Annotated in this window: 54 protein-coding genes, 5 tRNA genes and 1 pseudogene (2 of these 60 only partly in view); 14 read left to right on the forward strand and 46 right to left on the reverse strand. The window is 71.4% G+C overall.

Annotated elements, in window-relative coordinates; translation table 11 throughout:
* The 7 genes from lepB to ABZ385_RS19945 all read right to left on the reverse strand — a co-directional run.
* Positions 1-187, reverse strand: partial view of a signal peptidase I gene (gene lepB / locus ABZ385_RS19915; RefSeq protein WP_358590342.1) — the 5' portion only. It extends 533 nt beyond the left edge of the window; the window shows 187 of its 720 coding nt (coding positions 1-187); its start codon is at positions 185-187; the stop codon falls past the left edge of the window.
* A gap of 45 nt (positions 188-232) precedes the next feature.
* Positions 233-583 (reverse strand): 50S ribosomal protein L19, encoded by a 351-nt coding sequence (rplS, locus tag ABZ385_RS19920; protein ID WP_358590344.1) that lies wholly within the window; start codon positions 581-583, stop codon positions 233-235.
* 131 nt (positions 584-714) lie between these two features.
* Positions 715-1536: a tRNA (guanosine(37)-N1)-methyltransferase TrmD gene (gene trmD, locus ABZ385_RS19925; protein ID WP_358912442.1), complete on the reverse strand. Its 822-nt coding sequence runs from the start codon at positions 1534-1536 to the stop codon at positions 715-717.
* Entirely contained in the window at positions 1536-2162 is a 627-nt protein-coding gene (gene rimM / locus ABZ385_RS19930; RefSeq protein WP_358699301.1) for a ribosome maturation factor RimM, read from the reverse strand. The genes trmD and rimM overlap by 1 nt, the downstream gene beginning before the upstream one ends.
* A 94-nt stretch (positions 2163-2256) precedes the next feature.
* Positions 2257-2496, reverse strand: a complete 240-nt coding sequence (locus ABZ385_RS19935; RefSeq protein WP_033321114.1) for an RNA-binding protein — start codon at positions 2494-2496, stop codon at positions 2257-2259.
* Between the two features lie 2 nt (positions 2497-2498).
* Positions 2499-2948 carry a 30S ribosomal protein S16 gene (gene rpsP / locus ABZ385_RS19940; RefSeq protein ID WP_358590351.1) on the reverse strand — a complete coding sequence of 150 codons (450 nt, stop codon included), beginning with the start codon at positions 2946-2948 and terminating at the stop codon, positions 2499-2501.
* Positions 2949-3138: 190 nt separating this feature from the next.
* Positions 3139-3735 (reverse strand): hypothetical protein, encoded by a 597-nt coding sequence (locus ABZ385_RS19945; protein ID WP_358590353.1) that lies wholly within the window; start codon positions 3733-3735, stop codon positions 3139-3141.
* A 506-nt stretch (positions 3736-4241) separates the two neighbouring features.
* Here ABZ385_RS19945 and ABZ385_RS19950 point away from each other — a divergent pair.
* The gene (locus tag ABZ385_RS19950; protein WP_358912444.1) at positions 4242-5102 is read left to right on the forward strand and encodes an SAM-dependent methyltransferase; all 861 of its coding nucleotides are present in this window, start codon (positions 4242-4244) and stop codon (positions 5100-5102) included.
* A 65-nt stretch (positions 5103-5167) separates the two neighbouring features.
* On the opposite strand, the pseudogene ftsH reads toward ABZ385_RS19950, so the two are convergent.
* The 6 genes and pseudogenes from ftsH to ABZ385_RS19980 form a co-directional block, all read right to left on the reverse strand.
* Positions 5168-7104 (reverse strand): annotated as a pseudogene (ftsH, locus tag ABZ385_RS19955) (ATP-dependent zinc metalloprotease FtsH).
* Positions 7105-7260: 156 nt separating this feature from the next.
* Positions 7261-8814, reverse strand: coding sequence for a signal recognition particle protein (gene ffh, locus ABZ385_RS19960; RefSeq protein ID WP_358590429.1), 1554 nt, complete (start codon positions 8812-8814; stop codon positions 7261-7263).
* A gap of 167 nt (positions 8815-8981) precedes the next feature.
* A complete protein-coding gene (locus ABZ385_RS19965; protein WP_358912446.1) occupies positions 8982-11504 on the reverse strand; it encodes a [protein-PII] uridylyltransferase in 2523 nt (840 codons plus the stop codon).
* A gap of 81 nt (positions 11505-11585) precedes the next feature.
* Positions 11586-11924, reverse strand: a complete 339-nt coding sequence (locus ABZ385_RS19970; protein ID WP_358589193.1) for a P-II family nitrogen regulator — start codon at positions 11922-11924, stop codon at positions 11586-11588.
* Positions 11921-13279, reverse strand: coding sequence for an ammonium transporter (locus ABZ385_RS19975; RefSeq protein WP_358699320.1), 1359 nt, complete (start codon positions 13277-13279; stop codon positions 11921-11923). Before ABZ385_RS19975 ends, ABZ385_RS19970 begins: the two co-directional genes overlap by 4 nt.
* Positions 13280-13610: 331 nt before the next feature.
* Entirely contained in the window at positions 13611-15089 is a 1479-nt protein-coding gene (locus ABZ385_RS19980; RefSeq protein ID WP_358589197.1) for a hypothetical protein, read from the reverse strand.
* 431 nt (positions 15090-15520) lie between these two features.
* Between ABZ385_RS19980 and ABZ385_RS19985 the strand changes: the two genes are divergently transcribed.
* Complete coding sequence (locus tag ABZ385_RS19985) at positions 15521-16183, forward strand: bifunctional DNA primase/polymerase (RefSeq protein ID WP_358589199.1); 663 nt, start codon at positions 15521-15523, stop codon at positions 16181-16183.
* A gap of 152 nt (positions 16184-16335) precedes the next feature.
* On the opposite strand, the gene ftsY is transcribed toward ABZ385_RS19985, so the two are convergent.
* Positions 16336-17556, reverse strand: a complete 1221-nt coding sequence (gene ftsY, locus ABZ385_RS19990) for a signal recognition particle-docking protein FtsY (protein WP_358698476.1) — start codon at positions 17554-17556, stop codon at positions 16336-16338.
* A 198-nt stretch (positions 17557-17754) separates the two neighbouring features.
* On the opposite strand from ftsY, the gene ABZ385_RS19995 reads away from it, so the two are divergent.
* Together ABZ385_RS19995 and ABZ385_RS20000 are read left to right on the forward strand one after the other, a co-directional pair.
* The gene (locus ABZ385_RS19995) at positions 17755-19200 is read left to right on the forward strand and encodes a cytosine permease (RefSeq protein WP_358912448.1); all 1446 of its coding nucleotides are present in this window, start codon (positions 17755-17757) and stop codon (positions 19198-19200) included.
* Positions 19201-19339: 139 nt separating this feature from the next.
* Positions 19340-20323: an LLM class flavin-dependent oxidoreductase gene (locus ABZ385_RS20000; protein ID WP_358698478.1), complete on the forward strand. Its 984-nt coding sequence runs from the start codon at positions 19340-19342 to the stop codon at positions 20321-20323.
* Between the two features lie 52 nt (positions 20324-20375).
* On the opposite strand, the gene ABZ385_RS20005 is transcribed toward ABZ385_RS20000, so the two are convergent.
* The 4 genes from ABZ385_RS20005 to ABZ385_RS20020 form a co-directional block, all read right to left on the reverse strand.
* Positions 20376-21800, reverse strand: coding sequence for a sugar porter family MFS transporter (locus ABZ385_RS20005; RefSeq protein WP_358589207.1), 1425 nt, complete (start codon positions 21798-21800; stop codon positions 20376-20378).
* Between the two features lie 236 nt (positions 21801-22036).
* Entirely contained in the window at positions 22037-25603 is a 3567-nt protein-coding gene (smc, locus tag ABZ385_RS20010) for a chromosome segregation protein SMC (RefSeq protein WP_358912450.1), read from the reverse strand.
* 214 nt (positions 25604-25817) lie between these two features.
* Positions 25818-26021, reverse strand: coding sequence for a hypothetical protein (locus ABZ385_RS20015; RefSeq protein WP_030787543.1), 204 nt, complete (start codon positions 26019-26021; stop codon positions 25818-25820).
* Positions 26022-26428: 407 nt separating this feature from the next.
* On the reverse strand, positions 26429-26710 hold the full coding sequence (locus ABZ385_RS20020) for an acylphosphatase (protein WP_358589777.1): 282 nt from the start codon (positions 26708-26710) through the stop codon (positions 26429-26431).
* 169 nt (positions 26711-26879) lie between these two features.
* Between ABZ385_RS20020 and ABZ385_RS20025 the strand changes: the two genes are divergently transcribed.
* Positions 26880-27806, forward strand: coding sequence for a CAP domain-containing protein (locus ABZ385_RS20025; RefSeq protein WP_358912452.1), 927 nt, complete (start codon positions 26880-26882; stop codon positions 27804-27806).
* A 77-nt stretch (positions 27807-27883) separates the two neighbouring features.
* A complete protein-coding gene (locus ABZ385_RS20030; RefSeq protein WP_358589781.1) occupies positions 27884-28264 on the forward strand; it encodes a helix-turn-helix domain-containing protein in 381 nt (126 codons plus the stop codon).
* Here the strand turns inward: ABZ385_RS20030 and mutM are convergent.
* From mutM to ABZ385_RS20075, 9 genes are all read right to left on the reverse strand, one after another.
* The gene (gene mutM, locus ABZ385_RS20035) at positions 28237-29097 is read right to left on the reverse strand and encodes a bifunctional DNA-formamidopyrimidine glycosylase/DNA-(apurinic or apyrimidinic site) lyase (RefSeq protein ID WP_358589783.1); all 861 of its coding nucleotides are present in this window, start codon (positions 29095-29097) and stop codon (positions 28237-28239) included. The two genes, ABZ385_RS20030 and mutM, sit on opposite strands and share 28 nt — an antisense overlap.
* A 66-nt stretch (positions 29098-29163) precedes the next feature.
* On the reverse strand, positions 29164-29985 hold the full coding sequence (gene rnc, locus ABZ385_RS20040) for a ribonuclease III (RefSeq protein WP_358589785.1): 822 nt from the start codon (positions 29983-29985) through the stop codon (positions 29164-29166).
* Between the two features lie 7 nt (positions 29986-29992).
* A complete protein-coding gene (gene rpmF / locus ABZ385_RS20045) occupies positions 29993-30166 on the reverse strand; it encodes a 50S ribosomal protein L32 (RefSeq protein WP_026165248.1) in 174 nt (57 codons plus the stop codon).
* A 2-nt stretch (positions 30167-30168) separates the two neighbouring features.
* Entirely contained in the window at positions 30169-30852 is a 684-nt protein-coding gene (locus tag ABZ385_RS20050; protein ID WP_358589787.1) for a YceD family protein, read from the reverse strand.
* A 129-nt stretch (positions 30853-30981) separates the two neighbouring features.
* Complete coding sequence (locus ABZ385_RS20055; protein ID WP_358912454.1) at positions 30982-32085, reverse strand: cell division initiation protein; 1104 nt, start codon at positions 32083-32085, stop codon at positions 30982-30984.
* A 99-nt stretch (positions 32086-32184) separates the two neighbouring features.
* Positions 32185-32664: a pantetheine-phosphate adenylyltransferase gene (coaD, locus tag ABZ385_RS20060; protein ID WP_358912510.1), complete on the reverse strand. Its 480-nt coding sequence runs from the start codon at positions 32662-32664 to the stop codon at positions 32185-32187.
* 26 nt (positions 32665-32690) lie between these two features.
* Entirely contained in the window at positions 32691-33284 is a 594-nt protein-coding gene (rsmD, locus tag ABZ385_RS20065; RefSeq protein WP_358699460.1) for a 16S rRNA (guanine(966)-N(2))-methyltransferase RsmD, read from the reverse strand.
* Positions 33285-33336: 52 nt separating this feature from the next.
* Positions 33337-35583 carry an ATP-dependent DNA helicase RecG gene (gene recG, locus ABZ385_RS20070; RefSeq protein WP_358587928.1) on the reverse strand — a complete coding sequence of 749 codons (2247 nt, stop codon included), beginning with the start codon at positions 35581-35583 and terminating at the stop codon, positions 33337-33339.
* A 61-nt stretch (positions 35584-35644) separates the two neighbouring features.
* Positions 35645-37330: a DAK2 domain-containing protein gene (locus tag ABZ385_RS20075; protein ID WP_358912456.1), complete on the reverse strand. Its 1686-nt coding sequence runs from the start codon at positions 37328-37330 to the stop codon at positions 35645-35647.
* Between the two features lie 239 nt (positions 37331-37569).
* Here ABZ385_RS20075 and rpmB point away from each other — a divergent pair, with 239 nt between their 5' ends.
* Positions 37570-37755, forward strand: a complete 186-nt coding sequence (rpmB, locus tag ABZ385_RS20080; RefSeq protein ID WP_016642993.1) for a 50S ribosomal protein L28 — start codon at positions 37570-37572, stop codon at positions 37753-37755.
* Positions 37756-37844: 89 nt separating this feature from the next.
* On the opposite strand, the gene thiD is transcribed toward rpmB, so the two are convergent.
* A complete protein-coding gene (thiD, locus tag ABZ385_RS20085) occupies positions 37845-38639 on the reverse strand; it encodes a bifunctional hydroxymethylpyrimidine kinase/phosphomethylpyrimidine kinase (RefSeq protein WP_358587924.1) in 795 nt (264 codons plus the stop codon).
* Positions 38636-39604, reverse strand: a complete 969-nt coding sequence (locus tag ABZ385_RS20090; RefSeq protein WP_358587922.1) for a thiamine-phosphate kinase — start codon at positions 39602-39604, stop codon at positions 38636-38638. Before ABZ385_RS20090 ends, thiD begins: the two co-directional genes overlap by 4 nt.
* Positions 39605-39813: 209 nt before the next feature.
* Here ABZ385_RS20090 and ABZ385_RS20095 point away from each other — a divergent pair, with 209 nt between their 5' ends.
* The gene (locus ABZ385_RS20095) at positions 39814-40047 is read left to right on the forward strand and encodes an Lrp/AsnC ligand binding domain-containing protein (RefSeq protein ID WP_016642988.1); all 234 of its coding nucleotides are present in this window, start codon (positions 39814-39816) and stop codon (positions 40045-40047) included.
* 20 nt (positions 40048-40067) lie between these two features.
* Positions 40068-40565 (forward strand): DUF3515 domain-containing protein, encoded by a 498-nt coding sequence (locus ABZ385_RS20100; RefSeq protein WP_358587920.1) that lies wholly within the window; start codon positions 40068-40070, stop codon positions 40563-40565.
* Between the two features lie 26 nt (positions 40566-40591).
* Here the strand turns inward: ABZ385_RS20100 and ABZ385_RS20105 are convergent, their stop codons facing one another.
* The 3 genes from ABZ385_RS20105 to ABZ385_RS20115 are packed head-to-tail and all read right to left on the reverse strand — an operon-like array spanning position 40592 to position 43627.
* Positions 40592-41773 (reverse strand): D-alanine--D-alanine ligase family protein, encoded by a 1182-nt coding sequence (locus tag ABZ385_RS20105; RefSeq protein ID WP_358587917.1) that lies wholly within the window; start codon positions 41771-41773, stop codon positions 40592-40594.
* A gap of 34 nt (positions 41774-41807) precedes the next feature.
* Positions 41808-42836, reverse strand: coding sequence for an NAD(P)H-dependent glycerol-3-phosphate dehydrogenase (locus ABZ385_RS20110; RefSeq protein WP_358587914.1), 1029 nt, complete (start codon positions 42834-42836; stop codon positions 41808-41810).
* Positions 42833-43627, reverse strand: coding sequence for a lysophospholipid acyltransferase family protein (locus ABZ385_RS20115; protein WP_358587911.1), 795 nt, complete (start codon positions 43625-43627; stop codon positions 42833-42835). The genes ABZ385_RS20110 and ABZ385_RS20115 overlap by 4 nt, the downstream gene beginning before the upstream one ends.
* Positions 43628-43776: 149 nt before the next feature.
* Between ABZ385_RS20115 and cofC the strand changes: the two genes are divergently transcribed.
* On the forward strand, positions 43777-44412 hold the full coding sequence (gene cofC, locus ABZ385_RS20120) for a 2-phospho-L-lactate guanylyltransferase (RefSeq protein ID WP_358587908.1): 636 nt from the start codon (positions 43777-43779) through the stop codon (positions 44410-44412).
* A gap of 13 nt (positions 44413-44425) precedes the next feature.
* On the forward strand, positions 44426-44629 hold the full coding sequence (locus ABZ385_RS20125) for a hypothetical protein (RefSeq protein ID WP_358587906.1): 204 nt from the start codon (positions 44426-44428) through the stop codon (positions 44627-44629).
* Between the two features lie 102 nt (positions 44630-44731).
* On the opposite strand, the gene ABZ385_RS20130 is transcribed toward ABZ385_RS20125, so the two are convergent.
* The 4 genes from ABZ385_RS20130 to leuC form a co-directional block, all read right to left on the reverse strand.
* Positions 44732-45439 (reverse strand): HU family DNA-binding protein, encoded by a 708-nt coding sequence (locus tag ABZ385_RS20130; RefSeq protein WP_358587905.1) that lies wholly within the window; start codon positions 45437-45439, stop codon positions 44732-44734.
* A gap of 162 nt (positions 45440-45601) precedes the next feature.
* Positions 45602-45838, reverse strand: coding sequence for a hypothetical protein (locus ABZ385_RS20135; protein ID WP_358912458.1), 237 nt, complete (start codon positions 45836-45838; stop codon positions 45602-45604).
* Between the two features lie 250 nt (positions 45839-46088).
* Entirely contained in the window at positions 46089-46682 is a 594-nt protein-coding gene (leuD, locus tag ABZ385_RS20140) for a 3-isopropylmalate dehydratase small subunit (protein ID WP_358912459.1), read from the reverse strand.
* 5 nt (positions 46683-46687) lie between these two features.
* A complete protein-coding gene (gene leuC, locus ABZ385_RS20145; protein WP_358587898.1) occupies positions 46688-48112 on the reverse strand; it encodes a 3-isopropylmalate dehydratase large subunit in 1425 nt (474 codons plus the stop codon).
* Between the two features lie 181 nt (positions 48113-48293).
* Here leuC and ndgR point away from each other — a divergent pair, with 181 nt between their 5' ends.
* The gene (gene ndgR, locus ABZ385_RS20150; RefSeq protein WP_058942291.1) at positions 48294-49010 is read left to right on the forward strand and encodes an IclR family transcriptional regulator NdgR; all 717 of its coding nucleotides are present in this window, start codon (positions 48294-48296) and stop codon (positions 49008-49010) included.
* A 108-nt stretch (positions 49011-49118) separates the two neighbouring features.
* On the opposite strand, the gene ABZ385_RS20155 is transcribed toward ndgR, so the two are convergent.
* Entirely contained in the window at positions 49119-49604 is a 486-nt protein-coding gene (locus ABZ385_RS20155) for a DUF4188 domain-containing protein (protein ID WP_358698023.1), read from the reverse strand.
* A gap of 119 nt (positions 49605-49723) precedes the next feature.
* Between ABZ385_RS20155 and ABZ385_RS20160 the strand changes: the two genes are divergently transcribed.
* The gene (locus ABZ385_RS20160) at positions 49724-50374 is read left to right on the forward strand and encodes a MerR family transcriptional regulator (protein WP_358912461.1); all 651 of its coding nucleotides are present in this window, start codon (positions 49724-49726) and stop codon (positions 50372-50374) included.
* A gap of 65 nt (positions 50375-50439) precedes the next feature.
* On the opposite strand, the gene ABZ385_RS20165 is transcribed toward ABZ385_RS20160, so the two are convergent.
* The 9 genes from ABZ385_RS20165 to ABZ385_RS20205 all read right to left on the reverse strand — a co-directional run bounded on the left by ABZ385_RS20165 (position 50440) and on the right by ABZ385_RS20205 (position 54492).
* Positions 50440-50512, reverse strand: a tRNA-Glu gene (locus ABZ385_RS20165).
* A 22-nt stretch (positions 50513-50534) separates the two neighbouring features.
* Positions 50535-50606, reverse strand: a tRNA-Gln gene (locus ABZ385_RS20170).
* 24 nt (positions 50607-50630) lie between these two features.
* A tRNA-Glu gene (locus tag ABZ385_RS20175) sits at positions 50631-50703 on the reverse strand.
* Positions 50704-50765: 62 nt separating this feature from the next.
* Positions 50766-50838, reverse strand: a tRNA-Glu gene (locus ABZ385_RS20180).
* Positions 50839-50879: 41 nt separating this feature from the next.
* Positions 50880-50951 (reverse strand) — tRNA-Gln (locus tag ABZ385_RS20185).
* A gap of 88 nt (positions 50952-51039) precedes the next feature.
* Entirely contained in the window at positions 51040-51768 is a 729-nt protein-coding gene (locus ABZ385_RS20190) for an HAD family hydrolase (protein WP_358589760.1), read from the reverse strand.
* A gap of 100 nt (positions 51769-51868) precedes the next feature.
* Positions 51869-53347 (reverse strand): glutamate--tRNA ligase, encoded by a 1479-nt coding sequence (gltX, locus tag ABZ385_RS20195; RefSeq protein ID WP_358589755.1) that lies wholly within the window; start codon positions 53345-53347, stop codon positions 51869-51871.
* Entirely contained in the window at positions 53340-54137 is a 798-nt protein-coding gene (locus tag ABZ385_RS20200) for a fumarylacetoacetate hydrolase family protein (RefSeq protein WP_358698020.1), read from the reverse strand. Before ABZ385_RS20200 ends, gltX begins: the two co-directional genes overlap by 8 nt.
* 154 nt (positions 54138-54291) lie before the next feature.
* Positions 54292-54492 carry a hypothetical protein gene (locus tag ABZ385_RS20205; RefSeq protein ID WP_358589751.1) on the reverse strand — a complete coding sequence of 67 codons (201 nt, stop codon included), beginning with the start codon at positions 54490-54492 and terminating at the stop codon, positions 54292-54294.
* 576 nt (positions 54493-55068) lie between these two features.
* Here ABZ385_RS20205 and ABZ385_RS20210 point away from each other — a divergent pair.
* Positions 55069-56302, forward strand: partial view of a nitrate- and nitrite sensing domain-containing protein gene (locus tag ABZ385_RS20210; RefSeq protein WP_358912462.1) — the 5' portion only. The gene runs 2627 nt beyond the window's last position; the window shows 1234 of its 3861 coding nt (coding positions 1-1234); its start codon is at positions 55069-55071; its stop codon lies beyond the right edge, outside the window.

The raw sequence follows: 56302 nt of genomic DNA on the forward strand, positions 1-56302 counted from the left end.
TGGCCGCCGCGCACAGCAGGAACGTCAGGGTGTAGGCACCGCCCGGCAGCCGGGAGAGCAGCGACATGAAAACGGAGCGCGACCGCTCCTCCGTGTCCTCGGATGCCTCGGTGACGTGCGGGACGTCTCCGGGGTCGGAGGGTGGGGAGGAGCGGTCGCGCTCCGTGTGCTGTGCTTCGGTGTCCATCGGGGCCAGATGCTATCCGGCCCGGCCGTGGACGCGCGCGGAAGCTCAGTTGTCGCGCTTCTCCTTGATCTTCGCGGCCTTGCCGCGCAGGTCACGGAGGTAGTAGAGCTTCGCGCGACGCACGTCACCGCGGGTGACGAGCTCGATCTTCTCGACGATCGGGGTGTGCACCGGGAAGGTGCGCTCGACGCCGACGGAGAAGGAGACCTTGCGGACCGTGAAGGTCTCGCGCACGCCGGCGCCCTGGCGACGGATGACTACGCCCTTGAACTGCTGCACACGGGAGCGGTTGCCCTCGATGACGCGCACGTGGACGTTGACGGTGTCACCCGGGCGGAACGCCGGGATGTCGGTGCGCAGCGAAGCGCTGTCGAGGGAGTCGAGCAGGTTGGCCATGATCGTCTGCTTTCTTCACTGATGCCACAGGTCATCAGCGGAACGTGGTGATGAGGATTCGGTAGCTGATCGCGTCGGGCGGGCGTCTTTCCCCCTGTGGCAGGGGCGCACGCTGGACGTACAGCAGCGGCCTATTCTTCCACGGCCTCGGGGTCCGGCCCAAATCGGCCGTCCGGCCCCGGCCGCCACCCCAGGATCGAGAGCATCTCGCGGTCCTTCTTGTCGAAGGCCCGGGGGTCGCAGCGTTCGATGAGGTCGGGCCGGTTTCGGGTGGTGCGCCGCAGGGCCTCGTCCCGCCGCCAGCGCGCGATCTTGCCGTGGTGGCCGCTGAGCAGGACCTCGGGGATGCCGTGGCCGCGCCACTCGGGGGGCTTGGTGTAGACGGGGCCTTCGAGGAGGTTGGCCATGGCGCCGGGCGCGAAGGAGTCGTCGCGGTGGGACTCGGCGTTGCCGAGGACGCCGGGCAGCAGCCTGGCCACGGCCTCGGTGACGACCAGGACGGCCGCTTCCCCGCCCGCGAGGACGTAGTCCCCGATGGACACCTCGTAGACGGGCACGCGGGTGGCGTACTCGTCCATGACGCGCCGGTCGATGCCCTCGTAGCGCGCGGGCGTGAAGACCAGCCAGGGGCGCTCCGACAGCTCGACGGCCAGCTCCTGGGTGAAGGGGCGGCCGCTGGGCGTGGGGACGACGAGGACGGGCCCGTGGGCGCCGGCCTCGTAGCCCTCGGCGAGCACGTCGTCCAGGGCCGCGCCCCAGGGCTCGGTCTTCATGACCATGCCGGGGCCGCCGCCGTAGGGGGTGTCGTCGACCGTGTTGTGCCGGTCGTACGTCCACTGCCTGAGGTCGTGGACGTTGACGTCGAGCTGGCCGCGCGCGCGGGCCTTGCCGACCAGGGAGACGTTCAGGGGGTCCAGGTACTCGGGGAAGATCGTGACGACGTCGAGCCGCATTACGCCTCGTCCTTCGAGGCCGGACCCTGGTCCTGGTCCTGGTCCTGGTCCTGGTCTTGGCCCTGGTCCTGGTCCTGCTGCTGGTCCTCGGCGTCCCGGGCGGAGGCGATCTCCGCGCGGTCGTCGATGAGACCCGGGGGCGGGTCGATGACCGCGCGCTGCTCCTCCAGGTCGATCTCGGTGACGATGTCCCCGACGAAGGGGATCATGACCTCGCTGCCGTCGGGCCGCTCGACGATGAACAGGTCCTGCGAGGGCAGGTGGGAGATCTCGGTGATCCGGCCGATCTCCTCGCCGTCCGTGGTGACCACGTCGAGGTCCATCAGCTGGTGGTCGTAGTACTCGTCCTCCTCCTCGGGCAGCTCCTCGGGGTCCACCTCGGCGATCAGGAGCGTGTTGCGCAGCGCCTCGGCGCCCGTGCGGTCGCGCACGCCCTCGAAGCGCAGCAGGAGGCGGCCGCTGTGCACCCGGCCGGTCTCGATGGTCAGCGGGCCGACGGAGGCGGGGTCCGTGGCCAGGACGGCGCCCGGGCCGAGCCGCAGCTCCGGCTCGTCGGTGCGGACCTCGACGGTGACCTCACCCTTGATGCCGTGGGCACGGCCGATGCGGGCGACTACCAACTGCACTGCGTTTCTCCTCGTTCAACGACTACGGGCCGGGGAAGGCCCTGGAGCCTTCCCCGGCCCGAGCCGGTGCTGCTGTGGTTCTCGCGAACCCGGTTCAGCGAACCTGGTCCACGTCGACGAGGTCGACGCGGACACCGCGGCCGCCGATGGCGCCCACGACGGTCCGCAGGGCGCGCGCGGTGCGGCCGTTGCGGCCGATCACCTTGCCGAGGTCGTCCGGGTGGACCCGGACCTCGAGGACGCGTCCACGGCGCAGGTCACGCGAGGCGACCTGCACGTCGTCGGGGTTGTCGACGATGCCCTTCACGAGGTGCTCGAGAGCCTCCTCGAGCATGCTCAGGCCTCGGTCGACTCAGCGGCGGAAGCCGACGAGGACGCCTCGGCCTCGTCCGCCTTCTTGTCCGACTTCTTGGCCTTCTGGGTGATGGCCTCGCCCTTGGCGTCGTCGCCCTCGAAGCCCTTGGTGAAGGCTTCGAACGCGGCGCGCTTGTCCTTGGGCTCGGCGACGAGCAGCGGCGCCGGGGCCGGCAGGCCCTTGTGCTTCTGCCAGTCACCGGTGAGCTTCAGGATGGCCATGACCGGCTCGGTCGGCTGGGCGCCGACGGACAGCCAGTACTGGGCACGCTCCGAGTCGACCTCGATGCGCGAGGGGTTCTGCACCGGGTGGTACAGGCCGATCTCCTCGATGGCCCGGCCGTCACGGCGGGTACGGGAGTCGGCGACGACGATGCGGTAGTGAGGCGAACGGATCTTGCCCAGACGCTTCAGCTTGATCTTGACTGCCACGGAAGTGGTGTCTCCTGGTCTTGACGTGGGTGGGCACGACGATGATGCCGCGTGGGGTTGCGGTACTCGAGTGCCCGATGGACGCGTCAGCCGGAGGAGAGAGGGGTCCTGTGCGACTGTCGAGTACAGCTAGCCATTGTGCCATACGTGGCCGGGGCCCCCGCACCCCGGCCGGGCACCCCGGCCCTGCTCAGCCCACGCCCGCACCGATCGCCTCCGGAATCCGGAAGGGCTTGCCGCAGCCGCCGCACATGATGGGCGCCTGGGCGAGGACGGAGGGCACCACGCGCACGTTGCGCCCGCAGTCGCAGACGGCCTTCACGCGCACGCCGCCTCCGGAGGAGCCGTGCCGGGCGGCCGGGCCGCGGAAGCTGCGCGCGGTGTCCGCGGTCGTCGCGGCGGTGTGCGCCTTCAGGGCGCGCTGGAGCCGCTCGATCGTCGGGCGGTAGCGCTTCTTGGCGTCGGGGTTGAGCGTGACCAGGGAGAAGCCGCTGCTCGGGTGCGGTTCCTCGGGGTGGTCGAGGCCCAGCTCCTCGGCGATCGCGAGGAACCGGCGGTTGTGATAGCGGCCGGCGCGTGAGGTGTCGCGTACGCCGCGCGAGGCGGCGATGCCATGGACTGCCTCATGAAGCAGTCGCTCGAAGGAGAGCTCGGCGCCACACGCGGACGACGACTCTCCGATCAGGGATTCGGGCGCGGCAAGATCGGGCAGCTCGGGGTGGTGCCGCTGAATGTCGGCCCACGCCTGTGCCAGCTCTGCGGCGAGAACAGGTGGTGTCGTGCTCACGTCGTGACAACGAGCTGAGTGCCCCCGGGGTTCCATTCCGGGGCATCCCAAATAATTTGCACGTACCCGTCAGTTGCCATTGATGCGTCCGGACGAGGGCGGGTGCGCTGATCTGCGGAGAAGCCTCACAGCTCGCATCAAGCCGGTACGTAGCGGCGCGTACGCCCCGGCGCGTAGGGAGAGCCCTCACGCCGGGGTTTCCGCTCGCCGCCGGCCGGGCCTTCTCCTCGCCTCCGGGCCGGGGCTTCCCTCGCCTCCGGCCGGGGCTTCTCACGCCTGCGCGGGCGTATGAGCCGACGTTACCCGGGGTCTCGTCGGCGCCCGACACCGCCCCGCCGCCCGCGGGCCGGGCACCGGGGCCCGCAAGCATTGGCCCACAACCCCTGGACGCCACGACGGATGCGGAGTTCCCTGGCATACGGGGGAAGGCGGGCGCACAGCACGGGGGCGGACGAACCGTTGATCACCGGCACGGCCATGACTCTCGGCGGATTGGGGCGCTTTCGATGACACCAACACTCGTGCAGTCGCACCTCCCTCACGCGGGCTCGGCGCCCCGCGTGGACCTCGGTGCACGCGCGCGTGACTGGGCGGAGATCCAGGAACGGATGCTGGTCCCGCTCTACGAAGCGGTGTACGAACGGCTCGACGTGGGCGACCGCACCCGGCTGCTCGGCCTCGGCTGCGGATCGGGGCTCGCCCTGGTGATGGCGGCGTCACGGGGCGCCGCGGTCACGGGGGTCGACCCCTCGGCACCCGAACGGCTGGCCCTGGCCCGGGCCAGGCTGCTGCCGGACGCCGCGTACCCGGCGGGCGGGCCCGGCACCGCGCGGCTCGTCGAGGGCGGCCCCGCGGACGCGGCGGGGCTCGGCGTACCCGCGTACAACCTGGTCACCGCGTTCCAGCCGATCGGCTGCCTGGCGGGTGACTCCGAAGGGCTCTCCGGCCTCCTGGAGGCTGCGACTCCGCTCGCCGGGCGGGGCATCCCGGTGGTGCTCGCCGGGTGGGGCCCTCCGGAGCGGTGTGCCACTTCCGCGGTCATGCGGGTGGCGACCAAGCTGGCCGATCCCCTGCGGGCCGCCGGCAGTTGGCGCCCCGCGGCGCGGGACGACCTGGAGGAGGTCGCGCACCGGGCGGGGCTCAGGCCGGACGGGTCGGGGCGCGTAGCGTGCCCCTTCGGCTACGCGGACGTGGAGAGCGCGGTCCGGGGGCTGCTGTCGACGGGCCTGTTCGACGCGGCGGTGGGCGCGACGGACAAGGCGCAGGTCGACAAGGAGCTGACGGAGGCACTGCATCCGCATCGGCGCGGGGACGGCACGGTGTGGATGCCGAACGTCTTCCGGTACCTGATCGCGCGCACGCCCTAGAGACACCCAGTCGCGGGCATGCCCCAGAGGCGCCTGGTCGCGGGCATGCCCTAGAGGCGCCTGGTCTAGAGGTGCGGGGGTGGCGTGCGCGGGATGCCTGCCACCCGGTACGCCTCGGCCTCCTCCAGGGTCTCGTTCTCCAGGAGGGCGGCGGCGAGCGCGTCCAGCCGGTCGCGGTGCTCCCGCAGCAGGCGGCAGGCGTTCTCGTAGCACTCGTCGACGATCCGCCGCATCTCGCCGTCGATCGCGTCCAGCGTCCGGGGTGCGGCCGAGAGTCCGTACGCCTGCTGGGCGTCGCTCGGCAGGGCGGACAGGCGGCCGACCAGTTCGCTCATGCCCCAGCGGCCGACCATGCCGCGGGCGATGGTGGTGACCTGCTCCAGGTCGTTCTCGGCGCCGGTGGTGACGACTCCGTAGACGACGTGTTCGGCGGCCATGCCGCCGAGGGCGCCGATGATCCGGCCCCGGAGGTACTCCTCCGTGTACGCGTACTTGTCGAGTCCGGGGTGGACAGCGTGACGCCCAGGGCGCGGCCGCGCGGCACGATGGTGATCTTGCGGACCGGGTCGGCGCCGGGTTGCAGCATGCCGAGAAGGGCGTGGCCGCTCTCGTGGTACGCGGTACGCCGACGCTCGTCCTCCGGCATGACCAGCGGCCGCTCGGCGCCGAGCTGGACCTTCTCCATCGCCTCGGAGAGGTCGGACTGGGTGACCGTCTTCTGCTTGCGCTTGACGGCGAGGAGGGCCGCTTCATTGGCGAGGTTGGCGAGTTCGGCGCCGGTCATGCCCGGTGTCGTACGGGCGACTTGGGCGAGGTCGACGTCGGCGGCGAGCGGGATGGCCCGGGTGTGGATCTCCAGGATGGCCTCGCGGCCGCCCCGGTCCGGGGGTGAGACGGTGACGACGCGGTCGAAGCGGCCCGGCCGGGTCAGGGCGGGGTCCAGGACGTCGGCGCGGTTGGTGGCGGCGAGGACGATGACGCCTTCCGCGCCCGAGAAGCCGTCCATCTCGGTGAGGATCTGGTTCAGGGTCTGCTCGCGCTCGTCGTGGCCGCCCATGCCGCTGCCGCCGCCCCGCGCGCGTCCGATGGTGTCGATCTCGTCGATGAAGATGATCGACGGCGCGACCTTGCGGGCCTCGGCGAAGAGTTCCCGTACGCGTGAGGCGCCCACGCCGACGATCATCTCGATGAACTCGGAGGCGGAGGCGGAGAAGAAGGGCACGCCCGCCTCGCCCGCGACGGCGCGCGCGAGGAGCGTCTTGCCGGTGCCGGGCGGGCCCGAGAGCAGCACGCCCCGGGGCATCTTGGCGCCCATGGTGCGGTAGGCGTCGGGGTTCTTGAGGAAGTCGACGACGTCGTTCAGCTCGCCCTCGACCTCGTCGATCCCCGCCACGTCCGCGAAGGTGGTCCGCTTCGCCCCGGCTTCCAGCTCGACCGGTTTGGGCGGCGTCTTGCGGCCCAGCATGCCGCCGCCCCCGCCCAGGCCCGAGGCCATCCGCCGCGCGATGAGGATCCACAGCGCCACGAGGAGCAGCATCGGGGCGAGCGAGATCAGCAGGTTGGACAGGAAGCTGCGTTCCTGGACGACGGGTTCGGCGGTGACGGTGACGTCGTGCTTGGTCAGGTCGTCCCAGAGCTTGTCGTCGGCGAAGGCGGGGCGCTGGGTGGTGAACTTGGTGTACTTCCCCTTGGCGTCGCCCGGCTTGTCCCGCTCCTTCTTGAGCTGCCCCTGGATCGCGTCGCCCTTGGAGTAGATCTTCGAGACGTTGCCGGCGTCGACCTGCTTGCTGAACTCGGTGTACGAGATGGTCGGCTCGTCGCCGTCGTTGAAGAAGGACAGCACGAGGTTGGCGATGAGGTAGACGACCAGAGCCGTCAGGATCAGCCCGCCCCAGCCGCCCGGCATCTTCTTCTTCGGCGGTGGCGTCGGGTCGGGCGCGGGGGCGCCCTCGGAGCGCCACGGCCGGTCGGGCGCCTGGCGCGGCGGCACAGGGTTGCTCATATGCGGACGCTACGACACAAAGCAGGCGGCGGCACCTGCTCCGGACCCCGCTGCCCGCCCGCGGAAAACACCTGGGGCGCCCCTCCTCGAAGGGACGCCCCGGATGTCGTACGGCAAGGTGCCCGGCACGTGGTCGTGGTGCCGGGGCGGGCGGAGTCAGCCCATGAACTTCTTGAACTCGTCGGGCAGCTCGAAGTTCTGCGGGGCCTGCCCGCCCGGGAGGCCGAAGGCGCCGCCTTCCTGGCCGGCCTGCTCGCGGCGCGTGGCCGCCTCCAGCTCCTCCTGCTTGCGCTTCATCGGGTTGCCGGAGCGCCGCTTGCCCTTGGCCTGCTTCTGCTTCTTCTTCTGCTTGCCGGCGCCGCCGCCCATGCCCGGGATCCCCGGCATGCCCGGCATGCCGCCGCCCTGGGCCATGCGCGACATCATCTTGCGCGCCTCGAAGAACCGCTCGACGAGGCCCTTCACCGCGCTGACCTCGACACCGGAGCCCTTGGCGATACGGGCGCGCCGGGAGCCGTTGATGATCGTGGGCTCCTGACGCTCGGCGGGCGTCATGGACTTGATGATGGCGGCCGTGCGGTCGACGTCCCGCTCGTCGATGTTGGCGATCTGCTCCTTGATCTGCCCCATGCCGGGCATCATGCCGAGCAGCTTGCTGATGCTGCCCATCTTCCTGACCTGCTCCATCTGGGCCAGGAAGTCGTCCAGCGTGAAGTCCTTGCCCTTGCTGCTCGCCAGCTTGGAGGCCATCTTCTCGGCCTCTTGCTGGGAGAAGGTCTGCTCGGCCTTCTCGATGAGCGTGAGCATGTCGCCCATGCCGAGGATGCGGGACGCCATGCGGTCCGGGTGGAACGCGTCGAAGTCGTCCAGCTTCTCGCCGTTGGAGGCGAACATGATCTGGCGGCCGGTGACCTGCGCGATGGAGAGCGCGGCACCACCGCGGGCGTCACCGTCGAGCTTGGAGAGCACCACGCCGTCGAAGCCGACGCCGTCGCGGAAGGCCTCGGCGGTGTTGACCGCGTCCTGACCGATCATGGCGTCGACGACGAAGAGGACCTCGTCGGGGCTGACGGCGTCGCGGATGTCCGCGGCCTGCCGCATCAGCTCCTGGTCGATGCCGAGACGGCCGGCGGTGTCGACGATGACCACGTCGTACTGCTTGGTCTTGGCGAACTCGATGGAGTCCTTGGCGACCTGGACCGGGTCGCCCACGCCGTTGCCCGGCTGCGGGGCGTAGACGCCGACGCCGGCGCGCTCGGCGACGACGCTCAGCTGGTTGACGGCGTTGGGGCGCTGGAGGTCACAGGCGACCAGGAGCGGGGAGTGGCCCTGCCCCTTCAGCCAGAGGCCGAGCTTTCCGGCGAGGGTCGTCTTACCGGCGCCCTGGAGACCCGCGAGCATGATGACGGTCGGCCCGGTCTTCGCGAAGCGCAGACGCCGGGTCTCGCCGCCGAGGATGCCGATGAGCTCCTCGTTGACGATCTTGATGACCTGCTGGGCGGGGTTCAGCGCCTGGGAGACCTCGGAGCCGGCCGCGCGCTCCTTGATCTGCTTGATGAAGGCGCGGACGACGGGCAGGGCCACGTCCGCTTCGAGCAGGGCGATGCGGATCTCGCGCGCCGTGGCGTCGATGTCCGCCTCGGACAGGCGGCCCTTGCCCCGGAGGTTCTTGAATGTCGCTGCGAGGCGGTCGGAGAGAGTATCGAACACGGCGGTCGCGAATCCTCGTAGTTGGGGGCGGGCTGACAGGTCGCCTTCCAGAGTATCTGGCGCGCGGCGGTGTCCGGGGCTCCGGGCGGTTCTTCTGCGGGCGGCCCGGACCCGCCCCGTCGTCCCGCGCCCCCTGCCTGCCCCGCGTCACATGCCGGCCCGCCGGCTCACCCCGCCTCGCGCAGCGCCCCCTCGACCCCTCGGGCCACTTCGGCCGCCCGCTGAGAGGACAGCGGTCCGCCGTCCTCCCCCGTCACGTAGAAGGCGTCCACCGCGTTCGCCCCCAGGGTCGAGGCGTGGGCGCTGCGCACCCTGACCCCGGCCGCCTCCAGCGCCCGCCCGATGCGGTGCAGCAGGCCCGGCGCGTCCTGGGCCCGGACCTCGATGACCGTCGCGAGGCGTGAGCCGGCCGACGCCACCGTCACGCGCGGCGGTGGGGCCGCGCGGCCGCGCCGCCTGGGATAGGCCGCGTCCCGTTCCCGCAGCCGCCCCGCGATGTCCAGCGACCCGTCCAGCGCCCGCACCAGGTCGGCCCGCAGCCGCGCGGCCTGCGGCAAGGATCCGTACTCCGCCGCCACCCGCCAGTCGAGCAGCAGCACCGAGCCCCCGGCGCCCTCGATCCCGGGCGGCAGCGCGACCTCCCGCAGCTCCGCCGTGCGTACGGTGAGCCGGTGCACCGCCAGCACCCCGGCCACCGCGGACAGCACCCCGGGCTGCTCCGGTACGGCGATGAGCAGCTCGACCCCGAGCGGTTCGGGCCCCTCCGAGGGGCCCTCCGAATGGGCCTCGGAGGGGGCCTCCGCAGACCCCGCCGAGGGCTCGGCCTCCCCCTCCGTCCGCGCCCGCAGCGCGAGGACGGGCCCGCCCGTGCGGAACGCCTCCACCGCGAGCCGCTCCTGCTCGGCCGTGGGCGCCGCCCCTTCCGGGGCGGCTTCACTCGGCTCGTCCCCGGAGAGCACCGCCGTGACCCGCTTCACCAGGTCGGCGACGAGTGCGCCACGCCACGCCGACCAGGCGGCCGGACCGGTGGCGAGCGCGTCCGCCTCGGTCAGGGCGTGCAGCAGCTCCAGGGTGCCGACCGTCCCGACGGCCTCGGCGACCCCCCGTACCGTCGCCGGGTCGTCCAGGTCGCGCCGCGTGGCGGTCTCGATGAGCAGCAGGTGGTGCCGTACGAGGCGGGCGACGACGGCCCCATCAGCGGCGTCGAAGCCGACCCTGGCCGCGACATCGCGGGCGATGACCTCGCCGGCCGTGGAGTGGTCCCCCGGCCAGCCCTTTCCGATGTCGTGCAGGAGCGCGGCCACCAGGAGCAGGTCGGGGCGCCCGACCCGGCGCGTCAGCTCGGCGGCCCGGACCGCCGTCTCCACCAGGTGCCGGTCGACCGTCCACGTGTGGACGGCGTTGCGCTGCGGCCGGCACCGCACCCGCTCCCAGTCGGGCAGCAGCCGGGTGATCAGGCCCTCCGCCTCCAGCGCCTCCCACACCTCGACGGTCGGCCGCCCCGCGCCGAGCAGCGTCACCAGCTGTTCGCGCGCCTCGGCCGGCCACGGCGTGGGCAGGGGCCGTACGGAGGCGGCGAGGCGCCGCACGGCGTGCAGGGAGAGCGGGAGTCCGGCCTGGGCGGCGGCCGCGGCGGCGCGCAGCGGCAGGACGGGGTCCCGTTCGGGCCGGGCGGTGCGGGCGAGCACGGCCTCGCCGTCGTGCTCCACGACCCCCTCGGCCAGCGGCGTCCGCTCGGCGGGCGCCGCTCGGCCGCCCAGCATGGCGCGCAGCCTCGGCCGCACGGACCGGGCCCGCAGCACGCGCCCGACCTCGCGCCAGGTGACGTCGCTGGCGTAGGAGACGACGCGGGCGGATTCGTACACCTGGCGCAGCAGGATGTCGGCGTCCAGCAGGCCGAGCGCGTCGGCGACCTGGTCCTGCTCCTGGAGGGCGAGCCGGTCGGTGGCCCGGCCGGTGGCGAGGTGCAGCGCGTCGCGCACGTCGAGCAGGCGCCGGCGGGCGTCGGCGAGGCCCTCGCGCGGCGCGTCCGCGAGCCAGGAGGCGGCGACGGCCCGCAGCGCCGTGACGTCGCGCAGCCCGCCCCGCGCCTCCTTCAGGTCGGGTTCGAGGAGGTGGCCCAACTCGCCGTGCCGCAGGGCCCGTTCCTCGCACAGTTCGCGCAGTTCGGGCAGCCGCTTGGGGGCCTGGTTGCGCCAGTCGGCGAGGACGGCGGTGCGCAGCCCCGCGGTGAGCCCGAGGTCGCCCGCGACGTGCCGCGCGTCGAGGAGGCCGAGGTGCGCCTTGAGGTCCTCGCCGGCGGTCTTGCGGGCCTGGGCCGGCGTGCGCACGGAGTGGTCGAGGGCGAGGCCGAGGTCCCAGACGGGGTACCAGAGGCGGTCGGCGAGGGCCGCCACGTCCGCGGCGGCCGCGTTCCCGTCGTGCAGCAGGAGCAGGTCGAGGTCGCTGCGCGGCGACAGTTCGCCGCGGCCGTATCCGCCCACCGCGACGAGTGCCACGCCGCGCGGCATCAGCCGGGCGCCGGCCTGGAAGAGCCCGGCGAGCCAGTCGTCGGTGAGCCCGGACAGGGCGGCACGGCGCGGCGGCCCGGACCGCGACTCCTCCTGGAGGAGCCGCAGCCGGGCCGCCGCGTAGCCGCTGGGTCCGGAGTCTTCCGCTTCCGTCTCGGTTCGTACGTCCACACTCGTCACCCAGCAGCTCCCGTTCAGTGCCGTTCAGTCCCGGTCCGCCCCGGTCGGTCCCGCCCCGTTGCGCTCACCTCCGGCCGCGTGTCACAGCGCGTCGGGGCCGCGCTCCCCCGTGCGCACCCGGATGGCCGTGTCGACCGGGACGCTCCAGACCTTGCCGTCGCCGATCTTCCCGGTGCGGGCGGCCTTGACCACGACCTCAAGCACCTGATCGGCGTCGTCGTCCTCGACGAGTACCTCGATACGGATCTTCGGCACGAGGTCCACCGTGTACTCGGCGCCCCGGTAGACCTCGGTGTGTCCGCGCTGGCGTCCGTACCCGCTGGCCTCGGTGACCGTCAGGCCCTGGACGCCGAAGGCCTGCAGCGCCTCCTTGATCTCGTCGAGCCGGTGCGGTTTGACGACCGCCGTGATGAGCTTCATGCGTCCACCTTCTTGTTCCGCTGAACCTGGGTGCCGGCCACGACCGGGCCGGGGAGCGCCGTCGTACGCGGGGCGGTGCCGCCGCCCGCGCCGCTGAAGTCGTAGGCGGTCTCGGCGTGTTCGATCTGGTCGATGCCCGCGACCTCGTCATCCTCGCCGACCCGCATGCCGATCGTCTTGTCGATCAGGAGGGCGAGCACCGCCGAGGCGACAAGGGAGTACGCGAGGACGGCGCCGACGCCGGCGAGCTGCTTCCCCAGCTGCTCCGGGCCGCCGCCGTAGAACAGGCCCCGCGCCTTCGACTGCCCGCCGCCGGTGGCGAAGAACCCGACGAGGATGGAGCCGGCGATCCCGCCGACCAGGTGGACCCCGACGACGTCGAGCGAGTCGTCGAAGTCGAACCGGTACTTGAGGCCGACGGCCATCGCGCACAGCAGACCGGCGATGGCGCCGATGGCGATGGCGCCGAGCGGCGAGCAGGAGCCGCCGGCCGGGGTGATGGCGACGAGGCCGGCGACCGCGCCGGAGGCCGCGCCGAGCGTGGTGAAGGCGCCGTGGCGGATCTTCTCGTAGGTGAGCCAGGCGAGCATGGCCGCGGCGGTGGCGACCTGCGTGTTGACGAACATGAGCGCGCCGACGCCGTCGTCGTTGCCGAGCCAGGAGCCGGCGTTGAAGCCGAACCAGCCGAACCACAGCAGGGCCGCGCCGAGCATCACGAGCGGCAGGGAGTGGGGTCGCATCGGGTCCTTCTTGAAGCCGACGCGCTTGCCGATGACGAGGATCACGCCGAGCGCCGCGGCACCGGCGTTGATGTGCACGGCCGTGCCGCCCGCGAAGTCGATGACGCCCATCTCGAAGGCCCAGCCGCCGGTGCCCCACACCCAGTGCGCGACGGGGAAGTACACGACCGTCACCCACAGGGCGACGAACAGCGCCCAGGCGGTGAACTTCACGCGGTCCGCGAGGGCGCCGCTGATCAGCGCGGGCGTGATGACGGCGAACATCAGCTGGAAGACGGCGAAGACGTAGACCGGGATGGTGTAGCCGTCCCAGAGCTGGTTGATGCCGAGGCCGCTGAGCCCGACGTAGTCGCCCTCCCAGCCGAAGAGGCTGCCGTGGTCGGTGCCGAACGCGACGGAGAAGCCGTACAGCACCCAGAGGATGGTGACGATCCCCAGGCTGATGAAGCTCATCATCAGCATGTTCAGCGTGCTCTTGACGCGGACCATGCCTCCGTAGAAGAAGGCCAGTCCCGGTGTCATGAGCATCACCAGGGCGGAACAGATGAGCATGAACCCGGTGTTCGCGGCAGACAGCTCGGGGGCGTCTGCGGCGATCGTGATGCCTGGGGGCATCGGCGTCTCCTCGTCGTATGCGGCCCGTGCGGGCGAAGCCTGTGCGGTACCGAGGGGGCCCGTGCTCCTGGGGAGGTCGGGGCTGTGGGCCGGTTATGCGCCAAGAGATTGGCGCAGCGCGGTTTCGGCGGGCGCCCCTCGATGTTTCACCTCGGTGACGAAGAGGTCGTGCGTGTTACGCGTCCATGAACTGCCGGGTCACGCGGGGTGCGGTTTCCTACCCTGCCCACGGCACGAGAACCGGCCGCGGCGGCCATCCGGCTGACCTGGCGGGGGAGCCGAGTCGGGCGTTCGGGATGGCCTCCGCGGCCGGGGCCGGTCGGGCCGGGACTCAGACCGCCTCCGCGGTCTCCGGCATCTCGATGGCGAGCCGCTCGGTGAAGTGGACGACTTCGGAGACGTCCCCGAAGTCCCGTACGGCGGTGTCGACGGTCTTGCGCAGGCGGGTGTTCACCCGCTCGGAGCGGACCTTCTTGGCGATGTCGAGGGCCTGCCCGGCGAGGACCGTGCACTGCTCGGGCTCGCGTTGCAGCAGGTGGACGGTGGCCTTGCCGATGAGGTTCAGGGCGTAGGAGCGCTGGTGCTCGGCGTCCGCCCCGAAGAGTTCCACGGCGCGGTCCATGACGGGCTCGGCGAGCGAGGCGTACGTGGGGCTGCGGCCCGCCACATAGGCCAGGTCGCGGTACGAGTGGGCGTTCTCGCCGTTCAGCTCGGCCTCGGAGAAGAAGCGGATCCAGTCCGGCTCGGGCTCGTCGAACTCCTCCGCGTCGGCGAAGGTGTCCTCGGCCATCCGCACGGCCCGCTTGCACTTGCCGGGCTGGCCCATGTTGGCGTAGGCGCGGGCCTCCATCGCATACAGCATCGCCTGGGTGCGCGGGCCGGCGCAGTCCCGGCTGCCGTACTGCGCGAGGTGGATCAGTTCGAGCGCGTCGTCCGGCCGGCCCAGGTGGATCATCTGGCGGCTCATGCTGGAGAGGATGTACGACCCGAGGGGCTTCTCGCCCGCTTCTTTCGCGGCGTGCAGGGCCAGGACGAAGTACTTCTGGGCGGTCGGCTGCAGGCCCACGTCGTAGCTCATCCAGCCCGCCAGCTCGGCCAGCTCGCCCGCGACCTTGAACAGGCGCTTGGCGGTGGCCGCGGGCTGGGGCTCCTGCAACAGGTCCGTCACCTCGTGCAGCTGGCCCACGACGGCCTTGCGCCGGAGCCCTCCCCCGCACTGGGCGTCCCACTGGCGGAACATCACCGTGGTGGACTCCAGCAGGTCCAGCTCGGGCTTGGACAGGCGCGCCGGGCGGCGCTGCGCGGCGGGCTCGGGCTCGGGCTCCTCGCGGGGCGTCGGCGGCGAGGGCACGAGCCAGCGCTGCATGGGCTCGATGAGGGCGGGTCCCGCGGAGAGGGCGAGGGAGGTGCCGAGGAAGCCCCGGCGGGCCAGCATGAGGTCGCTGCGCGAGAACTCGCTGATGAGCGCGACGGTCTGCGGCCCGGTCCAGGGCAGGTCGACCCCGGAGGAGGCGGGGGTGCGGTGCGCGGCGCGCAGCCCCAGGTCCTCGACGGCGACGACGCAGCCGAACCGCTCGGAGAACAGCTCGGAGAGGATGCGCGGGATCGGCTCGCGGGGATTCTCGCCGTCCAGCCAGCGGCGCACCCGGGAGGTGTCCGTGGAGATGTGGTGGGCGCCCAACTGCCGCGCCCTGCGGTTCACTTGGCGCGCCAGCTCGCCCTTGGACCAGCCGCTGCGCGCGAACCAGGACGTGAGCATCTCATTGGGGCGCTTCTCAGCGTTCGTACCGCTTCCGCCACTGCCGCCCACTGGAACGCCCCCATCCTTGAAGACACCGCGCGCAATCCGCGCTGCGCACTGTCCAAGCCCTAACAGAATGCCGCCTGTCGCGGCCGTCCGTCCGGAGAATGTCACCCGTCGAACAGGAAACCGACTTGCCTCCGGCATACCCGCGGGTGCTCGAGATCCGAGGGACGTGTACCCAAAGTAATCCTACGATCACTGCTCCGGCGAGGGCGATCGCGGAAACGCCACCATTCGCCACCCCTTCGAATGAACTCCCGTCCCACTGCGCGCGATTGACTTGACACCGGACGACGGAAAGTGGCGGAAAGGAGTGCGCCGGGGCGCATGTCGCCGGGCGCACCACCCCTGGGACCACCAAGCGCCGTCTCAAGAGCAGAGGGTCACGTTCCGATTCCCTCACGTAACCGCGGCACGCTCGACCCGTTGGAGGGGGCATGGGCTTCACGATCGGCGGCACCCGGGGGACCGACAGGCTCCGGACCGGTTCAAAGCGGCGCGGCCGCCCCTCGGACTGCACGGCGGTGGCGGAGTACACGGGGCTGTGGGGCTGGGCCGCGGTGCCCGGTGCCCGCGCCCTGGACGGCGCCTGCTCGTGCGGCACCCCGGACTGCGCCGCCCCCGGGGCGCACCCCTTGGGCTTCGCCCCGGAGGTCCCGGCCGGGGCCACGCTCGACGAAGTGGCGGACGCCTGGGCCGAGTTCCCCGGCGCCGCCGTGCTGCTGCCGGTGGGGCGGGCCTTCGACGTGATCGAGGTGGCGGAGACGGCGGGGCGGCGGGCGCTGGTCCGGCTGGAGCGGATGGGCCTGCCGTTGGGACCGGTGACGGTCACGCCCGAGGGCCGTGCGCAGTTCTTCGTCGCCCCGGGCGCCGCCGCCGAACTTCCCCGGCTGCTCTACCGCATGGGCTGGGACGACGCCGACCTCGACCTGCACGGCCTCGGTCCGGGGGAGCACATCACGGCGCCCCCGTCCGACCGCGGCGGCCTCGGCCCCGTCCGCTGGCTGCGCTCCCCCGCGCTCGACACGGCGACGGTCCCGCCGCAGGCCCGGCTCCTGCTCGGCACGCTGGCGTACGTGGCGCACCGCTCCCCGGCGTAGGCGCCGGAAGGGCCCCCTCGCGCCTGCGCCGTGCGAGGAGGCCCTGCTGTTCTTGCGTGCGCCCCTGAGGGGCGCGAGTACTGCGCGACCGGCCACGACGCCCGCGGCGAATCCACGAGCGGGCCGCGGCCGACGCACCGGGTCCCGCCGGCCTAGTCGCCGATCAGCGCGTCCACGAACGCCTCCGGCTCGAACGGCGCCAGGTCGTCCGCGCCCTCGCCGAGGCCGATGAGCTTGACCGGCACGCCCAGTTCGCGCTGGACGGCGACGACGATGCCGCCCTTGGCGGTGCCGTCGAGCTTGGTCAGGACGATGCCCGTGATGTCCACGACCTCGGCGAAGACCCGCGCCTGCACCAGGCCGTTCTGCCCGGTCGTGGCGTCCAGGACCAGCAGCACCTCGTCCAGCGGGGCGTGCTTCTCCACGACGCGCTTGACCTTGCCCAGCTCGTCCATCAGGCCGGTCTTGGTGTGCAGGCGGCCGGCCGTGTCGATGAGGACGACGTCGGCGCCCTCGGCGATGCCCTCCTTGACCGCGTCGAAGGCGATCGACGCGGGGTCGCCGCCCTCGGGGCCGCGGACCGTGCGGGCGCCGACGCGCTCGCCCCAGGTCTGCAGCTGGTCGGCGGCGGCCGCGCGGAAGGTGTCGGCGGCGCCGAGGACGACGGAGCGGCCGTCGGCGACCAGGACGCGCGCGAGCTTGCCGGTGGTGGTGGTCTTGCCGGTGCCGTTGACCCCGACGACCATCACGATGCCGGGCGTCTCCAGGCCCGACTCGGTCCGCACGGTCCGGTCGAAGTCCGTGCCGGCGCCCGTGCCGAGCAGCGCGATCAGCTCTTCGCGCAGCAGCGTGCGCAGCTCGTCCGGGGTGCGGGTGCCGAGCACGCGCACGCGCTCGCGCAGCCGCTCGACCAGCTCCTGGGTGGGTGCGACACCGACGTCCGCCGTCAGCAGGGTGTCCTCGATCTCCTCCCAGGTGTCCTCGTCGAGGTGCTCGCGGGACAGCAGCGTGAGCAGCCCCTTGCCGAGCGCGTTCTGCGAGCGGGAGAGCCGGGCGCGCAGCCGGATCAGGCGGCCGGCGGTGGGCTCGGGGGTCTCGATCCGCGGGACGGCCGGTTCCTCCACGACGACCGGGGCCGTCGCCGAGGGCTCGACGAGCGGGAGTTCCACCTCCTCGATCGTGCGGCGCGGTTCGTCGCGCGGCGTCTCGGCCTCCTCGCCGACCTTCGGTTCGGCGGGAGGGGCGGTGATGGTGGGCGCGGAGGACGGGGCCCGCGAGGGCAGCTGCTTCTTCTTGCGGCTGCCGATCACGAGCCCGCCGAGCGCGCCGATCACGACCACGGCGATGACTACAGCAAGGATGACGATTTCCATAACCCACCCAGTATCCGCCATGGCCCTCCCGGGGGCCCAGATTGTGTCTTCCTCCAAAGAACATATGCCCCTAGAAGCCACTACTCGGATTAAAGTACGATGGATGTCCCCGCATCAACGCGCGTAGAGTCCATCGCGATTACCCCCACCGACGGATCGCGACGTTGCGAGCCGAGCGAGAGGCACGGACCCACCCCCATGAGCAGCACCACCGCCGAACCCGAAGGCGCCCTCGAAACACGCGGCCTCGAACCCGTCCCGGACGCCGAGCGCACGGGCCGCACCCGCGAGCTGTTCCCCACCTGGGTGGCGGCCAACATCAGCGTCCTGCTGCTCACCATGGGCGCGGGCCTGGTGGTCTCCAACGGCCTGAACTTCTGGCAGGTCCTGGTCGTCGCGCTCGTCTCCCCCCTGCTGAGCTACGGCATGGTCGGCCTGATCTCCATCTCGGGCAAGCGCGGCGGCTCGCCGGGCATGACGCTCTCGCGCGCGGTCTTCGGCCAGCGCGGCAACCTCTTCCCCGGCGCGCTGATCTGGGTCGCCCGCTGGGGCTGGGAGACGATCAACGCGGTCACGGGCGCCTACGCGATCATCACGGTCCTGGACATCTGCTTCGGCGTTCAGTCGAGCACCTGGCTGACCGTCGTCACGCTGGTCGGCTTCGTCTCCTGCACGTTCCTGATCAGCGGCCTTGGCCGCAAGATCCTGCACATCTGCAGCACGTGGTCGACGTACGCCTTCGGCGCGTTCAGCGTGCTCGTGCTGATCTACCTCCTGGCCGAGACCGACTGGTCGGCCGTCTTCGACAAGCCCGCGGGCTCCACCGCGATGATGGTCGCGGGCGTCGGCACCATCGCCGCCGGCGGCATCAGCTGGGTCCCCACCGGCCCCGACTTCACCCGCTACCTCCCGCGCAACGCCTCGAACAGGCCGCTGGTCGGCCACGCGGTCGGCGGCGCCGCCATCGTGGTCGTCCCGATGGTCCTGATGGGCGCCGTCATGGCGGTCTCCGCGCCGAAGCTCTCCACCGCGCAGGACCCGGTCTCCTTCCTCGGCTCGCTGCTGCCGACGTGGATCGCGGTGCCGTACCTGATCATGGCCCTGGTCGGCATGCTGCTGATCAACTCCATGTCGATGTACTCCGCGGGCTTCACCGCGATGACCCTCGGCATCAAGGTCCCGCGCGCGTGGGCGGTCAGCGTGAACGCCGTCATCAGCCTGGTCTTCGGCTACATCCTGATGAACGTGGCCACCAGCTTCATGGGCTCGTTCATCTCCTTCCTCACCCTGCTCGCCGTCGCCTTCTCCGCCTGGATCGGCGTCTTCGGCGTCGACATGCTGCGCCGCACGACGTACGACGGCCGGGCCCTGATGGACACCGGGCGCACGAGCGCCTACTGGTACAAGGCGGGCTTCGCCTGGCAGGCCATGACCGCGTGGGCGCTCGCCCTGATCGTGGGCCTGCTCTTCACGAAGGTCGACTGGTTCAGCGGTCCGCTCGCCACGTCCTGGATCGGCCGCCACGGCCTCGGCTGGCTGGCCACGATCCTCGTCGCGGCCGTGCTGTACGCGCTGCTGCCCAAGAGCCCGCCGGTCGAGAAGGACGCGGCCGGCAAGGGCGAGACGGAGCTGGTCTCCGCCTGAGGCCCGGCGCCCCGCGGCCGCCCGATCCCCGCCAAGTTCCGCGCGGGGCGGGGCGAGTCCCGTACGAGGCTATCCATCTGACATCACGTCAGCTAACGTCCCCCTTCGCCGCCCACGCACGGTGAAGGGGGACGTTCCCATGCCCACCACAGTCGTACGGTTCAACCTCGTCGATCCCGCGCCGACGCCCGCCTCGCTCAGCGAGCGCTACCAGGCGGCGCTGGAGATGGCCGCGTACGCGGACGACCGGGGCATCGCCACCATCCAGACCGAGGAGCATCACGGCGCCGGGAACAACTGGCTGCCCTCCCCCTTCGTCTTCGCCGGCGCGGTCCTCGGGGCGACGCGGCGGATCGCGGTGACGGTCTCCGCGATCATCGGCCCGCTGCACGATCCGCTGCGGCTGGCGGAGGACGTCGCCGTCCTCGATCTGCTCAGCGGCGGCCGACTGGTCACCGTGGCGGGGATCGGCTACCGGCCCGAGGAGTACGAGCGGGCGGGCGTCGACTTCAGGCACCGGGGGCGGCTCCAGGACGAACTGCTCGACACGCTGCTCAAGGCCTGGACGGGCGAGCCGTTCACCTTCCGCGACCGCACGGTGCGCGTCACCCCGCGCCCCTTCACCCAGCCCCATCCGCTGCTGCTGGTCGGCGGCTCATCGAAGGCGGCGGCCCGGCGCGCGGCCCGCCTCGGTCTGCCGTTCTTCCCGAGCGCGCACCTGCCCGACCTGGAGGCGTACTACCACGAGCAGCTGGCGGAGCACGGCACCGAGGGCTGGACGATGATGCCCGCCGCGAAGACCCCGCTGCTGCACATCGCCGACGACCCCGACCGCACCTGGGCCGAACACGGCGAGCACTTCCTGCACGAGGCCCGCACCTACGCCTCCTGGCAGTCCAAGGACATCCGCTCGGCGGTGAGGTCGGCGGCGACCACGGTGGCCGAGCTGCGCGCGGAGGGCGTCTACCGCGTCCTGACGCCCGAGGAGTGCGTGGCGTACGCGCAGGAGGACGCGGCGAGCCTCGTCCTGCATCCGCTCGTCGGCGGGATGCCGGTGGACGAGGGGTGGCGCAGTCTGCACCACTTCTGCGAAAACGTACTGCCCCGGCTGAAGGACAAGTGAGCACGAGTCCGTCGGCCGGGGCAGCTTCCTGATGAGGAGGGGGCAGCGGGGTTTAGCCCATCTCCTCCAGGGCCTTGCCCTTCGTCTCCTTGACGAACTTCATGACGAAGGGGATCGAGATCGCGGCGAACGCGCCGTAGATGATGTACGAGCCGCTCAGCGACCACTCGGACATGCTCGGGAAGGTCTTGGTGATCGCGAAGTTGGCGAGCCACTGCGCGGAGGCGGCCACACCGAGCGCGGCGGCGCGGATCCGGTTGGGGAAGATCTCGCCGAGCAGCACCCAGACGACCACGCCCCAGGACAGGGCGAAGAAGAGCACGAAGGCGTTGGCGGCGATGATCGCGGTCAGGCCCTGCGCGTTGGGCAGCGAGACGTCGTCACCGGAGCCGGTCCGGTAGGAGAACGCCCAGGCCATGGTGAACAGCGCCGCGGCCATGCCCGCCGAGCCGATGATCGCCAGCGGCTTGCGGCCGATGCGGTCGACGAAGATCATCGCGATGACCGTGCCGACGATGTTCACGATCGAGGTCTCGAACGAGTACAGGAACGAGCTGGAGGGGTCCTTGCCGATCGACTGCCACAGCTGGTTCGAGTAGTAGAAGATCACGTTGATGCCGACGAGCTGCTGGAAGACCGAGAGGCCGATGCCGATCCAGACGATCGGCAGGAAGCCGACCTTGCCGAGCAGGTCCTTGAAGGACGGCTTGTGCTCGCGGTGCAGGCCGTGCTCGATCTCCGCGACGCGGGCGTCCAGGTCGATGGCGTGGCCCTCGACCTCGCCGAGCACCTTCTTCGCCTCGGTCTGGCGGTTGGCCGAGACCAGGAAGCGCGGCGACTCGGGGATGATGAAGGACAGCAGGCCGTACAGGACGGCGGGGATCACCATGACGCCGAGCATCCACTGCCAGGCCTCCAGGCCCATCAGCTTGCCGCGCTGGTCGCCGTCGGCCATGTTCAGGATGCCCCAGTTGACCAGCTGGGAGACGGCGATGCCGATGACGATGGCGGCCTGCTGGAACGAGGCGAGCCGGCCGCGGTAGGCGGGGGGCGCGACCTCGGCGATGTAGGCCGGGCCGATCACCGAGGCCATGCCGATGCCGATGCCGCCGATCAGGCGCCACATGGTCAGGTCCCAGGCCGCGAAGGGCAGGGCGGAGCCGACGGCGCTGGCCGCGAAGAGCAGGGCCGCGATCTGCATGCACCGGATGCGGCCGATGCGGTCGGCGACCCGGCCGGCGACGGCGGCACCGACGGCACAGCCGAGCAGCGCGGTGGCGATGATCCAGCCGAGCGTGTTGGCGTCGACGTCGAAACGGTGCTGGATGGCGACGGTCGCGCCGTTGATCACCGAACTGTCGTAGCCGAACAGGAAGCCACCCATCGCGGCCGCCGCCGTAATGAAGATGACATGGCCGAGATGGTCCGGATGGGCCTCTCTGGCTCCGGACCCTGGCGCCTGCGATGTGCTGGTCACATGTACTCCTCGGGCCACCGGCTGCACTGCCGGGGGTGGGGGCGAGCTCTTCAAGTGGCGCACAACTTCACGCCGCCCACCACCTGAAGGTAAAAGCAACGTTGCAGAGACTATGCCTTCAAGTTTCGAAGTCAATAGTTGTTGAGCTGTGAATTTTCAGGCACCGTGAGGCTGCTCATGTTCAAGTCTTGAAGGCAGTTCCTCGTTGACGGCAGGGCGGAGCGAGCCGGCGGCGGCTAGCGGAGCCGCTGGCTGATCACCTTGGAGACGCCGTCGCCCTGCATCGAGACGCCGTAGAGCGCGTCCGCGACCTCCATCGTGCGCTTCTGGTGCGTGATCACGATGAGCTGCGAGGCCTCCTGGAGCTCCTGCATGATCCGGATCAGCCGCTGGAGGTTCGTGTCGTCCAGCGCCGCCTCGACCTCGTCCATGACGTAGAACGGGCTGGGCCGCGCCTTGAAGATCGAGACGAGCAGCGCCACGGCCGTCAGCGACCGTTCCCCGCCCGAGAGCAGCGAGAGCCGCTTGACCTTCTTGCCCGGCGGCCGGGCCTCGACGTCCACGCCCGTCGCGAGCATGTTGTCCGGGTCGGTCAGCACGAGCCGTCCCTCGCCGCCGGGGAACAGCCGCGAGAAGACGCCCTCGAACTCCCGGGCCGTGTCCCGGTAGGCCTCGGTGAAGACCTGCTCGACGCGCTCGTCGACCTCCTTCACCACTTGGAGGAGGTCGGCCCTCGTCTTCTTCAGGTCCTCCAGCTGCTCGCTGAGGAACTTGTGGCGTTCCTCCAGCGCCGCGAACTCCTCCAGGGCCAGCGGGTTCACCTTCCCGAGCTGCTGATACGCCCGTTCGGCTGACCTGAGCCGCTTCTCCTGCTCGGCGCGGTCGAACGGCACCGGCCTGTTGCGCGGGTGCTCCGGATCCTGCGGCAGCTCCTCCCCCTCGGCGGGGGGCGAGGGCGGCACGAGCTGGTCGGGGCCGTACTCGGCCACGAGCCCCGCCGGTTCCACACCGAGTTCCTCCAGTGCCTTGGCCTCCAGCTGCTCGATCCGCAGCCGCTTCTCGGCACCGAGTACCTCGCCGCGGTGGACCGAATCCGTCAGTTTGTCGAGTTCCGCCTTCAGCTCGCGTCCCCGGCCCCGCTCGGCGGCCAGCTCCCGCTCCCGCACCTCCTTGGCCCGCTCGGCCGCGGCGCGCTCCTCGTCGGCGCGTACGAGGGAGACCTCGACGTGGGCGAGCAGCTGGCGCCCTGCGGAGGCGACGGCTTCGGCGACGGCGGCCTCATGGCGCAGCCGTGCCGTGCGCTGCTCGGCACGCGCGCGTGCCTCGCGCTCGGCGCGGGCGGCCCGGTCCAGGGAGTCGGCCCGCCCGGCGAGCCCCTTCACCCGCTCCTCGTGCGTACGCGCCTGGAGCCTGGCCTCCATCTCGGTCTGGCGGGCGTTGGCCCCGTCGGCGGCGAGCCGGTCGCGCACGGCGGTGTCGGGTTCCTCCTCCCCGCCCTCGGTGGAGGCGGCCGCCTCCTCGGCCACCGCGAGCCGCTCCGCGAGTTCCTCGGCCTCCTCGACCGCCCGCTCCAGCGCCTCCTGGGCCTTGGCCGCCGCGGCGGCGGACCGCTCGGCCTCGCCCGAGGCGCCCCGCGCCTGCCCCGCGAGCCGCCCCAACTGCTGGGCGACGGACGACTTCTCCCGGTCGGCGGCCCGGCGCCGCTCCCCCAACTCCTCCACGAGGGCGGCGCATGTCGCCCGCCGCTCCGCGGCCCGGCTCTGCTCCGCCGCCAGTTCCTCGCACCGCACGGCCAGTTCGGCCAGCTCCGCCGCGGCCTCGTCCACGGAGGCCCGCACCTCCAGCAGGCTGGGCGCCCCGGCGGAGCCGCCCTGCGCGAAGTGCGCGCCGAGCAGGTCGCCCTCGGCGGTGACGGCGGTCAGCTCCGGGTGGACGTAGACGAGGTCCTCGGCGTCCTCCAGCGTGTTGACGGCCACGATGCCGCGCAGCAGCCGCCGCACCGCCGGCATCAGCTCCTCGGGTCCCCGCACGAGATCCGCGACGTACGGCGGACCGCCGGCGCGCCGCTGTCGTGCCTCGTCCGGGGCGCCGGCCAGCAGCAGCGCCGCCCGTCCCGCGTCCTGCTTGCGCAGCAGCCGGATGGCGTCGGCCGCGGTGCCCGGTCCGCTCACCGCGAGGGCGTCGGCGCCGGCGCCGAGCGCGGCGGCGACCTGCACCTCGTATCCAGGGGCGACGCTGAGGAGTTCGGCGGCGGGGCCGAGGAGCCCCGTCAGCTGGTCCTTGGCGGCGAGCAGCGCGCCGGTGCCGTCCTTGCGCCGCAGTCCGAGGGCGAGCGCCTCGCGGCGGGCGGCGACCGCGGCCCGCTCGCGCTCGGCGGCGGTCGCCTCCTCCCGTGCCGCGGTGAGCGCGGCCTCCGCCTCGGCGAGGTCCCGCTTGGCCGCGTCGTGCCGCGCGCCCAGCTCGGCGTCGTCCGCGTCGAGCCCGTCCACCTCGGCCTTGAGCTGCTCGTACTCCTCCTGGGCGGCGACCGCGCGCTCGGCGGCCTCGTCCCTGGCCTCGGCCAGCCGGTCGATCTCCGCCTGGGCGGAGGCGGCGCGCGAACGGGCCGCGTTGACCTGGCCGCCGAGGCGGGCGAGGCCCTCGCGCCGGTCGGCGATGGCCCGGGCCACGTCCTTGAGCCGCCGCTCCTCGACCGCCAACTGCCGCTCCAGCTCGGCACGGTGGGCGACCGTGTCGTCAAGGGCCCGCTCGGCGGCCTCCAAGGCGGCGGTCAGCTCGGCCTCCTGTTCCCGGATCCGCGCGGCCTCGCGCTCCATGTCCTCGGGGTCGCGTCCGCGCCGCTCCTCGGGGGGCGCGGCGGTGGCGCTCCTGACCCGGGCGTCGGCCAGCGAGACGGTGCCGCGCACCCGTTCGGCGAGCTGCGAGAGCTCGTACCAGGTCTGCTGGGCCCGCTGGAGGCGCGGGGTGAGGCGCCGCACCTCTTCCTCCAGCTGTGCCTCGCGCTGGAGGGCGGCCTTGAGCAGGGACTCGGCGCGTTCCTTGCGTTCCTTGAGGGCGGCCTCGTCGGCGATCTCGGCGTTCAGCGCCTCGCGCAGCCGCATAAGGTCGTCGGCGAGCAGCCGCAGCCGGGCGTCGCGCAGATCGGCCTGGATGACGGCGGCCCGGCGGGCCACGGCGGCCTGCCGGCCGAGCGGTTTGAGCTGGCGGCGCAGCTCGTCGGTCAAGTCCTGGACGCGGGCGAGGTTGGCGCGCATCGCGTCCAGCTTGCGCAGGGCCTTCTCCTTGCGCTTGCGGTGCTTGAGGACGCCCGCGGCCTCCTCGATGAAGGCGCGGCGCCCCATGGGGTCGGCGTGCAGCACGCCGTCGAGCTGGCCCTGGCCGACGATGACGTGCATCTCGCGGCCGATGCCGGAGTCGGAGAGCAGTTCCTGGATGTCGAGGAGGCGGCAGGTCTCGCCGTTGATCTGGTACTCGCTGCCGCCGTTGCGGAACATGATCCGCGTGATGGTGACCTCGGCGTACTCGATGGGCAGGGCGCCGTCGGAGTTGTCGATGGTGAGGGAGACCTCGGCGCGGCCGAGCGGGGGGCGCCCGGTGGTGCCGGCGAAGATGACGTCCTCCATCTTCCCGCCGCGCAGGGATTTGGCGCCCTGCTCCCCCATGACCCAGCTGAGCGCGTCCACGACATTGGACTTGCCGGAGCCGTTCGGTCCGACGACGCAGGTGATGCCCGGTTCGAACTTCAGCGTCGTGGCCGACGCGAAGGACTTGAATCCGCGCAGGGTCAGGGCCTTGAGATGCACGCCGTCGGACTCTACCTTTCACTGACCGTTTCACCGATGAGGGTGCAGGGCACATCAGACGGTAAAGGAAGCAGCGTATGCGGGGGAAAAGAAAGAAGGGACGCCGAAGCGTCCCTTGCAGATCTGGAGACAGCAGCTGACAGGGCAGCCTGACCACGTGCTTGTCGCGCGGTGCCTTCACAGGAAGGCGCCGATGCCACTGGATCGAGTGCGGTCAGGTGAGCGCAGGCTCCGCCTGGGGTACGTCGATGCTCTCCATGAGCGATTCGTGAGAAGCGGCAGCCGCGAGCGCGTCGTTCTCCTGCTGGATCCGAACGAGCTCGGATTCCAGGTCCTGGACGCGCTGCTGGAGCCGTCGCATCTCGGCGAGGAGTCGCGGGTCGCTGCCGCCGACGTAACCGAGAAGCGCCTTTGCCATGATGGATGGTCCTCCACAATGAGTGACCGACCGAAGCGGTGCGGTGTGGGTCGTGAGGGATTGGCACCCGCGGTGCTTGGCACTCGTTGTTCTGCTGGTCTTGCTGGCCGTTCTCACATGCCAAACAGTTAAGGTGCGCGGGGCTTCCAGAGTCTCACCAAAAAGTTTGACGGTCAACACGATCACACCCCGTATCGGCGGGCGACCCGGGGGCGCGCGGCCCGGGATCAGGCGGCGCTGCTTCTCCTGCGGGGCCCTGGGGGCGTGGAGATCATCGTTATCCGCGGAGCCTGCCACGCCCTGCCGTTCTTGGCAACCACCAGGTCTTTCCTCCGTCGGGCAGTGGCCCGCGACACCCGGACGGGGACCTCGCCCTACCCGTCCGGTGACGTCCGTCCGGGTCAGGGTCAGCGGATGGCGAAGCTGTCGTATATGCCGCGCGGTGTGTCCCAGATCTCGGTGACACCGTCGACCCGGCCGGGTGTGTCGCCCTCGCGGAGCCAGTCGAGGAGTGCCTGGCAGCCGGCGCGGGGGCCTTCGGCGACCACCTGGACGCGGCCGTCCTCCAGATTGAGAGCAAAACCACTCAGGCCGCCGATCTCCAGGGCCTTGGCCCGGGTGAACCAGCGGAAACCCACAGCCTGTACGCGCCCTCGCACCCAGGCGGTGAGTCGCACTTCTTCATTCATGGGTGCACGCTAACCGGCCCATTGCCCTGAGAGCACTTCGGCCCCATAAGCCATCGCGTACAGTCGCGACTCGATGAACCTCACCCGAATGGGTGAGTCGCCTAGATCATAAACACTGATCATAAAGCTTGATCATAAAGATCGTCGCGAAAGAACGAAAGGCCAGGAGATGGGACGCCACCGACGCTCCGGCGCTGCGCGGGCCGCCGCCACCCCCGACCGCCGTCCGGCGACGGTGTCGCACCGCCGCAGGGGTGGGGTCGGCGCCCCCCTGCGCACGGGCCTGCTCGGTGTCTCCGCCGCCGTCGCGATGGGCGCCGTCGCGGTCGCCACGGGCGTACTGCCCGGGACGGACGGCTACCGCCTCGGTGGCTCTGACGGTTCCGGCGAGGTGCGCTCGGCGAGCGCTCCCGCCGAGGTCGCCGCCCAGGGCGGCTCGGGGGGCGGCGCCGAGCGCGGTGAGCCGTCGCCGAGCCGAAGCACCGACCGCTCCCGCGGTCCTGAGCCCGCGCCCTCGAAGGCCGCCCCGAAGCCGTCGCGCACTCCGTCCGAGAAGCCCGCGGGGAAGCCCTCGGCGAAGCCGTCGCAGAAGCCGTCGTCCCGGGCGCCGAAGCCCGAGGACGCCAGGACGCCGACGGCGGCGCCCTCCCGCAAGCCCACCGAGCCGCCCGCCCGCAAACCGCGGGTTCCCGCGCCGAGGGTGCCGTCGACTTCCGGGGAGAGCGCCGCCGAGGCCGAGGTGCTCACGCTGGTCAACGTGGAGCGGGCCAAGGCCGGCTGCCGTCCGGTGACCGCCGACGGCCGTCTCGCCGCGCTGGCCGGCCGCTTCAGCGAGGACATGGCCGAGCGCGGCTTCTTCGACCACACCGACCCGGACGGCGCGACGCCGTGGGACCGCGCCGAGAAGGCGGGCATCACGAACCTGGGCGGCGAGAACATCGCCCGGGGCCAGGCCGACGCCCGCGCGGTGATGGCCGCCTGGATGGGCAGCCCCGGCCACCGCGCCAACATCCTGAACTGCGACTACAGGACCATGGGAGTCGGCGCCCACTTCGCGCCGGGCGGCCCGTGGTGGACGCAGGACTTCGGCTTCTGAGTCCTGCGCGGACGCCGTGAGGCACCGGTGCAGGGCACTAACCCACGGTGAGCGCTGCGCGGGAGTAAGGTGCCCTCATGGACGCCACGGACCTGCCGTACGACGTGTTCTCCCGGCAGTGCACCTCCCGGAGCACGCTGGAGCACGTCACCGGACGCTGGGGCGCGCTCACCCTCGGCGCGCTGCACGACGGCACGTTCCGCTTCAACGAACTGCGCCGCCGTGTCGACGGGGTGAGCGAGAAGATGCTCTCCCAGACCCTGCACGCCCTGGAGCGCGACGGCCTGGTGCGGCGTGACGCCCAGCCGACCAACCCGCCGCGCGTGGACTACGAACTCACCGCGCTGGGGCGGGAGATCGCCGGGCGGCTGGTCGGCCTGATCCGGTGCGTGGAGGACCGCCAGGACGAGGTTTTGCGGGCGCGGGAGCGCTACGACGCCACGCGCGGCGGCCGCTGACAGCGCGGACAGAAGTAGCTGGACCGGTTCATCCAGGGGCGGCGGCGGATCGCGGTGCCGCAGCGGCGGCAGGGCCGGTCCTCGCGGCCGTAGGCGTCCAGCGACCGCTCGAAGTAGCCCGATTCGCCGTTCACGTTGACGTAGAGGCTGTCGAAGCTGGTGCCGCCGACGGCGAGGGCCGCGTTCATCACGTCCCGCACGTGGCCGAGGAGTTCGGCCGTGCGAGGGCGGGTGAGGGTGGCGGTGGGCCGCTCGTAGTGCAGGCGGGCGCGCCACAGCGCCTCGTCCGCGTAGATGTTGCCGACGCCGCTGATCAGCGACTGGTCGAGCAGCGCCCGCTTGATCGTCGTACGGCGGCGGCGCAGCGCGAGGTGGAAGGCGTCGTCGTCGAACGCGGCGTCGAGCGGGTCCCGCGCGATGTGCGCGATGACGTCGGGCAGGCCGTCGGCGGTGTTGTCGTGGAGGGAGAGCCCGCCGAAGGTCCGCTGGTCGACGAAGCGCAGCTCGGTGCTCTGGACGTCGTCGAAGCGGACCCGGATCCGCAGGTGCTTCTCGTCGGCGGCGTCGTGCGGCTGCACCAGGAGCTGGCCGCTCATGCCGAGGTGGGCGAGGACCGACTGCCCGGAGTCGGCGAGCGGCAGCCACAGATACTTGCCGCGCCGCCGGGCGAGCCCGATCCGGTGCCCCTTCAGGCGGGCACCGAAGTCCTCCCCGCCCGCGAGGTGGCGCCGCACGGCGCGCGGGTGCAGCACCTGCACGTCGGCGACGACCCGGCCGCTGACCCAGCGCTCCAGGCCACGCCGGACGACTTCGACTTCGGGCAACTCGGGCATTGGTCTCCTCCAGCACGATGCCGGCCGCCCCACGAGGGGCGACCGGCATCAAAGGATAGGCGGCCGTCAGACCGAGGGGGTGTCGACGATCCCCTCGGGCCGCTCGGCAGCGACGGCGGCCTCGGCCGCCTTCTTCCGCTCGTCCGCCGCGGCGCGAATCGCACGCCAGGCGGACTCCGCGGCCTGCTGCTCCGCTTCCTTCTTGCTGCGGCCGGTGCCGGTGCCGTACGAGACGCCTCCGACGCGGGCGGCAGCAGTAAAGGTCTTCTCGTGGTCGGGGCCGCTCTCCGTGACGAGGTACTCGGGCACGCCGAGGCCCTCCGTCGCGGTCAGCTCCTGGAGACTGGTCTTCCAGTCCAGGCCCGCGCCCAGGTTCGAGGACTTTTCGATCAGCGGGTCGAAGAGCCGGTGCACCAGCTCGCCCGCCGCGTCCAGACCCTGGTCCAGATAGACCGCGCCGATCACCGCTTCCAGGGTGTCGGCGAGGATGGATGCCTTGTCCCGGCCGCCCGTGCCCTCTTCGCCCCGGCCGAGCCGGATGAAGGAGCCGAGTTCGAGGCCGCGGCTGACCTCCGCCAGCGCACGCGAATTGACCACCGCGGCCCGCAACTTGGCCAGCTGGCCTTCGGGCAGATCGGGGTGGGTGCGGTACAGCGTGTCCGTGACGACGAGGCCGAGCACGGAGTCCCCGAGGAACTCCAGACGCTCGTTCGTCGGCAGGCCGCCGTTCTCGTACGCGTACGAACGGTGGGTCAGCGCACGCACCAGAAGGGCGGACTCGAGCTTGTACCCGAGCCGCCCTTCCAGAAGCGTGTGGGACGAGGCCGTTGTCTCCGCCAATTTCTTGGCGTCTTCCGCCTTCTTGGGGCTAGACACGGTGCCTCTCACCAGCCGCTCAGACCTCGAGGACCTGGCGCTTGTTGTAGGTGCCGCAGCTCGGGCACGCGATGTGCTGCTGCTTGGGCTCCTGGCAACGCTCACACGAAACCAGGGTGGGGACCGCAGCCTTCCACTGCGACCGGCGGTGGCGCGTGTTGCTGCGCGACATCTTCCGCTTCGGAACAGCCACGGCTACTTCTCCTGCTTCTCGTCGACGCCCGCTTCGCCGGCGCCGCTCATCTCGTCCTTCTCGCCGTCCTGGATGGTCCCGGCGAGTCCCTGCAGTGCCGCCCAACGAATGTCGACGGCGTCATGGTGGTGGTCCGGGTCGTCCGCGAGCCGCACTCCGCACTGGGAGCACAGGCCCGGGCAGTCTTCCTGGCACACCGGCTGCATCGGCAGTGCGAGCACCACCGCATCACGCAGCACAGGCTCGAGGTCGAACAAGCCGTCCTCGAGGAAGAGCCTGTCCTCGTCTTCCTCGGCGTCGTCGGCCGGCTCCGCACTGCTGCGGCCCCGGTCGTCGGCGTCAGGGTACGAGAACATCTCCTGGAAGTCCGCGTCGAGCTCCAGCTCTAGCGGCTCCAGACACCTTACGCACTCCCCCTGCGCCGACGCACGGGCGGTGCCTGTGACAAGCACCCCGTCCATGACCGACTCAAGGCGGATCTCCAGCTGGACCGGCGCGCCCTGCGGCACTCCGACGACCCCTTCGATGCCGAAGGTGCCCGGCGGGCCGGGCGCCTCGATCTCACGGGTCAGCCGCTGCAGCGCACCGGGACGCCGGCCCAGCTCGTGTGTGTCGAACACGAGAGGGTTGCGGTGGTCAAGGCGAGCACTCAGGGCTTTTCCTGCTTTCGAATCCTGGAAGTTCATGAGGAGGGGCCGCCGCGTCCAGTGCCTCGGGACCGAGGCTTGGGCGGGCAGCCGAAGTCGCGGACGTATGCGCGACCGAAGAGCCAGGATACTTGACCTTTCGCCCACGGCCCAATCCGGGCCGGTGCGCTACTGGCGGCCCTGCTCGTACCGGCGCAGCTGCTCGGCGCTGATCATGGTCGTGTCGAAGAGGCTGGCCTCCTCCAGCGCGGCGGGCTCCTCGTACGCGGGCTGCTCGTAGCCCTGCTGCGCGTATCCGTACTGGTGCTGCGGGTCCTCGTGCTGCCGCGGCTCCTGGTACTGCCGGGGGTCCTGGTGCTGGTAGCCGTAGGGGTCCTGCCGGCCGTACTGCTGCTGGTAGCCGTACGGGTCCTGGTGCGCGTCCTGGTGCTGGTAGCCGTACGGGTCCGGCTCGGGCTGCTGGGCCTGCTGGGGCACGTACGGCTGCTGGGGCGGGAGCGGTGGGGCCTGCGGCGGCTGCTGGGGCGCCGGGGTCTGCCGGGGGGCCGGGGCGGCGGCCGGGCCCGCGAGGTCCGCCAGGTACTCCGCGTCGGTGGTGTGCCCCTGGATGGTGTGGATGTCCCCGAGCGCGCTCAGCTCGTCGGCGGGCGCCCGGCCGTGCAGGGTCTGGCGGCCCCGGCCGACCGCCTCCAGGGTCTTGGCGAGGACCGCCTCGAAGGCGGCCAGCTTGGCGTCGACGTACGCGTCGGCGTCGCGGCGCAGGGTCTCGGGGTCGTGGCTGCGCTCGGGGGCGTCCTCGTCCTCGTAGCCGTGCTCGTCCAGGCCGGGACCGGTGCCGAGGAGCTTCTCGCGGCCGCGGCCCACCGAGCCGAGGGTCTTGGTGAGGACGACCTCGAAGTTGGCGAGCTTGCCGTCCACGTAGTCGTCGGCCTCGGCGCGGACCTCCTCGGCGGCCCGGCGGGCCTCGGCGAGGATGCGGTCGGCCTCGTCCTGGGAGCGGCGGGCGACCTCGGTGTCGGAGATCAGGGAGCCGCGTTCGGCGTGCGCGCTCTCGATGATGCGCTCCGCCTCCTGGCGGGCCTGCTCGACCAGCTGCTCGCGGCCGCCGATGAGCTGCTCGGCCTGCGCGAGGGAGCCGGGCAGGGCCTGGCGCACCTCTTCGAGCATCGAGAGCAGATCGGCGCGGTTGACCACGCACGAGGCCGACATGGGCATGGACCGGGCGCTGCCGATCGCCCGGACGATCTCGTCGATCTTCTTCTGCACGTCCACCGTGTGCTCGCCACTCTCTACAGCTGGTTGGGAGACGGACGGGACGACTGTAAGGCCGATGGGCGCCCGCCCGACACCGGATGACGAGCCGTCAGGGGGTCACTTCACGCCCAGGCGTTCGACCAGGGCCGCGTGGACCACCGGCGGCAGCAGGTGCGCGACGTCGCCGCCCCAGGCCGCGACCTCCTTGACCAGCGAGGAGGAGAGGAAGCTGTAGGTGGGGTTGGTCGGGACGAACAGGGTTTCGACACCCGAGAGGCCGTTGTTCATCTGGGCCATCTGGAGTTCGTAGTCGAAGTCGCTGACCGCGCGCAGACCCTTCACGATGGCCGGGATGTCGCGCTGCTTGCAGAAGTCGACGAGGAGGCCGTGGAAGGACTCGACCTCGACGTTGCCGAAGTCGGCGGTGACCTGGCGGATCAGGTCGATCCGCTCCTCGATCTCGAACAGGCCCTTCTTCGACTGGTTGATCATCACCGCCACGTGCACCACGTCGTACAGCTTGGAGGCGCGGGCGATGATGTCGAGGTGTCCATTGGTGATGGGGTCGAAAGACCCCGGACATACGGCGCGGCGCAACGTGAGTCCCTCGCTCTCCGGTCCGGTCATGGCGCGATCACTGAGTCGTCGCACGTAGAGGCGGCGCGACCGTACCAAAACGTCCCTTCGCCGTAGCGACGGGACCTGAGGGACTCGAAACCCTCCGGCCAGCCGAATTCCCCGCCTCTTGTACTGCGTTCAACGGTGACGAGCGCGTCCGCCGTGAGCCACCCCTCCGAGCGGAGTGTGAGCAGGATCTCCCGAAGATCGTCGTCGGTGACGGCGTACGGCGGATCGAGGAAGACCAGGTCGTACGGGGTGGAGGGCGTCCCCTGCCGGACGATCTGGGCCGCTTTGCCCGCTCGGACCTCGGCGCCGGGCAGGCCGACCGCCCGCACGTTCTCCCTGATGGTGCGGGCCGCCCTGGCGTCGGCCTCGACGAGCAGGGTGTGCGCGGCGCCCCGGGAGAGCGCCTCCAGGCCCACGGCGCCGGAGCCCGCGTACAGGTCGAGCACGCGCGCTCCGTCGAGCGTGCCCTGGAGGGCCTGCCAGGTGGAGAAGAGGCCCTCGCGCGCGCGCTCGGACGTGGGGCGGGTGCCGTTCCCTGGCGGGACGGCGAGGCGGCGTCCGCCGGCCGCACCGGCGATCACGCGGGTCATCTGAGTCCTTCTGCTGGGCGGTGGTCCTCCCACGATATGGCGTGCGCGGGTGTCACCCCTTGTCGAGGTACTGCTCGCGCTCGGCGTCGAGCAGGGCGTCCAGGGCGGTGCGCAGCTCCGGCAGGTGCTCCAGGTCCGGGTCCTCGGCGACCACGGCGACCGCTTCCTCGCGGGCGGCGGCGATGACCTCCTCGTCGTCGATGACCGCGAGCATCCGCAGCGAGGAGCGCACCCCGGACTGGGCCTGGCCCAGCACATCGCCCTCGCGCCGCTGCTCCAGGTCGATGCGGGACAGCTCGAAGCCGTCGAGGGTGGCGGCGACGGCGCCGAGGCGGGCGCGGGCGGGGCTCGCCTCGGGCATGTCGGTGACCAGCAGGCACAGGCCGGGGGCCGAGCCCCGGCCGACGCGGCCGCGCAGCTGGTGCAGCTGGGAGACGCCGAAGCGGTCCGCGTCCATGATCACCATGGCGGTGGCGTTCGGCACGTTCACCCCGACCTCGATGACCGTCGTCGCGACCAGGACCTGCGTCTCGCCGGCGGCGAAGCGGCGCATCACGGCGTCCTTGTCGTCGGGCTGCATGCGGCCGTGCAGGACCTCCACCGCCAGCCCTTGGAGCGGGCCGCGTGCGAGCTGCTCGGCGACCTCGAGCACGGCGAGCGGGGGCCGCTTCTCGGCGGTGGCCGCCTCCTGGGCCTTCTCCTCGGCGGATTTCTTCCTGGCGCCCTTCTTGGCCCCCTTCGCGGGGTCGGCGGCTTCGTCGGGGTCGTCGCCGATGCGGGGGCACACCACGTACGCCTGGTGGCCCTTCTCCACCTCTTCGCGCACGCGCTCCCACGCGCGGGCGAGGAAGTGCGGCTTCTCCTCGGCGGGCACGACATGGCTGGCGATCGGTGAGCGCCCGGCGGGCAGCTGGTCGAGGACGGATGTCTCCAGGTCCCCGAAGACGGTCATCGCGACCGTGCGGGGAATGGGCGTGGCCGTCATGACCAGCAGGTGCGGGGGCTGCTTGCCCTTGCCGCGCAGGGCGTCGCGCTGCTCCACGCCGAAGCGGTGCTGCTCGTCGACGACGACCAGGCCGAGGTCGTGGAACCGCACCTTGTCCTCGATGAGCGCGTGGGTGCCGATGACGATGCCGGCCTCGCCGGTGACCAGGTCGAGCAGGGCCTGGCGGCGGGCGGCGGTGCCCATGGAGCCGGTGAGCAGCGTGACCTTGGTGGCCTGGTCCGCGCCGCCGAGCAGGCCGCCCTCGGCCAGCTCGCCCATCATCTCCACGATGGAGCGGTGGTGCTGCTGGGCGAGGACCTCGGTGGGGGCGAGCATCGCGGCCTGGCCGCCCGCGTCCACGACGGCGAGCATGGCGCGCAGGGCGACCATCGTCTTGCCCGAACCGACCTCGCCCTGGAGGAGGCGGTGCATCGGGTGCTCGGTGGCGAGGTCGTCGAAGATCTCCTTGGAGACCTTCTGCTGGCCCTCGGTGAGCGTGAAGGGCAGCTTGGCGTCGAAGGCGTCGAGCAGGCCGCCCTCCTTGGGCCTGCGGGCGACGGCGGGCAGTTGCCCGTCGGCGTGCCTGCGCCGGGCCAGGGCGACCTGGAGGACGAAGGCCTCGTCCCACTTCAGCCGGTCGCGGGCAGCGGCGATGTCCGCCTTGGAGTGCGGGCGGTGGATCTTCAGGAGCGCCTCGGGCAGCGGGATGAGGGCGCGGCCCTCCCTGAGGGAGGCGGGCAGCGGGTCCAGGGCCTCCGGGGCACTGGGCAGGACCGTCTCGACGGACTTGGCGATCTTCCAGGACTCCAGCTGCTTGCAGGCGGGGTAGATCGGGATGAGCGCGCCCGCCCAGCTGTCCACCGCGTCCGGGTCGCCGCCGCGCAGCGGCTCGTAGGCGGGGTGGGCGAGCTGGAGGCGGTGGTTGAAGACGGAGACCTTGCCCGCGAACATCGCGCGGGTGCCGGGCAGCAGCTCCGTGTGCGGCTTGTGGACGCCGCGGCCGAAGAAGACCAGGCGCAGCTCGCCGCTGCCGTCCGTGATGGTGACCTCCAGGCGCTGGCCCTGGCCGCGGGGCGCCTTGGCGGACGCGAAGGTGTGCAGGCGCGCGCTCGCGACCTGGGCGACCACCGTGACGTGCTCGTCCAGGGGGAGGTCGGCGAGGCGGGTCAGCTCGCCCCGCTCGGCGTACCGCCGGGGGTAGTGGTGCAGGAGGTCGCCGACCGTGTGCAGGTCGAGGTGCTCGGCCATCACCTTCGCGGTGGCGGGGCCGACCACTTTCTTCAGGGGTTCTTCGAGCGCGGGCACGAGATCCATTGCACACCACGCCACTGACAATCCGCCGCAGGTCCCCCCTGCCCGCCGCCCGGCGAGGGGCTCACTCCACGCCGATCAGCATCAGCGCGGACTGCCGGCCGCCGCGGTAGACGACCGTGTCGACGGCCAGGTACGTCTCGCGCACGTGCTTCTCCAACCGCCCGGCGACGGAGTCCGGGACGGATTCGCCGAGGACGAGCGTGACCATCTCGCCGCCCCCCGACAGCATGCGGTCAAGGACGGCGGTGGCGGTGGGGGCGACCTGCGAGCCGATCACCGCGACGTCGCCGTCGATCAGGCCGAGGACGTCGCCGGCCTGGCAGATGCCCGCCATGGTCCAGGACTGCCGTTCGGCGACGGTCAGCTCGCCGTAGCGGGTCGCGCCGGCCGCGGACGTCATGGCGACGACGTCCTCGTCGAAGGGGCGGTCGGGGGCGTGCACGGCGAGGGCGGCGATGCCCTGCACCGCGGAGCGGGTCGGGATCAGGGCGACGCGCACGCCCTCGGTCCTGGCCTGCTGGGCGGCGGCGGCCGCGGTGTGGCGCAGCTCGGCGTCGTTGGGCAGGAGCACGACCTCGTGCGCGTGCGCCCTGCGGATGGCGTCGACCAGCTCGCCGCTCGCGGGCGGCTCCCCCACGCGCGCGGGCACGGTGGTCGCCCCGGCCTCGGCGTAGAGGCCGGCGAGGCCCTCCCCGGGGACGACGGCGACGATGGCCCGCTGGGTGCGTTCCCGGGGCGGCCGCGGGGTGGTGTGGACGTCGTCCGCCCCGAAGTGGGTGATGCGGATGCGGTGCGGGCGGCCCGCCTCGACGCCCGCCTCGACGGCGGCTCCCGCGTCGTCGACGTGGACGTGGACGTTCCACAGCCCGTCGCCGCCGACCACGACGAGCGAGTCGCCGAGCCGGTCGAGCCGGGTCCGCAGCCGCGCCACCGCGCCGTCGTCGGCCTCCAGGAGGTAGATCACCTCGAACGCGGGGCCGCCCCCCTCGGCCGGGGCCTCCTCGCACTCGGCGCCCTCCTCGGCGCTCACGCGCGCGTGGCCGCTGTCGGCCGCCCTGTGTGCCACTGTGCCGCCCGACAGGGCCCGCACGAGTGCCCCGAGCACCGCGACGAGGCCGCGCCCGCCGGCGTCCACCACTCCCGCGCGCCCCAGCACGGCGAGCTGCCCCGGGGTCGCGTCCAGGGCCGCGCAGGCGCCCTCGTACGCGGCTTCGGCCACCGTCGCGCAGTCGGCGCCCTGTGCCGCCCCGGCCGCTCGGGCCGCCGCGGTGGCCACCGTGAGGACGGTGCCCTCGACGGGGTGCGCGACGGCTTCGTACGCGGACTCCGCGGCCCGGTGCAGGGCGAGCGCGAGGGTGGGGGCGTCGACGTGATCCGCGTCACCGGGGGCGTCGGCCGAGAAGTCGCCGCCCTCCTGGCCGCCGGCGGGCCCCGCGAGGACCTGGGCCATCCCCCGCAGCAGCTGGGACAGAATCGTCCCCGAGTTCCCGCGGGCCCCGATGAGCGCCCCGTGCGCCATCGCCCGCACCGTCTCCGCCAGCGAGGGAAGCGCCGGTTCGTGCCCCGTGAAGGCCGCGTCGACCGCCTGAGACGCCGACTCCACGGTCAGATAGAGGTTCGTGCCCGTGTCCCCGTCCGCGACGGGGTAGACGTTGATGGAGTCGATCTCCTCACGGGCCCTGCCGAGGGCGTCCAGAGCCAGTCGGCACCAGGCGCGCACCGCGACCGCGTCGAGGTTCTGCGGCACCTGTTCGCCTCCTTGACCATCCGGAATGGACGCAGCGTAGACCGAGGGTGAACACGGGGCCCGGGGCGGGGGCCGGGCGAGCCGTGGTAGTTTCGTTGTACCGAAGCAGTCGTTGTATGCTGCTCCGGTTGCCCGATACTCATCGGGACATTCCTCCTGGCAACGCCACTTCGATCATTGCACTGATCTCGGCATGCCGGGATTAACCGTAAGTGCATCTGAAGTCTTTGGAGTGACCCGTGGCTGCCAACTGCGACGTCTGCGGCAAGGGGCCGGGCTTCGGCAACAACATCTCGCACTCGCACCGCCGTACGCCCCGTCGCTGGAACCCGAACATCCAGCGTGTGCGTGCCGTGGTGAGCGGGACGCCGAAGCGCCTCAACGCCTGCACCTCGTGCATCAAGGCCGGCAAGGTCTCGCGCTGACGTCAGCGCGGCACCTAGCTGGTTGCTGAATCAGCCGGCTCCCCTCGGGGAGCCGGCTTTTTCGTGCCCGCACGCGCGTGGGGCGCGGCCTAGGCCTGCCGGAACCGCCAGCCGTGATCGACGGGGCCGATCCCGCCGCCGAGCGCGAACCCGGCGGCGATCGCCCCGGTGACGTACTCCTTGGCCGCCGCCACCGCCTGCGGCACGTCCCGCCCCCGCGCCAGGTGCGCCGCGATCGCGGCGGCCAGGGTGCAGCCGGTCCCGTGGGTGTGGCGGTTGTCGTGGCGCGGGGCGCGCAGCAGGTGCTCCTCGGAGCCGTCGGTGAGCAGGTCCACGGCGTCGCCGCGCAGATGGCCGCCCTTGATGAGCACCCACTTCGGGCCGTACGCGAGGACGGCGGCGGCCGCGCGGCGCAGGTCGTCCTCCGACGCGACCTCGACGCCGGTGAGCTGGGCGACCTCGTCCAGGTTGGGGGTCGCGACCGTCGCCACCGGCAGCAGCTTCGTGCGGACGGAGTCCAGGGCACAGGCCGCGAGCAGCGGGTCGCCGTGCTTGGAGACGCCGACCGGGTCGACCACGGCGGGAGCGTCGGTGCCCGCCAGCAAGTCGGCGACGGTCTCGACCAGTTCGGCCGAGGCGAGCATGCCGGTCTTCACGGCCTGGACGCCGATGTCGTCCACGACACTGCGGTACTGGGCCCGCACCGCCTCGGCCGAAAGCTCCCAAGAGCCCTGCACGCCCAGGGAGTTCTGCGCGGTGACGGCCGTGACGACGCTCATGCCGTGGGTGCCGAGGGCAAGCATGGTCTTGAGGTCGGCCTGGATGCCGGCGCCGCCCCCGGAGTCGGAGCCGGCGACGGTGAGCACCCGGGGCGGCGCGCTCACTCGGCGTCCCCGTTGTCCCCGAAGTGGTCCCAGCCCTTGCTGGTCCAGGGCGCGCCGTCCACGGTCACCTGGGGCAGCGCCGAGGGGTTGAGGACCTCGCCGATGACCTTCCAGCGGGCGGGCAGCTTCACGTCGGGCGGGAACGTCGCGACGATCGCGTGGTCCTCGCCGCCGTTGAGCACCCACTGGAGCGGGTCGACGCCGACGGCCTGGCCGATGTCGTTCATCTGGGTGGGCACGTCGACGTCACCGGAGCGGATGTCGATGCGTACCTTGCTCGACTCGGCGATGTGGCCGAGGTCGGCGATGAGCCCGTCGCTGACGTCCGTCATGGAGGTGGCGCCGAGTCCGGCGGCGGCGGGGCCCGCGTGGTAGGGCGGCTCGGGCCTGCGGTGGGCCTCCACGAAGGCGCGCGGCGAGCGGAAGCCCCGGGAGAGCACCGCGTGGCCGGCGGCGGACCAGCCCAGCCAGCCGGTGACGGCGACGACGTCGCCGGGCCGGGCGCCCGCGCGCGTGACCGGCTCGTGGTTGCGCAGATCGCCGAGGGCCGTGATGGCGACGGTGATGGTGTCGCCGCGCACGACGTCACCGCCGACGACGGCCGCGCCCGCGACCTGGCACTCGTCCCTGAGGCCGTCCATCAGCTCGGTGGGCCAGTTGGCGGGGAGGTCGGCCGGCACCACGAGGCCGAGCAGCAGCGCGGTCGGCACCGCGCCCATGGCGGCGATGTCGGCGAGGTTCTGCGCGGCGGCCTTGCGGCCCACGTCGTAGGCGGTGGACCAGTCGCGGCGGAAGTGCCGCCCCTCCAGGAGGATGTCGGTGCTCGCCACGACCCTGCGGTCCGGAGCGGACACGACCGCGGCGTCGTCGCCGGGGCCGAGCCGTACGGCCGGAGTGGAGGTGAGCCGCGAGGTGAGCTCTCTGATGAGCCCGAACTCCCCCAATTCGCCCACGGTTCCCTTCACCGAGTCTCACCATGCCCTTTCGCGCTGCCCGGCCCCCGGTCGCGAGCCGTCACTGTCGTCGGTACGGTCGACGTGACCGTCGAGTCGTGTTGTCCGTCCATCACGATGTGCACGCCGCGGTTCGCCCGGGTCTCCCCGTGACGCGCGGCGACGCGGTACCGTGGCGTCCCTTCTCCCCACATGATCCTCGTCGGCACCCTGGAGGTTCCGTGGTACAGGCGTACATCCTGATCCAGACAGAGGTCGGCAAGGCGTCGACCGTCGCCGAGCTGATCGGCAAGATCCCGGGAGTGATCCAGGCCGAGGACGTCACCGGTCCCTACGATGTCATCGTGCGCGCCCAGGCGGACACGGTCGACGAGCTCGGCCGCATGGTGGTCGCCAAGGTCCAGCAAGTGGACGGCATCACCCGCACCCTGACCTGCCCGGTCGTGCACTTGTAGCCCCCGTCTACCCTGACCCGGTGAACATCGCTCGTCTCCGGCGCCGCCGCCTTGTCGCCACGTCCGCTCTCGCCCTGTCGCTCACGACGGCGGCCTGCTCGGCCACGGACGATCGGGCGTCGGTGGTGGTTCCGTCCCCGGGTGCCAAGGCGGCGGGGCTCTGCCGGGACCTGCACGAACAGCTCCCGAAGAAGATCGACGGGCTGGAGCGCACCGACCCCGGGCCGAAGTCGGAGCTGACCGCCGGGTGGGGAGACCCGGCGATCATACTGCGCTGCGGCGTCGAGCGGCCCCCCGAGATGATCGATCCCGCCTACGCCGGGCAGAACGGTGTGCGGGTGAACGGGGTCGCCTGGCTCCTGCAGAAACGCGAGGACGGGTCGTACACGTTCACCACCGGGGCGCGGCTCGCCTACGTGGAGGTCACGCTGCCCAAGGAGCGGGCGGGGGACGGCCTCGGCCCGCTCACGGACTTCGCCGCCCCCATCAAGAGGACCATCCCCAAGGGCATCGCCTGACGCCCTCGGGCCGATGGACCAGTGGACTAGCGCAGGCCCGTGGAGCGGTTCAGCGCCGCCTGGATGAGGCGGTCCACCAGCTCCGCGTAGGGGACGCCGCTCTTCTCCCACATCTGCGGGTACATGGAGATCGGCGTGAAGCCCGGCATCGTGTTGATCTCGTTGATCACGAACCGGCCGTCCTCGGTGAGGAAGAAGTCGGCGCGCACCAGGCCCTCGCAGGACGCCGCCTCGAACGCCTCGACCGCGAGCCGCTGGATCTCCTCGGTCTCCTCGGGCGTCAGCGGGGCGGGCACGATACCGGGCGTCGAGTCGATGTACTTCGCCTCGAAGTCGTAGTAGTCGTGCGTCTGCACCGGCGGGATCTCGGCCGGGACGCTCGCGCGCGGGCCGTCCTCGAACTCCAGGACGCCGCACTCGATCTCGCGGCCGCGCAGCAGCGCCTCGACGAGGATCTTCGGGTCGTGGCGCTGCGCCTCGGCGATCGCCTCGTCAAGGCCCTCGAAGGAGTCGACCTTGGTGATGCCGATCGAGGAGCCGGCGCGCGCGGGCTTGATGAACAGCGGCCAGCCGTGCTCGCCGGCGAAGTCCGCGATGCGCTGCCGGGCGCCCGCCTCGTCCTGGCGCCACTCGCGCGGGCGGATCACCAGGTAGGGGCCGACGTTCAGCCCGAAGGAGGCGAACACCCGCTTCATGTAGTCCTTGTCCTGGCCGACGGCCGAGGCGAGGACACCGGAGCCGACGTAGGGCACTCCGGAGAGTTCGAGCAGTCCCTGGAGGGTGCCGTCCTCTCCGTAGGGGCCGTGCAGCATCGGGAAGACGACGTCGACGTCGCCGAGCGCCTTGGGCACGGAGCCGGGCTCGCTGTAGACGACCTCGCGGTTGCCCGGGTCGAGCGGCAGGACGACGCCGCCCTCCATGGACTCGGCGATCTCGGCGACGCTCGGCATCCTGCGGTCGGTGATGGCCATCCGCTCCGGCTCGTCCGCCGTCAGGGCCCAACGGCCGTCGGTGGTGATGCCGATGGGCAGGACGTCGTACTTGGTGCGGTCGATGGCGCTCAGGATGGCACCGGCCGTCACCACGGAGATGCCGTGCTCCGAGCTGCGGCCGCCGAAGACGACGGCCACGCGCGGCTTGCGGAGCTGCTGCCCGGAGCTCGACTCGGGGCTCGCTTCAGGGCTCGGGGGGAGGTTCTCGCTGCTCATATCGCGTTGAGCGTACCCGCTGCCCGGGGAACAGTCAGCGACGCTCGGGGCCCGCGCTGCGCGCCATCAGCTCCTTGAGGGCCACCACCGGGGGCGTGCCGTCGTGCACGATGCCGACGACGGTCTCCGTGATCGGCATGTCGACGCCGTGCCTGCGGGCCAGATCCAGTACGGACTCGCAGGACTTGACGCCCTCGGCGGTCTGCCGGGTGACCGCGATGGTCTCCTCCAGCGTCATGCCCTTGCCGAGGTTGGTGCCGAAGGTGTGGTTGCGCGAGAGCGGCGAGGAGCAGGTGGCCACCAGGTCGCCGAGGCCCGCCAGTCCGGAGAACGTCAGCGGGTCGGCGCCCATCGCGCGGCCGAGCCGGGTGGTCTCGGCGAGGCCGCGGGTGATGAGGGAGCCCTTGGCGTTGTCGCCGAGGCCCATGCCGTCCGCGATGCCGACCGCGAGGCCGATGACGTTCTTCACGGCGCCGCCCAGCTCGCAGCCGACCACGTCGGTATTGGTGTACGGGCGGAAGTACGGCGTGTGGCAGGCCCGCTGCAGGCGCTGGGCGACCGCCTCGTCCTCGCAGGCGACCACGGCGGCGGCGGGCTGCCGGGCGGCGATCTCCCGGGCGAGGTTGGGTCCCGTGACGACGGCGACGCGGTCGGCGGGGACCTTGGTGACGTCCCCGATGACCTCGCTCATGCGCATCGCGGAACCCAGCTCCACGCCCTTCATCAGGGAGACGAGGACGGTGTCGGGGGCCAGCAGCGGGGCCCACGCGGCGAGGTTGCCGCGCAGCGTCTGCGAGGGCACGGCGAGCACGGTGAAGTCGGCGCCATCGGCGGCCTCGGCGGGGTCGGTGGTGGCCCGGAGGTTGCCGGGCAGCTCGACGCCGGGGAGGTAGTCGGGGTTGGTCCGCGTGGAGTTGACCGCCTCGGCGAGCTCGGCGCGCCGCCCCCACAGGGTGACGTCGCACCCCGCGTCGGCGAGCACCATGCCGAAGGCCGTACCCCAGGAGCCCGTTCCGAAGACGGCGGCCTTCACGGCCCCTGCCGGGTGCGCGGGGTTCGTCACTTGCTGTCCTCCGAGGTGCTGTCCGTGGTGCTGTCCGCGCTGCCCCGCCGGGCCCTGCGGGCCGCTGCCTTGCGTCGCTGCTCCAGCCGGGCCCGGCGGGGGTCGTAGGGCCGGTCGGGGGCCTTTTCGCCGCGGATCTCCTCCAGGAGTCCGGTGATCGCGGCCATGATGGCCTCGGTCGCCTCGCGGAGCACCTCGGGCGTCGGCTCCTTGTCGTGGAAGCGCGACAGGTCGACGGGGGCCCCGGCCTTCACCTGAAGGGTCTTGCGCGGGAAGAAAGAGGGCTTCTTGCTGTACGGGGGCAACGCGAGGTTGGCGCCCCACTGCGCCACGGGGATCACCGGGCACTTGGTCTCCAGGGCGACCCGCGCGGCACCGGACTTCGCGGTCATCGGCCACATGTCGGGGTCCCGGGTGAGCGTGCCCTCGGGGTAGAAGGCGACGCACTCGCCGCGCTCGATGGCGTCGACCGCGGCGCGGAAGGCGTCCAGCGCGTTCGTGGTCTCCCGGTAGACCGGGATCTGGCCCGTGCCCTTCATGACCCTGCCGACAAAGCCGTCCCGGAAAAGGCCGTCCTTTGCCAGGAAACGCGGCACCCGTCCCGTGTTGTACTGGTAGTGGGCGTACGACAACGGGTCGATATGCGAGTTGTGATTCACCGCCGTGATGAATCCGCCGTCGGCCGGAATGTGTTCCATTCCACGCCAGTCCCGCTTGAACAGAACCACCAGCGGCGGTTTTGCGATCACCGCCGCAAGGCGGTACCAGAAGCCGATTCTGCGGCGGGACACACGGACACCTTTCCTCCATGAACCTGGGCGGCCGCACAAGTGTCACCCCAGGCTGCCGGTCTGTCGAGAACACCGTACGCCCACCCGTCTGCCGCCACCGCCCGCGGCGAGCGGGTCACAATGGGCGCGACGACAAGGACGGAGCGCCCGTGCAGTGGACCCTGGTCATACCCCTGAAGCCGCTGGCGCGCGCCAAGAGCAGGCTCGCCGCCACCGCCGGCGACGGTCCGCGCCCCGCCCTGGCCCTGGCGTTCGCGCAGGACACCGTGGCCGCCGCGGTGGCCTGCCCCGCGGTACGGGATGTGGCGGTCGTCACGGATGACGCCCTCGCGCGCCGCGAACTGTCGGCACTGGGGGCCCGGATCCTGGCCGATGAGCCCGGAAACGGTCTGAACGCCGCACTGCGGCACGGCGCCGCGGCCGTGCGCGCCGAACGGCCCGAAGCGCCCGTCGCCGCTTTGAACGCCGATCTGCCCGCGCTGCGCCCCATGGAATTGGGCCGGGTCCTCGACCGGGCCGCGCAATTTCCCCGGGCATTTCTGCCGGACGCCGCCGGAATCGGGACGACGCTGCTGGCCGCGGCGGCCGGTGTGGAATTGCGCCCCGCATTCGGCACGGCGTCCCGCGCGCGGCACACGGCGTCCGGAGCCGTGGAACTGACGCTCGCCGACGTCGATTCCGTACGCCAGGACGTGGACACCGGCGAAGACCTGCGGGCCGCGCTCGCGCTGGGCGTGGGCCCCCGGACCTCCGCGGCCGCCGCCCGACTGCTCATCGCGGACTGAGTACGCTGCTGCCATGCAGGCGACCGCGTACACGTACGACTCCGAGACCCGCAGCGGCAGCGTGCTGCTCGACGACGGCACGCCGGTGCCCTTCGCGGCCCCCGCGTTCGACGCGGGCGGGCTGCGGCTGCTGCGACCGGGGCAGCGGGTGCGGATCGAGGTCGAGGGCGACGGCGAGGCGCGCCGCATCACCCTGGTGACGCTCCAGACCTTCTAGGGCGTGTGCCGGGCCGGCACGGGCCGCCCCTTGGGCACACGACGCGGGCCGGGCTCCCCCGTGGGAGTCCGGCCCGGCGCGTGAGTGCCCCTGTGCCCGCTCTTACTTCTTGCGGGCGGTGGCCTTCTTGGCGGTCGTCTTGCGCGTGGTCGCCTTCTTGGCGGGCGCGGTCTTCTTCGCCGTGGCGGCCTTCTTGGCGGCCGGCGCGGTCTTCTTCGCGGTGGCGGCCTTCTTGGCGGCCGGCGTGGCCTTCTTGGCGGTGGTCTTCTTGGCCGTCGCCGTGGTCTTCTTCGCCGCGGGCGTCGCCGTGGCCTTCTTGGCGGTGGTCTTCTTCGCCGTCGCCGTGGCCTTCTTGGCGGTCGCCGTGGTCTTCTTCGCCGCCGGGGTGGCCTTCTTGGCGGTGGTCTTCTTCGCCGTGGCCTTCTTGGCGGTGGTGGCCTTCTTGGCGGCCGCCTTCTTGACCGTCGCGGAAGCGCCGCCGGTCAGGCTGCCCTTGGGTGCCTTCTTGACCGCGACATCGTTCTTCGGGAGCTTCTTGGAGCCGCTCACCAGGTCCTTGAAGCCCTGACCGGCGCGGAAACGCGGGACCGAGGTCTTCTTGACCCGCACGCGCTCCCCGGTCTGCGGGTTGCGGGCGTACCGGGCCGGGCGGTCGACCTTCTCGAACGAGCCGAAGCCGGTGACCGAAACGCGGTCACCGCCGACCACGGCACGGACGATGGCGTCCAGGACCGCGTCCACGGCGTCGGCGGCCTGCTGACGGCCCCCCACCTTGTCGGCAATCGCTTCTACGAGCTGCGCCTTGTTCACGTCTTCCCCTTCGGAGACATTGCCGGGAGCGAAATACTCCGGCTTTTTCGCACGTTAGGCAGATATATACCGCAAATCAAACACGAAACGGGCTAATCACCCTTGTGCCGCAACGAACTGGCCCATCTCGGAGTTCCGCGAAGGCCCGTTGAGGCTCGACACTCAGGTGTCTTCGGGGAATCGGCCCTCGCCCGCTTCGTCGAGGGAAGCCATCAAACGCTCCAGACGCCTTGCCGCATCGGCGAGATCGTGTTTGGCCGCGGCCGTAATGACCAGCAGCTTCCGGGTCAGCGCCATCCGTACGCCCTCCGGGACTTGCAGTGCGCGCACTCGGGAGTGCGCTTCCTTCAGTTGGTCCGCGACGAGCCCGTAGAGCTCGAGTTGGCTGTCGCGTTCCATGCACCGATTGTGCCATCTGGGGCGAGTTGTCGCCTCCGCAGGGGGTAACTACCGCCGTCCGGCGCCCTCATGAGGGTACCCGGTCCAGCCGAGTACAAGGGGATTTCCGGCCTCTTCTTCCGGCCGAATCACGGGAGTTGACTCCACCCGTTCAGGCCATCGGGCCCCTTCCCGGGGGCAGACACAGATGTACCCCCAACCGTCCACGATTGGGGGTACATCAGGGCTTTGCGGGGTGCCGCGCGGGGGGTCAGACCCGGGTGGTGCGCGGCTTGTACGAGGGCCGCTTGGTCTCGTAGGCGGCGATGTCCGGCTCGTTCCGCAGCGTGATGCTGATGTCGTCCAGGCCGTTCAGCAGCCGCCAGCGGGCGTTCTCGTCGAGTTCGAAGTCGGCGGTGATGCCCTCGGCCCGGACCTGGCGGTCGCGCAGGTCGACGGTGACCTCGGCCTTCGGGTCGTTCTCCGTCAGCTCCCACAGCGCGTCCACGACCTGCTGGTCGAGCACCACGGTGAGCAGGCCGTTCTTCAGCGAGTTGCCCCGGAAGATGTCGGCGAAGCGGGAGGAGACGACCGCCTTGAAACCGTAGTTCTGCAGGGCCCACACGGCGTGCTCGCGGGAGGAGCCGGTGCCGAAGTCGGGTCCGGCGACCAGCACGGTGGCGCCCTGGCGCTCGGGCTTGTTGAGCACGAACTCCGGGTCCTTGCGCCAGGCCTCGAAGAGGCCGTCCTCGAAGCCGTCCCTGGTGACCTTCTTCAGCCAGTGGGCGGGGATGATCTGGTCGGTGTCGACGTTGCTGCGGCGCAGCGGGACGGCCCGGCCGGTGTGCGTGGTGAATGCTTCCATGGTTCTCAGACTCCGGCGGTCACGGGGGCGTCGGACAGATCGGCGGGCGAGGCCAGATGGCCGGTGACGGCGGTGGCGGCGGCGACCTGCGGGGAGACCAGATGGGTGCGGCCGCCCTTGCCCTGCCTGCCCTCGAAGTTGCGGTTGGACGTGGACGCCGAACGCTCGCCGGGGGCCAGTTGGTCGGGGTTCATGCCGAGGCACATCGAGCAGCCCGCGTGCCGCCATTCGGCGCCGGCGGCGGTGAAGACCTTGTCCAGGCCCTCCGCGACGGCCTGCAGGGAGACCCGCACCGAGCCGGGCACGACCAGCATCCGTACGCCGTCGGCGACTTTGCGGCCCTCGACGATGGAGGCGGCCGCGCGCAGGTCCTCGATGCGGCCGTTGGTGCACGAACCTACGAAGACGGTGTCCACCTTGATGTCGCGCAGCGGCTGCCCCGCGGTCAACCCCATGTACTCCAGGGCCTTTTCGGCGGCGTTGCGCTCCGAAGCGTCTTCGTACGAAGCCGGGTCGGGGACGCGCGACGAAAGCGGTGCTCCCTGGCCGGGGTTGGTGCCCCAGGTGACGAACGGCGCCAGCGAGGCGGCGTCGATGCGGACCTCGGCGTCGAAGACCGCGTCCTCGTCCGTCTTCAGGGTCTGCCAGTACGCCACCGCGGCGTCCCAGTCCGCGCCCTCGGGCGCGTGGGGGCGGCCCTGGATGTAGTCGAAGGTGGTCCGGTCCGGGGCGATCATGCCGGCGCGGGCGCCCGCCTCGATGGACATGTTGCAGATGGTCATGCGGGCCTCCATCGAGAGCTTCTCGATGGCCGGGCCTCGGTACTCCAGGACGTAGCCCTGGCCGCCGCCGGTGCCGATCTTCGCGATGACGGCGAGGATCAGGTCCTTGGCCGTGACGTCCGCGGGCAGTTCGCCGTCGACGGTGATGGCCATGGTCTTGGGGCGGGCCATCGGCAGCGTCTGGGTGGCCAGGACGTGCTCGACCTGCGAGGTACCGATTCCGAAGGCCAGCGCCCCGAAGGCGCCGTGCGTGGAGGTGTGGGAGTCGCCGCAGACCACGGTGGTGCCCGGCTGCGTCAGGCCCAGCTGCGGTCCCACCACGTGGACGACGCCCTGCTCGACGTCGCCCAGCGGGTGCAGGCGTACGCCGAAGTCGGCGCAGTTCTTGCGCAGCGTCTCCAGCTGGGCCCGCGAGACGGGGTCGGCGATGGGCTTGTCGATGTCGAGGGTCGGGGTGTTGTGATCCTCGGTCGCGATGGTGAGGTCGAGCCGCCGCACCTGGCGGCCGGCCTGGCGGAGGCCGTCGAAGGCCTGGGGGCTGGTCACCTCGTGCAGCAGGTGCAGATCGATGTAGAGGAGGTCGGGCTCGCCCTCGGCGCGCCGGACGACGTGGTCGTCCCAGACCTTCTCCGCGAGTGTCCTACCCATCGCTTTCCCTCCGACCGGCCGCTTCGCCGGCCCAACTAGAGAATCTGTCCGCCGACGCCCGTACCCCTCGTGCCGTACGTCGGCCGCGAAATCCGTTGGTCCGCGGATCGCTCCTACAGAGTGGCGCGTTCCACGGAAAATTGAACTTGCGTTTCACAGAGTGAGACGCGAGTATCGACGCATGGACAACTCTAGCGGCGTCGGCGTTCTCGACAAGGCGGCTCTCGTCCTGAGCGCCCTGGAGTCCGGTCCGGCCACCCTCGCGGGGTTGGTCGCGGCCACCGGGCTCGCACGACCCACGGCCCATCGGCTGGCCGTGGCACTGGAACACCACCGGATGGTGGCGCGGGACATGCAGGGCCGTTTCATCCTCGGCCCGCGCCTCGCGGAGCTCGCGGCGGCGGCCGGCGAGGACCGCCTGCTCGCCACGGCGGGCCCGGTCCTCACGCACCTGCGCGACGTCACGGGCGAGAGTGCGCAGCTCTACCGCCGCCAGGGCGACATGCGCATCTGCGTCGCGGCGGCGGAGCGCCTCTCGGGTCTGCGGGACACCGTCCCGGTCGGCTCGACGCTCACCATGAAGGCGGGCTCCTCCGCGCAGATCCTGATGGCCTGGGAGGAGCCGGAGCGCCTGCACCGCGGCCTCCAGGGCGCCCGCTTCACGGCGACGGCCCTTTCGGGCGTACGGCGCCGGGGCTGGGCCCAGTCGATCGGCGAGCGGGAGCCGGGCGTCGCGTCCGTCTCCGCGCCCGTGCGGGGGCCCTCGAACCGCGTGGTCGCCGCCGTGTCGGTCTCCGGGCCGATCGAGCGCCTGACCCGTCACCCGGGCCGCATGCACGCCCAGGCGGTCATCGACGCGGCCGGGCGGCTCTCCGAGGCCCTGCGCCGCTCCGGTTGACACACCGCCTTCCCCGAGCGCTCGAAGGGGCCGCCCCAACGCCGCGGCGGCCCCTTCGAGCGCTCATTTCTTCGCGGGCGCCTTGTGCCCGCCTCTCAGGCCGGCCCCTCAGACCGTCCCGAGGCGGTCGGCCGCCCGGTCCCCGCGGCGCCCCACCGGGACCACGCCGGTGGCCTTCGCCAGGCCGAACGGCGGCATGTTGAGATAGATCGCCTCGTGCGCGCCGGCCGGCACGACATACGTCTCGTGCCAGAAGCCGACCTTGCCCCTGCCTTCCCGGATGCGCCGGTTGAAGGCCGCCCAGGCGGGCCGGTGGGCCTTGTCCCGCGCCGCCGAGTAGGCGAGCAGCTTCTCGCTCGACTCCCAGTACTGCACCACGTACAGCAGGCGCGGGCCGCCGTACAGCAGCCGGAAGCCCAGCATCCCGCTCCCCGGGTCCTTCGACAGTTCCTTGAGCATCCGCGGCATGGCCAGAAAGACGGGCCACCAACTGCGCACGGCGAGAAAGCTGTTGACGCGCATCCCGATGTGGAAGACGACCACCTCCCCCGTCGCCTCCGCGGTCATGCGCCCTTCGATCGGCTTGTCGCTCATGGCGGTCCCCCTTGGTAGAGCCCTGGCCGAACATTGGATAGTCCTGCTATCCATGATTGGATAGTGCCACTCTCCAAGCTGGGCCGCAAGGAGGGCTGCACAGGAGGAGGCGTGAATCGATGAGACTGGCGGAGTTGAGCCGGCGCGGCGGGGTTCCCACGGCCACGATCAAGTACTACTTGCGTGAGGGGTTGCTGCCGGCGGGTCGCCGGGTGACGGCGACGCAGGCCGAGTACGACGAGACGCATCTGCGGCGGCTGCGGCTCGTGCGGGCGCTGATCCAGGTGGGCCGGGTGCCGATCTCCTCGGCGCGCGAGGTCCTGGCCGCCCTGGAGGATGAGGAGCTGGACCACAACTCCCGTCTGGGCACGGCGGTTTGGGCTCTGCCGCACGGCCCGGAAGGCACCGGGGACGAGCCGGCCGAGGACGCGGCGCGGCGCACGGTGGACGCGCTGCTCGCCCGTCTCGGCTGGGAGGCGGCCCGCGCCTACGGGGACGAATCACCGGCGCACCGGATGCTCGTGACGGCGGTCGCCAGCCTGACGCGGCTCGGATATCCGTGCGCGGTCGAGGACTTGGCGCCCTATGCCCGCTCGGGGCACCAACTGGCCGTCGCCGACCTGGACTTGCTGGAGCGGTACGAGTCGCCCGACGAGCAGCTGGAGGCGGCGGTGGCGCTCACGGTGCTGTACGAGCCGGTGCTGCTGGCCCTGCGCCGGCTCGCGCACGGCGAGGAGTCGAACCGCCGCTACACACGGCGGGACGGGTGAGAGGAGCGGGACGGGCGGGAATGACGAAGAGACCCTCCCAGCGGGAAGGCCTCTCGTCTTTTCTGTACCCCCGACCGGATTCGAACCGGCGCTACCGCCTTGAGAGGGCGGCGTGCTAGGCCGCTACACAACGGGGGCTAGCTGATGCTGCTGTACTGCGCTGGGCTACCAGGACTCGAACCTAGAACAAAGGAACCAGAAACCTTCGTGTTGCCAATTACACCATAGCCCACTGGTGGTCTAGACCAGACCACAGTACCCCCGACCGGATTCGAACCGGCGCTACCGCCTTGAGAGGGCGGCGTGCTAGGCCGCTACACAACGGGGGCCCTAGCGATCCTGCATCAGGGACAGTGGGTGCGACCCGAGCTGTCCCCGTGGGAAGGATCTGTACCCCCGACCGGATTCGAACCGGCGCTACTGCCTTGAGAGGGCAGCGTGCTAGGCCGCTACACAACGGGGGCTTCGTGGACATGATCCACATTTTGCAGATGAGCTCTGCGAGCTGGCCTACCAGGACTCGAACCTAGACTAACGGAACCAGAAACCGTCGTGCTGCCAATTACACCATAGGCCATCAAACCGCAACCCCCTGGGGGGATTTTGTTTTGATGTGCGCTTCCCGGCCGGACCTTTCGGCCCTCTCGGGCGGCGCAGGAAGAACATTACCCGAAGGTGGACGGCGCTCCAAAACGGGTATCGGCGCGCAGCAGCGCGGGCAGCTCGGAGAGGTCCCTGATGCGGTGCACGCCGGTGGGGCCCTCCCCTCTCGTGCCGTCGCGGTCGAGCCAGACGGCGACCAGGCCCGCGTCCCGGGCGCCCCGGGCGTCGATCTCCGGCTGGTCGCCGACGTAGGCGATCTCGGCGGGGGCCAGCCCCAGCGCCGTACAGGCCGCGAGGAAGGCCTCGGCGGCCGGTTTGGAGACTCCGAGGTCGGCGGCGCACAGGACGGCCTCGAAGCGGTCGCGCACCCCGAGGAGCCGCAGCTTGCGGTCCTGGACGGCCAGCGCGGAGTTGGACAGGACGGCGTGGCGGTAGCCGTCGGCGAGGGCGTCCAGGGCGGGGAGCGTGTCCGGGAAGAGGGACCAGGCCGCCTCGTAGTGACCGACGTAACGGTGGAACCACGCGTCGGCGTCGGCGTCGCTCAGGCCGGGGGCGTCCAGGAAGTCGCGTACGCGGTCGCGGCGCTGCGCCTCGAAGGTGATGCCGCCCGCGCCGAAGCGGGCCCAGTGCCGCTCGGTGAGCAGCCGCCAGCGCTCCAGGGCGCGCTCGGCGGACTCGTGCCCCTCCAGGAGGCCTTCGGCGGTGAGGTGCGCGTGCATGCCGGTCATGTCGGCGCTCGCGTAGTCGAAGATCGTGTCGTCGATGTCCCAGACCACGGCTTTGACGGGCACGGCTTGGGCGGGCACTGCTTTGGCGGGCATGGCATCGACGGTAGGCGAAGGGCCCGGGAGCCGTCTCGGCTTCCGGGCCCTTCGTGCACGTATCCGCTGGTCAGGCGGTCAGCTTCGCCAGCGCCGCGTCGATGCGGGCCAGCGCCTTGTCCTTGCCCAGGATCTCCAGGGACTCGAAGAGAGGCAGGCCGATCGTGCGGCCGGTGACGGCGACGCGGACCGGGGCCTGGGCCTTGCCGAGCTTGAGGCCGTGCTCCTCGCCGGCGGCCAGGACGGCCTCCTTGAGGGACTCCGGAGAGCTCCAGTCGGCCGCCTCCAGCTTGGCGCGGGCCGTGCGCAGCAGGGCGTCGGAGCCCTCCTTCATGGCCTTGGTCCAGCTGGCCTCGTCGAAGACCGGCTCCGGCAGGAACAGGAAGTCGACGTTGTCGGTGATCTCGGAGAGGACCTTCAGGCGGGTCTGCGCGTGCGGCGCGATGGCCTGCCAGGCGGCCTCGTCGAAGTCCTCGGGCGCCCAGTTGGCGTGCGGGGCCCTCAGCCAGGGCTCGCAGGCCTCCGCGAACGCCTTCACGTCCAGCATGCGGATGTGGTCGGCGTTGATCGCCTCGGCCTTCTTCAGGTCGAAGCGGGCCGGGTTCGGGTTCACGTCCGCGACGTCGAACCGCGCCACCATGTCGGACATCGAGAAGAGGTCCTGGTCCGCGGAGAACGACCAGCCCAGGAGGGAGAGGTAGTTCAGCAGGCCCTCGGGGAGGAAGCCGCGCTCGCGGTAGACGTTGAGGGACGCCTGCGGGTCGCGCTTGGAGAGCTTCTTGTTGCCCTCGCCCATGACGTACGGGAGGTGGCCGAACTCGGGGATCGTCTTGGCGACGCCCAGCTCGATCAGCGCCTTGTAGAGGGCGATCTGGCGGGGCGTGGAGGAGAGCAGGTCCTCGCCGCGCAGGACGTGGGTGATCTCCATCAGGGCGTCGTCGACCGGGTTGACCAGCGTGTACAGCGGGGCGCCGTTGGCACGGACGATGCCGTAGTCGGTGACGTTCTCCGGCTGGACGGTGATCTCGCCGCGCACCAGGTCGGTGAAGGTGGTCGCCTCGTCCGGCATCTTGAAGCGGACGATGTGGCTGCGGCCCTCGGCCTCGTACGCCTGCTTCTGCTCGTCGGTGAGGGCGCGGCACAGGCCGTCGTAACCGGACGGCTTGCCGGCGGCGCGGGCGGCCTCGCGGCGGGCGTCCAGCTCCTCGGTGGTGCAGTAGCAGGGGTAGGCGTAGCCGCCGTCGAGGAGCTTGGCCGCCACGTCGCGGTAGATGTCCATGCGCTGCGACTGGCGGTACGGCGCGTGCGGGCCGCCGACCTCGGGGCCCTCGTCCCAGTCGAGGCCCAGCCAGCGCATCGAGTCCAGGAGCTGCGCGTAGGACTCCTCGGAGTCGCGCGCCGCGTCGGTGTCCTCGATGCGGAAGACCAGGGTGCCCTCGTTGTGCCGGGCGTAGGCCCAGTTGAACAGGGCGGTGCGGACCAGGCCCACATGGGGGTTGCCGGTCGGGGAGGGACAGAACCGTACGCGTACGGGGGTCGCGTTAGCCACGCTTGATCACCTTGTTGGTGAGAGTGCCGATGCCTTCGATGGTGACGGCGACCTCGTCGCCGACGTTGAGGGGCCCGACGCCGGCCGGGGTGCCCGTGAGGATGACGTCGCCGGGGAGCAGCGTCATGGCCTCGGAGATGTTGACGATGAGGTCCTCGATGGAGTGGGTCATCTCGCTGGTGCGGCCGAGCTGGCGCTGCTGGCCGTTGACCGTGCACTGGATGGTGAGGTCGTTCGCGGCGGCCAGGTCCAGCCCCGTCTCCACCCAGGGGCCCAGCGGGCAGGAGCTGTCGAAGCCCTTGGCGCGGGCCCACTGCTTCTCGCGGCGCTGCACGTCGCGCGCGGTGACGTCGTTCGCGCAGGTGTAGCCGAAGATCACGTCCTTGACCCGCTCGCGCGGGACCTCGCGGCACATGCGGCCGATGACCACGGCCAGCTCGGCCTCGTGGTGCAGCTCCTCGGAGAACGAGGGGTACGTGATGGCGTCCCCGGAGCCGACGAGCGAGGTGGACGGCTTCAGGAAGGCGAAGGGGACGTCCGGCGTCTCGTTGCCGAGCTCCGCCGCGTGCTCCGCGTAGTTGCGGCCGAAGGCCACGATCTTGTTGGGGAGCACCGGCGGCAGCAGGCGGACCTTGCTCAGCGGGACCTTGGTGCCGGACAGCTCGAAGTCGGCGTACGGGATGCCCTTGATGATGTCGAGGACGAGGCCGCCCTCTTTGCCGGGGGCGCTCTCCCCCTCGACCGCGCCGTAGCCGACATTGCCGTCGATGGAGAACCTGGCGATGCGCACGCTCTTGCCTCTTGAGGTGGTTGCGGTGTGACACCCCAGGCTAACGCGGGGGCCTGCGGCCTGCTGACGGGTGTGTCTGCCGTGGCCCCCTGTCTTCGCCTCGGTCTGTCGCCGCTTCGCGGCTCGTCCTCAAACGCCGGACGGGCTGATTTCGTCAGGCGCCGGAGGGGGTGAAGGTCTCGGGGGTTTCCATGAGGATCGTGCGCTTGGGGTTGGCGGTCTGGGTGGGGAGGTCGACGGCGTGCTCCGGGAGCTCGGCCGCGCGCTGGACGTCGTCGGCGTCCTTCAGATGCGCGAGAGTGGTGCGGCGCGGGTTGGCTATGTTGCGGAACATGGTGGACTTCACAGTCTTCATCTGCTGTTCGGACCTTGTCGGTTGAGGCGTCGTCTGACGGACGCGGGTTTGTCGGTCTCGCCATCCCTGTAAAGCGTCAGGCTAAACATCCAATTCCCGGCGAAAGTCCGGAAGAGGCCATGATCTTCATGTGAGTTTGCTCACGAATGAGCGGGCAAAAGGGTCAAACCAGGCCCCTCCTGCGGCAGTTGGAAACGGACATTGCGCCACTGAAGGCACCATTCCGCTCCTGATCATGAAGACTGGGACACCCCCTCTCGGTAGCGCCTTTGCGGGGATGCGCCCGTTTTGACCCAGATCACTTTCTACGTCTCGTGACCCTGCCCTCACACGGTGTCACCCGGTCGGGGGGCCGACACGCGGGCCTTGTTGGAGATCCGGCACTGTGCTGGAATTCCCGGGACCGCCGCGGGATCGAACCGGCGCGCAGAGGCGCAACGCAGCGCCGAGTGGCGGCGGGAAGGGGGAGCAGCGCCGGTCACTCAACGACCACCCATGGGGCGCCTGACGCCCCACGACGCCGACACCGTCCCGCCGTCAAGCGGCAGGACGCCTGGTCCAGAGGTTGCGACGCTAGTGCAGGGACGTTTCAAGAGGGATGGCAAGGGGTCTCCCCAGGCCGGTCGCGGCCGAGGGGATGCCTCGGCGGAGCCGGAGCGCGGCGGCGACCGCGGCTCCTCGCCCCAGCACGCCCAGAACCCGGGACCGGGCGCGCCCGGCGGCACGGCCGGCGCCGCGCGCCAGGGTGCGACGGGCACCGGCCCGACGGCCGCCCCGGCCAAGGGCAAGGGCAAGGGTGCGTCCGACGCCAAGACTCCCCCCGGCCCCGGCTCACGAATAGCGCTGCGCAACTGGCGCATCTCCACCCGCCTGGTGTCGCTGCTCGCGCTCCCCGTGATCACCGCGACCTCGCTCGGCGCGCTCCGCATCAACTCGTCCATGGACGAGATCCAGCAGCTCGACAACATGAAGCTGCTGACCGACATGACCAAGCAGGCCACGGCGCTGGCCGCGGCGCTCCAGGAGGAGCGCGACAAGTCCGCGGGCCCCCTCTCGCACGGCGCGACGGCCTCGGACTACACGGTCAAGGGCGCGCGCGCCAAGACCGACCGGATCTACCGCAACTTCCTCCAGGGCACCCAGGACCTGAACGACTCGGACGGCGAGAAGGGTCTGCTCGGCGTCCGGCACAGCGCGGTCCAGATCACCCAGCAGCTCCAGCAGATCAACAAGGTCCGCAAGGACGCCTACAAGAAGGGCACCTCGACGTCGCAGACCGTCGAGGCCTACAGCCAGCTCGTCGAGCAGCTGCTCGCGCTGTCGCAGGACATGGCCCAGGCGACCAGCAATCCGGACATGATCCAGCGCACCCGCGCCCTGGCCGCCTTCTCCTCGGCCAAGGAGTACGCCTCGGTGCAGCGGGCGATCATCGCCGCCGCCCTGCCCCCGAACGACTCCGAGTACGGCAAGCTCAGCGAGACGGACCGCACCTTCGGTCTCAGTGCCAACGAGAAGGAGCGCTCGCAGCTCCAGACGTTCAGCAAGATCTACGCGGGCAACGCCGGGGACCTGACCAAGCCCATCGACGGCGGCAACAACTCGATCCAGTCCTCCGACGAGTACGCCAAGCGCGTCCTCGAACAGGAGGGCGGCATCAAGCTCCAGGACAAGAAGTCGTACAAGGACTGGGTCGACAACGACGCCACCAAGATCGACGCGATGTCCAAGATCGAGCTGACGCTGCTCGGCGAGATGGAGCAGAAGGCCCGCGAGCTGCGCAACGAGTCGGAGCAGTCGGCCATCCTCAACG

It is taken from the genome of Streptomyces sp. NPDC005898, assembly GCF_040629635.1.
Classification (GTDB): Bacteria; Actinomycetota; Actinomycetes; order Streptomycetales; family Streptomycetaceae; genus Streptomyces.

Coding starts and splice junctions, on each gene's coding strand:
- rplS (WP_358590344.1), bottom strand. CDS start 583: ATGGCCAACCTGCTCGACTCCCTCGACAGCGCTTCGCTGCGCACCGAC.
- trmD (WP_358912442.1), bottom strand. CDS start 1,536: ATGCGGCTCGACGTCGTCACGATCTTCCCCGAGTACCTGGACCCCCTG.
- ABZ385_RS19935 (WP_033321114.1), bottom strand. CDS start 2,496: ATGCTCGAGGAGGCTCTCGAGCACCTCGTGAAGGGCATCGTCGACAAC.
- ABZ385_RS19950 (WP_358912444.1), top strand. CDS start 4,242: ATGACACCAACACTCGTGCAGTCGCACCTCCCTCACGCGGGCTCGGCG.
- ABZ385_RS19970 (WP_358589193.1), bottom strand. CDS start 11,924: ATGAAGCTCATCACGGCGGTCGTCAAACCGCACCGGCTCGACGAGATC.
- ABZ385_RS19975 (WP_358699320.1), bottom strand. CDS start 13,279: ATGCCCCCAGGCATCACGATCGCCGCAGACGCCCCCGAGCTGTCTGCC.
- ABZ385_RS19985 (WP_358589199.1), top strand. CDS start 15,521: ATGGGCTTCACGATCGGCGGCACCCGGGGGACCGACAGGCTCCGGACC.
- ftsY (WP_358698476.1), bottom strand. CDS start 17,556: ATGGAAATCGTCATCCTTGCTGTAGTCATCGCCGTGGTCGTGATCGGC.
- ABZ385_RS19995 (WP_358912448.1), top strand. CDS start 17,755: ATGAGCAGCACCACCGCCGAACCCGAAGGCGCCCTCGAAACACGCGGC.
- ABZ385_RS20000 (WP_358698478.1), top strand. CDS start 19,340: ATGCCCACCACAGTCGTACGGTTCAACCTCGTCGATCCCGCGCCGACG.
- ABZ385_RS20015 (WP_030787543.1), bottom strand. CDS start 26,021: ATGGCAAAGGCGCTTCTCGGTTACGTCGGCGGCAGCGACCCGCGACTC.
- ABZ385_RS20020 (WP_358589777.1), bottom strand. CDS start 26,710: ATGAATGAAGAAGTGCGACTCACCGCCTGGGTGCGAGGGCGCGTACAG.
- ABZ385_RS20025 (WP_358912452.1), top strand. CDS start 26,880: ATGGGACGCCACCGACGCTCCGGCGCTGCGCGGGCCGCCGCCACCCCC.
- ABZ385_RS20030 (WP_358589781.1), top strand. CDS start 27,884: ATGGACGCCACGGACCTGCCGTACGACGTGTTCTCCCGGCAGTGCACC.
- mutM (WP_358589783.1), bottom strand. CDS start 29,097: ATGCCCGAGTTGCCCGAAGTCGAAGTCGTCCGGCGTGGCCTGGAGCGC.
- ABZ385_RS20050 (WP_358589787.1), bottom strand. CDS start 30,852: ATGAACTTCCAGGATTCGAAAGCAGGAAAAGCCCTGAGTGCTCGCCTT.
- rsmD (WP_358699460.1), bottom strand. CDS start 33,284: ATGACCCGCGTGATCGCCGGTGCGGCCGGCGGACGCCGCCTCGCCGTC.
- recG (WP_358587928.1), bottom strand. CDS start 35,583: ATGGATCTCGTGCCCGCGCTCGAAGAACCCCTGAAGAAAGTGGTCGGC.
- ABZ385_RS20105 (WP_358587917.1), bottom strand. CDS start 41,773: ATGAGCAGCGAGAACCTCCCCCCGAGCCCTGAAGCGAGCCCCGAGTCG.
- ABZ385_RS20125 (WP_358587906.1), top strand. CDS start 44,426: ATGCAGGCGACCGCGTACACGTACGACTCCGAGACCCGCAGCGGCAGC.
- ABZ385_RS20135 (WP_358912458.1), bottom strand. CDS start 45,838: ATGGAACGCGACAGCCAACTCGAGCTCTACGGGCTCGTCGCGGACCAA.
- leuD (WP_358912459.1), bottom strand. CDS start 46,682: ATGGAAGCATTCACCACGCACACCGGCCGGGCCGTCCCGCTGCGCCGC.
- leuC (WP_358587898.1), bottom strand. CDS start 48,112: ATGGGTAGGACACTCGCGGAGAAGGTCTGGGACGACCACGTCGTCCGG.
- ndgR (WP_058942291.1), top strand. CDS start 48,294: ATGGACAACTCTAGCGGCGTCGGCGTTCTCGACAAGGCGGCTCTCGTC.
- ABZ385_RS20155 (WP_358698023.1), bottom strand. CDS start 49,604: ATGAGCGACAAGCCGATCGAAGGGCGCATGACCGCGGAGGCGACGGGG.
- ABZ385_RS20160 (WP_358912461.1), top strand. CDS start 49,724: ATGAGACTGGCGGAGTTGAGCCGGCGCGGCGGGGTTCCCACGGCCACG.
- ABZ385_RS20205 (WP_358589751.1), bottom strand. CDS start 54,492: ATGAAGACTGTGAAGTCCACCATGTTCCGCAACATAGCCAACCCGCGC.